Source organism: Agrobacterium genomosp. 2 str. CFBP 5494 (assembly GCF_900013495.1).
In the GTDB taxonomy this organism is placed as follows: Bacteria; Pseudomonadota; Alphaproteobacteria; order Rhizobiales; family Rhizobiaceae; genus Agrobacterium; species Agrobacterium pusense.
This window is the reverse complement of sequence record NZ_LT009719.1, coordinates 368,462-426,132: the sequence shown is the minus strand read 5'-3', so window position 1 is coordinate 426,132 and position 57,671 is coordinate 368,462. Positions and strand designations below refer to the sequence as shown.

At 59.7% G+C, this 57,671-nt stretch carries 44 protein-coding genes and 1 riboswitch; of the genes, 21 read left to right on the top strand and 23 right to left on the bottom strand.

Translation table 11 applies throughout. The features are described from left to right. Genes bcsA through AGR2A_RS16780 form a run of 4 tightly spaced genes read left to right on the top strand, consistent with a single transcriptional unit; the run spans nt 1 to nt 8,046 of the window. Entirely contained in the window at nt 1-2,190 is a 2,190-nt protein-coding gene (gene bcsA, locus AGR2A_RS16795) for a UDP-forming cellulose synthase catalytic subunit (protein WP_004438642.1), read from the top strand. After that, nucleotides 2,187-4,676 (top strand): cellulose biosynthesis cyclic di-GMP-binding regulatory protein BcsB, encoded by a 2,490-nt coding sequence (locus AGR2A_RS16790; protein ID WP_080823228.1) that lies wholly within the window; start codon nt 2,187-2,189, stop codon nt 4,674-4,676. Before bcsA ends, AGR2A_RS16790 begins: the two co-directional genes overlap by 4 nt. Then, nucleotides 4,673-5,728 carry a glycosyl hydrolase family 8 gene (locus AGR2A_RS16785; RefSeq protein WP_004438650.1) on the top strand — a complete coding sequence of 352 codons (1,056 nt, stop codon included), beginning with the start codon at nt 4,673-4,675 and terminating at the stop codon, nt 5,726-5,728. Before AGR2A_RS16790 ends, AGR2A_RS16785 begins: the two co-directional genes overlap by 4 nt. Beyond that, the gene (locus AGR2A_RS16780) at nt 5,719-8,046 is read left to right on the top strand and encodes a cellulose synthase (RefSeq protein WP_167378222.1); all 2,328 of its coding nucleotides are present in this window, start codon (nt 5,719-5,721) and stop codon (nt 8,044-8,046) included. The genes AGR2A_RS16785 and AGR2A_RS16780 overlap by 10 nt, the downstream gene beginning before the upstream one ends. Before the next feature lie 28 nt (nt 8,047-8,074). On the opposite strand, the gene AGR2A_RS16775 is transcribed toward AGR2A_RS16780, so the two are convergent. Next, on the bottom strand, nt 8,075-9,229 hold the full coding sequence (locus AGR2A_RS16775; protein ID WP_080823227.1) for an amidohydrolase: 1,155 nt from the start codon (nt 9,227-9,229) through the stop codon (nt 8,075-8,077). A gap of 57 nt (nt 9,230-9,286) precedes the next feature. Continuing rightward, nucleotides 9,287-10,933, bottom strand: coding sequence for a GNAT family N-acetyltransferase (locus AGR2A_RS16770; RefSeq protein ID WP_080823226.1), 1,647 nt, complete (start codon nt 10,931-10,933; stop codon nt 9,287-9,289). 231 nt (nt 10,934-11,164) lie between these two features. Between AGR2A_RS16770 and AGR2A_RS16765 the strand changes: the two genes are divergently transcribed. Together AGR2A_RS16765 and AGR2A_RS16760 are read left to right on the top strand one after the other, a co-directional pair. Then, nucleotides 11,165-11,899, top strand: coding sequence for an SDR family NAD(P)-dependent oxidoreductase (locus AGR2A_RS16765; protein ID WP_004438662.1), 735 nt, complete (start codon nt 11,165-11,167; stop codon nt 11,897-11,899). 36 nt (nt 11,900-11,935) lie between these two features. Continuing rightward, on the top strand, nt 11,936-13,288 hold the full coding sequence (locus AGR2A_RS16760; RefSeq protein WP_035208105.1) for an aspartate aminotransferase family protein: 1,353 nt from the start codon (nt 11,936-11,938) through the stop codon (nt 13,286-13,288). A 39-nt stretch (nt 13,289-13,327) separates the two neighbouring features. Here the strand turns inward: AGR2A_RS16760 and AGR2A_RS16755 are convergent, their stop codons facing one another. Both AGR2A_RS16755 and AGR2A_RS16750 read right to left on the bottom strand, forming a co-directional pair. Then, the gene (locus AGR2A_RS16755; RefSeq protein WP_004438669.1) at nt 13,328-13,765 is read right to left on the bottom strand and encodes an EamA family transporter; all 438 of its coding nucleotides are present in this window, start codon (nt 13,763-13,765) and stop codon (nt 13,328-13,330) included. A gap of 182 nt (nt 13,766-13,947) precedes the next feature. Continuing rightward, nucleotides 13,948-15,294, bottom strand: a complete 1,347-nt coding sequence (locus tag AGR2A_RS16750; RefSeq protein WP_004438672.1) for a dicarboxylate/amino acid:cation symporter — start codon at nt 15,292-15,294, stop codon at nt 13,948-13,950. Nucleotides 15,295-15,530: 236 nt separating this feature from the next. Here AGR2A_RS16750 and AGR2A_RS16745 point away from each other — a divergent pair, with 236 nt between their 5' ends. Both AGR2A_RS16745 and AGR2A_RS16740 read left to right on the top strand, forming a co-directional pair. Further along, nucleotides 15,531-17,372, top strand: a complete 1,842-nt coding sequence (locus tag AGR2A_RS16745) for a sensor histidine kinase (RefSeq protein WP_139786388.1) — start codon at nt 15,531-15,533, stop codon at nt 17,370-17,372. 1 nt (nt 17,373) lies between these two features. Beyond that, on the top strand, nt 17,374-18,738 hold the full coding sequence (locus AGR2A_RS16740; protein WP_034498212.1) for a sigma-54-dependent transcriptional regulator: 1,365 nt from the start codon (nt 17,374-17,376) through the stop codon (nt 18,736-18,738). Nucleotides 18,739-18,864: 126 nt separating this feature from the next. Here AGR2A_RS16740 and AGR2A_RS16735 read toward each other — a convergent pair whose 3' ends face one another. Next, nucleotides 18,865-19,368, bottom strand: a complete 504-nt coding sequence (locus AGR2A_RS16735) for a BA14K family protein (protein WP_072493564.1) — start codon at nt 19,366-19,368, stop codon at nt 18,865-18,867. A 179-nt stretch (nt 19,369-19,547) separates the two neighbouring features. On the opposite strand from AGR2A_RS16735, the gene AGR2A_RS16730 reads away from it, so the two are divergent. Next, nucleotides 19,548-20,258 (top strand): GntR family transcriptional regulator, encoded by a 711-nt coding sequence (locus AGR2A_RS16730; protein WP_044459853.1) that lies wholly within the window; start codon nt 19,548-19,550, stop codon nt 20,256-20,258. Between the two features lie 66 nt (nt 20,259-20,324). On the opposite strand, the gene AGR2A_RS16725 is transcribed toward AGR2A_RS16730, so the two are convergent. Together AGR2A_RS16725 and alr are read right to left on the bottom strand one after the other, a co-directional pair. Then, a complete protein-coding gene (locus tag AGR2A_RS16725; protein ID WP_234797357.1) occupies nt 20,325-21,617 on the bottom strand; it encodes a D-amino acid dehydrogenase in 1,293 nt (430 codons plus the stop codon). Continuing rightward, complete coding sequence (gene alr / locus AGR2A_RS16720; RefSeq protein WP_080823225.1) at nt 21,589-22,755, bottom strand: alanine racemase; 1,167 nt, start codon at nt 22,753-22,755, stop codon at nt 21,589-21,591. The genes AGR2A_RS16725 and alr overlap by 29 nt, the downstream gene beginning before the upstream one ends. Nucleotides 22,756-22,882: 127 nt before the next feature. Here alr and AGR2A_RS16715 point away from each other — a divergent pair, with 127 nt between their 5' ends. After that, nucleotides 22,883-23,341, top strand: a complete 459-nt coding sequence (locus AGR2A_RS16715; protein ID WP_004438693.1) for an Lrp/AsnC family transcriptional regulator — start codon at nt 22,883-22,885, stop codon at nt 23,339-23,341. Between the two features lie 16 nt (nt 23,342-23,357). Here the strand turns inward: AGR2A_RS16715 and thiD are convergent, their stop codons facing one another. The 11 genes from thiD to AGR2A_RS16660 form a co-directional block, all read right to left on the bottom strand. After that, complete coding sequence (thiD, locus tag AGR2A_RS16710; protein WP_004438695.1) at nt 23,358-24,155, bottom strand: bifunctional hydroxymethylpyrimidine kinase/phosphomethylpyrimidine kinase; 798 nt, start codon at nt 24,153-24,155, stop codon at nt 23,358-23,360. Then, on the bottom strand, nt 24,152-24,814 hold the full coding sequence (gene thiE, locus AGR2A_RS16705) for a thiamine phosphate synthase (protein ID WP_004438698.1): 663 nt from the start codon (nt 24,812-24,814) through the stop codon (nt 24,152-24,154). The genes thiD and thiE overlap by 4 nt, the downstream gene beginning before the upstream one ends. Beyond that, on the bottom strand, nt 24,801-25,541 hold the full coding sequence (locus AGR2A_RS16700; protein WP_004438701.1) for a hydroxyethylthiazole kinase: 741 nt from the start codon (nt 25,539-25,541) through the stop codon (nt 24,801-24,803). The genes thiE and AGR2A_RS16700 overlap by 14 nt, the downstream gene beginning before the upstream one ends. Further along, nucleotides 25,538-26,488: an ABC transporter substrate-binding protein gene (locus AGR2A_RS16695; RefSeq protein WP_004438704.1), complete on the bottom strand. Its 951-nt coding sequence runs from the start codon at nt 26,486-26,488 to the stop codon at nt 25,538-25,540. Before AGR2A_RS16695 ends, AGR2A_RS16700 begins: the two co-directional genes overlap by 4 nt. Beyond that, nucleotides 26,485-27,270 carry an ABC transporter permease gene (locus tag AGR2A_RS16690; protein ID WP_004438707.1) on the bottom strand — a complete coding sequence of 262 codons (786 nt, stop codon included), beginning with the start codon at nt 27,268-27,270 and terminating at the stop codon, nt 26,485-26,487. Before AGR2A_RS16690 ends, AGR2A_RS16695 begins: the two co-directional genes overlap by 4 nt. Nucleotides 27,271-27,398: 128 nt before the next feature. Further along, nucleotides 27,399-27,501: riboswitch (TPP riboswitch) on the bottom strand. 36 nt (nt 27,502-27,537) lie between these two features. Further along, nucleotides 27,538-29,529 (bottom strand): alpha-glucosidase, encoded by a 1,992-nt coding sequence (locus AGR2A_RS16685; protein WP_080823224.1) that lies wholly within the window; start codon nt 29,527-29,529, stop codon nt 27,538-27,540. An 11-nt stretch (nt 29,530-29,540) separates the two neighbouring features. Continuing rightward, nucleotides 29,541-30,398 (bottom strand): carbohydrate ABC transporter permease, encoded by an 858-nt coding sequence (locus tag AGR2A_RS16680; RefSeq protein ID WP_080823223.1) that lies wholly within the window; start codon nt 30,396-30,398, stop codon nt 29,541-29,543. Nucleotides 30,399-30,402: 4 nt separating this feature from the next. After that, complete coding sequence (locus AGR2A_RS16675) at nt 30,403-31,314, bottom strand: carbohydrate ABC transporter permease (RefSeq protein ID WP_004438714.1); 912 nt, start codon at nt 31,312-31,314, stop codon at nt 30,403-30,405. A 172-nt stretch (nt 31,315-31,486) separates the two neighbouring features. Beyond that, the gene (locus AGR2A_RS16670) at nt 31,487-32,737 is read right to left on the bottom strand and encodes an ABC transporter substrate-binding protein (protein ID WP_004438717.1); all 1,251 of its coding nucleotides are present in this window, start codon (nt 32,735-32,737) and stop codon (nt 31,487-31,489) included. Nucleotides 32,738-32,784: 47 nt separating this feature from the next. Next, nucleotides 32,785-33,861: an ABC transporter ATP-binding protein gene (locus AGR2A_RS16665; RefSeq protein WP_004438720.1), complete on the bottom strand. Its 1,077-nt coding sequence runs from the start codon at nt 33,859-33,861 to the stop codon at nt 32,785-32,787. 334 nt (nt 33,862-34,195) lie between these two features. Beyond that, on the bottom strand, nt 34,196-34,900 hold the full coding sequence (locus AGR2A_RS16660; RefSeq protein ID WP_080823221.1) for a GntR family transcriptional regulator: 705 nt from the start codon (nt 34,898-34,900) through the stop codon (nt 34,196-34,198). Nucleotides 34,901-35,001: 101 nt separating this feature from the next. Between AGR2A_RS16660 and AGR2A_RS16655 the strand changes: the two genes are divergently transcribed. From AGR2A_RS16655 to AGR2A_RS16635, 5 genes are all read left to right on the top strand, one after another. Further along, complete coding sequence (locus AGR2A_RS16655) at nt 35,002-36,159, top strand: LLM class flavin-dependent oxidoreductase (RefSeq protein WP_044459865.1); 1,158 nt, start codon at nt 35,002-35,004, stop codon at nt 36,157-36,159. Continuing rightward, a complete protein-coding gene (locus tag AGR2A_RS16650; protein ID WP_080823220.1) occupies nt 36,159-37,052 on the top strand; it encodes an aldo/keto reductase in 894 nt (297 codons plus the stop codon). Before AGR2A_RS16655 ends, AGR2A_RS16650 begins: the two co-directional genes overlap by 1 nt. Next, a complete protein-coding gene (locus AGR2A_RS16645; protein WP_080823219.1) occupies nt 37,052-37,576 on the top strand; it encodes a flavin reductase family protein in 525 nt (174 codons plus the stop codon). Before AGR2A_RS16650 ends, AGR2A_RS16645 begins: the two co-directional genes overlap by 1 nt. A 206-nt stretch (nt 37,577-37,782) precedes the next feature. After that, a complete protein-coding gene (locus AGR2A_RS16640) occupies nt 37,783-41,754 on the top strand; it encodes an autotransporter domain-containing protein (RefSeq protein ID WP_004438734.1) in 3,972 nt (1,323 codons plus the stop codon). Between the two features lie 32 nt (nt 41,755-41,786). Beyond that, complete coding sequence (locus tag AGR2A_RS16635; protein WP_006698536.1) at nt 41,787-42,335, top strand: invasion associated locus B family protein; 549 nt, start codon at nt 41,787-41,789, stop codon at nt 42,333-42,335. Here the strand turns inward: AGR2A_RS16635 and AGR2A_RS16630 are convergent. From AGR2A_RS16630 to AGR2A_RS16615, 4 genes are all read right to left on the bottom strand, one after another. Beyond that, entirely contained in the window at nt 42,332-45,472 is a 3,141-nt protein-coding gene (locus AGR2A_RS16630) for an efflux RND transporter permease subunit (RefSeq protein ID WP_080823218.1), read from the bottom strand. The two genes, AGR2A_RS16635 and AGR2A_RS16630, sit on opposite strands and share 4 nt — an antisense overlap. Beyond that, nucleotides 45,469-46,767 carry an efflux RND transporter periplasmic adaptor subunit gene (locus tag AGR2A_RS16625; protein ID WP_080823217.1) on the bottom strand — a complete coding sequence of 433 codons (1,299 nt, stop codon included), beginning with the start codon at nt 46,765-46,767 and terminating at the stop codon, nt 45,469-45,471. Before AGR2A_RS16625 ends, AGR2A_RS16630 begins: the two co-directional genes overlap by 4 nt. A gap of 282 nt (nt 46,768-47,049) precedes the next feature. Further along, complete coding sequence (locus AGR2A_RS16620; RefSeq protein ID WP_006698533.1) at nt 47,050-48,246, bottom strand: polysaccharide biosynthesis/export family protein; 1,197 nt, start codon at nt 48,244-48,246, stop codon at nt 47,050-47,052. Between the two features lie 398 nt (nt 48,247-48,644). Beyond that, nucleotides 48,645-49,769: a glycosyltransferase family 4 protein gene (locus AGR2A_RS16615; protein ID WP_072493552.1), complete on the bottom strand. Its 1,125-nt coding sequence runs from the start codon at nt 49,767-49,769 to the stop codon at nt 48,645-48,647. Between the two features lie 427 nt (nt 49,770-50,196). On the opposite strand from AGR2A_RS16615, the gene AGR2A_RS16610 reads away from it, so the two are divergent. The 5 genes from AGR2A_RS16610 (at nt 50,197) to AGR2A_RS16590 (ending at nt 55,448) form a co-directional block, all read left to right on the top strand. Continuing rightward, nucleotides 50,197-51,723: an ABC transporter substrate-binding protein gene (locus AGR2A_RS16610; RefSeq protein WP_006698532.1), complete on the top strand. Its 1,527-nt coding sequence runs from the start codon at nt 50,197-50,199 to the stop codon at nt 51,721-51,723. A gap of 106 nt (nt 51,724-51,829) precedes the next feature. Beyond that, on the top strand, nt 51,830-52,771 hold the full coding sequence (locus tag AGR2A_RS16605; RefSeq protein WP_004438751.1) for an ABC transporter permease: 942 nt from the start codon (nt 51,830-51,832) through the stop codon (nt 52,769-52,771). Further along, the gene (locus AGR2A_RS16600; RefSeq protein WP_004438752.1) at nt 52,771-53,646 is read left to right on the top strand and encodes an ABC transporter permease; all 876 of its coding nucleotides are present in this window, start codon (nt 52,771-52,773) and stop codon (nt 53,644-53,646) included. Before AGR2A_RS16605 ends, AGR2A_RS16600 begins: the two co-directional genes overlap by 1 nt. A gap of 1 nt (nt 53,647) precedes the next feature. Further along, nucleotides 53,648-54,871: an amidohydrolase/deacetylase family metallohydrolase gene (locus AGR2A_RS16595; protein ID WP_004438755.1), complete on the top strand. Its 1,224-nt coding sequence runs from the start codon at nt 53,648-53,650 to the stop codon at nt 54,869-54,871. 82 nt (nt 54,872-54,953) lie between these two features. Next, nucleotides 54,954-55,448 (top strand): RidA family protein, encoded by a 495-nt coding sequence (locus AGR2A_RS16590; RefSeq protein ID WP_004438756.1) that lies wholly within the window; start codon nt 54,954-54,956, stop codon nt 55,446-55,448. 6 nt (nt 55,449-55,454) lie between these two features. Here the strand turns inward: AGR2A_RS16590 and AGR2A_RS16585 are convergent, their stop codons facing one another. Next, nucleotides 55,455-56,291, bottom strand: coding sequence for an IclR family transcriptional regulator (locus tag AGR2A_RS16585; protein ID WP_072493551.1), 837 nt, complete (start codon nt 56,289-56,291; stop codon nt 55,455-55,457). An 88-nt stretch (nt 56,292-56,379) separates the two neighbouring features. Here AGR2A_RS16585 and AGR2A_RS16580 point away from each other — a divergent pair, with 88 nt between their 5' ends. Then, a complete protein-coding gene (locus tag AGR2A_RS16580; RefSeq protein ID WP_072493675.1) occupies nt 56,380-57,576 on the top strand; it encodes an aminotransferase class V-fold PLP-dependent enzyme in 1,197 nt (398 codons plus the stop codon). Nucleotides 57,577-57,671 lie beyond the last annotated feature (95 nt).

The following is a 57,671-nucleotide window of genomic DNA, read 5'->3' as shown; positions in this document are numbered from 1 at the left end:
ATGAACAAGGCCATCACAATCATTGTCTGGTTGCTTGTGTCGCTTTGCGTTCTGGCCATCATCACGATGCCGGTCAGCTTGCAGACCCACCTGGTCGCAACGGCAATCTCGCTTATTCTCCTCGCAACGATCAAGGGCTTCAACGGGCAGGGGGTCTGGCGGCTGGTGGCGCTCGGTTTCGGTACGGCCATCGTGCTTCGTTACGTCTACTGGCGCACGACAAGCACGTTGCCTCCCGTCAATCAGCTTGAGAACTTCATTCCCGGTTTTCTGCTCTATCTGGCGGAAATGTATAGCGTGGTGATGCTGGCGCTCAGCCTTGTCATCGTGTCCATGCCGCTACCGTCGCGCAAGACCAGGCCCGGCTCGCCCACATACCGTCCGACAGTGGATGTCTTCGTGCCCAGTTACAACGAGGATGCGGAGCTTCTGGCCAATACGCTGGCGGCGGCCAAGAACATGGATTATCCGGCAGACCGCTTCACGGTCTGGCTGCTGGACGACGGGGGCTCGGTGCAGAAGCGCAATGCCGCCAATATTGTCGAAGCGCAGGCCGCGCAGCGCCGCCATGAAGAGCTGAAGAAGCTCTGCGAAGACCTCGACGTGCGTTATCTGACGCGCGAGCGCAATGTCCACGCCAAGGCCGGAAATCTCAATAACGGCCTTGCCCATTCGACTGGCGAACTCGTCACGGTCTTCGACGCCGACCACGCGCCCGCGCGCGACTTCCTGCTGGAAACCGTTGGTTATTTCGAAGAAGACCCGCGGCTGTTCCTGGTGCAGACGCCGCATTTCTTCGTCAATCCCGATCCGATCGAGCGCAATCTGCGAACCTTCGAGACGATGCCGAGCGAAAATGAGATGTTTTACGGCATTATCCAGCGCGGTCTCGACAAGTGGAACGGCGCCTTCTTCTGCGGTTCCGCCGCCGTACTGCGGCGCGAGGCCCTGCAGGATACCGAAGGTTTCAGCGGTGTCAGCATCACGGAAGATTGTGAAACGGCCCTCGCACTGCATTCCCGCGGCTGGAACAGCATCTATGTGGACAAGCCCCTGATTGCCGGGTTGCAGCCGGCCACTTTCGCAAGCTTCATCGGTCAGCGCAGCCGCTGGGCACAGGGCATGATGCAGATCCTGATTTTCCGTCAGCCCCTGTTCAAGCGTGGCCTCACATTCACACAGCGCCTCTGCTACATGTCCTCGACGCTGTTCTGGCTATTTCCGTTTCCGCGCACGATCTTCCTGTTTGCGCCGCTGTTCTATCTTTTCTTCGACCTGCAGATATTTGTGGCCTCGGGCGGCGAGTTTCTGGCCTATACGGCCGCCTACATGCTCGTGAACCTCATGATGCAGAACTATCTCTACGGCAGTTTCCGCTGGCCGTGGATATCGGAACTCTACGAATATGTGCAGACGGTTCACCTCCTGCCCGCCGTCGTTTCAGTGATCTTCAATCCGGGCAAGCCAACCTTCAAGGTCACGGCGAAGGATGAATCCATCGCTGAGGCGCGGCTCTCGGAAATCAGCCGGCCGTTCTTCGTGATTTTCGGATTGCTGGTGGTGGCGATGATCTTTGCCGTCTGGCGTATCTACAGCGAGCCCTACAAGGCGGATGTCACGCTCGTGGTCGGCGGCTGGAACCTGCTGAACCTCATCTTCGCCGGTTGCGCGCTGGGGGTGGTTTCTGAACGCGGCGACAAGTCCGCCTCGCGGCGCATCACTGTGAAGCGGCGCTGCGAGGTCAAGCTTGAGGGCAGCGACACCTGGGTGCCGGCCTCCATCGACAATGTTTCCGTCCACGGTCTGCTCATCAATCTATTCGATAACGCAACCACGGTCGAAAAAGGCGAGACTGCGATCGTCAGGGTCAAACCCCACAGCGAGGGCGTGCCGGAAACGATGCCTCTCAATATTGTGCGGACGGTGCGAGGCGAGGGGTTCATTTCGATCGGCTGCACCTTCTCCCCACAGCGGGCCGTCGATCACCGCCTTATCGCCGACCTGATTTTTGCCAATTCCGAGCAATGGAGCGAGTTTCAGCGTGTGCGACGCAGGAACCCCGGCCTTATTCGCGGTACGGCGACCTTCCTGGCAATATCGCTCTTCCAGACGCAGCGTGGTCTCTTTTATCTGGCGCGCGCGCTGCGGCCGGGTTCCAAGGCCGTCAAACCTGCCGGAGCCGTAAAATGACCGGCCGCGGACCTATCAGGCAGTCGCTGACAGTAATGATCTGGGGTGCAGTCGCGACGAGCGCCATTGCGCAGTCATCCCCCTTCGACATGTCCCCGGAAAGGCCGGCCCAGACCGCGCCAAAGCCCGCGGAGCCGCCCGCCATTTCTCCGGTGGAACCGCGTCGTGAGCCGGAGGTCCGGACGCCAGCGCAGCCACCTGTTCCGCCACCCCTCACGGCTCAGCCTGCGCCTTCCCCCGACGTGACGGCCCAACCGCCGCCGGTTCCACCGGTGACCGTGCCCGCGCGCCGGGAAAGCATCTCACCCGGTTCCATGCGCGCCTCGTCTTCTTCAGCCGATGGCCGCCGCCGCTATATCCTTCCCTATGAAAAGCTCAGCCTTTCGGGGGAAATGGACCGGCGGCAATGGAGTATCTATCTGACGCCAGAGCAGGTGAATGCAGCCGTATCGCTTAATGTCGGTTATCAGAACGCGATCGTTGTTGCCCCGGAAAGCTCGAACTTTCAGGTCAGCGTGAACAATGTCGGGCTTGGTGCAGCGCGTATCGAGGCGCCGGACAGTCAGGGGAATATTTCCCTTAAAATTCCGCCCGGTGTCCTTCAGGTCGGCGCGAATGTCGTGTCGCTCGGGGTGCAGCAGCGCCACAGAACAGATTGCACGATCCAGTCCACTTACGATCTATGGACCGATGTCGATCCGGCAAATACCTTCATAGGCTTTAACGCCGATGTTGCGGGCAGTTTCGCCAACATCGACGACATCCAGGCGACCGGACCGGATGGCAAGGCGACGACGTCGATCGAAATCGTGGCACCGGCGCTCGGCAATCCGGCATTTGCGGATTCTCTCCTGCGTCTTTCGCAGGCGCTGGCGCTCAGAACCCAGATGCCGAACCAGACGGTCCGTTTTGTGACGGCCCCTCCCGTCGAACGGAAAGCGGGAACGCTGTCGGTCCTCGTCGGCACCGCTCGGGAAATCGCCGGCATGGCCGGAACTTTGCCACCTGAAGCATCAGCGGGCGCTTTCGCAGGCTTCGGCAGCGCCGTCGCGGGCGGAGCGTCGCCGCTTCTCGTCACCGGTCCGACCCCCCAGGCGGTACAAGCGGCGATAGAGACGCTGTTTTCCTCGATCTCGCGAACACCGGGCGCTCAGCGAGCCACTTTTTCGACGCGCAGCTGGCACGCACCCGATGTGCCACTGATCATGTCGGACCGTCGGATCGCGCTTTCGGAACTCGGTATCGAAAGCAGCGAGTTCAGCGGCCGGCGTTTCCGCAATGAATTTTACATCGGCATGCCCGCCGATTTTTATGCGTCGGCCTATGGCGAAGCGTCGCTTCTCCTGGATGCAGCCTATTCTTCGCAGGTGTTGCCCGGCAGCCATGTCGACATCTATGTCAATGACCAGATCGCCTCCACCGTGCCTATCTCCAATAATGGCGGGGGTATTTTCAGACATCTGCCGATCAATGTGACAATGCGGCACTTCAAGCCGGGTCCGAACAAGGTGACCATTGAAGCGGTGTTGATGACGGCGCAGGATCAGGCCTGCGCACCGGGTGCGCCAGCGAGCACAACGCCCCGTTTTGCATTGTTCGACACATCGGAAATTCATATTCCGGACTATGCGCAGATTGGTCGCAAACCCGATCTCGCTGCCATGGCTGGCGCCGGGCAGCCCTACCGCACTGGGACTACTCCCGTCGCCCTGTCTCTTGATCGTTTTGACACGGACACGATGTCCGCGGCGGCCACGCTCATCAGCCGGCTGGCGAGCGTGGCGGGGCATCCGATCGACATTGAGACCGTCGCGTCGCCACTGGTAATCGGCGACCGGGACGCGTTGTTCGTTGGTACGATCTCACAATTTCCGCAGGCTTTGATCAGCCAGTTCAATCTCGTTCCCTCCAGCCAGATCTCCTGGAAAGTGGGAGCCGGTGTTCAGCAGCCTGCCCAAAACAGTGAAAACCTCTTTAATGACTGGCGTGAACGGGTCGACGGCGGCATCTGGGAAGGCCAGGTTTCGTCCTTTGAGGAATGGATGAAGCGCAACTTCGACCTGAGTTCGGATACATTGCGCTTCCTGCCTGCAGCCGAGCAGCCCTATGCGCCGCCTGCCAATGTTTCCTTCATGCTGGCCCAGGGACTGAGCCCGTCAGGTGAAGGGGTTTGGACGCTCGCAACCGCGCCAAGTTCGGGAGAGCTTTTGGGAGGCATGGCGGCGATGACGCGTGAAAACCGGTGGGGTGGCGTCACGGGGCGTGTCGCCGCTTACGACGCAGGTGCTGAAAAAATCGAGACCGTCGAAGTGGAACGGCCATATCTTTATAGTACGCGGCCATTTTCCTTCTCGAACTTCAGGCTGATTGCGGCCAACTGGCTGTCTTCTAACGTTCTCTCCTATTCATTGGCCTTCATTGGTTTCGTGTCGCTCCTCGGTCTCGCGACATTTGCCATGCTGCGCATGATGGGGCGACATCGATGAAGAGCGGAATTTCGAAACTGGCCGGTGTTGTCGTCCTTTCCATCATGACGTTGCTGACAGCCGTTTCAGCGGGCCGCACCGCGTCGATCCCGCCGGAGGCATGGTCGGCCTATAAGAGTGCGTTTCTCGATCCCGGTGGCCGCATTATCGATACGGGCAACGGCAATATCAGTCACAGCGAGGGTCAGGGTTATGGCATGTGGCTTGCGGTATTGTCCGACAGCCTCGCCGATTTCGAGCTGATCTGGAGTTTCACACGCACCGAACTGCTGGTGCGGGATGACGGACTGTCCGCCTGGAAATGGGATCCGCGCACACGTCCGCATGTGACCGATATCAACAACGCTACGGATGGCGATATCCTGATCGCCTATGCGCTGGCGCTGGCTGCCGGGCAATGGAATCGGCAGGATTACGCCGAGGCATCCACAGCCATGGCATCCGCCATCCTCAAAAAAACCGTGGTTCAGCGCGCAGGCCGTACGCTGCTCCTGCCGGCTGCAACCGGTTTTGGCGAGGGAGACCGAGATGACGGTCCGGTGGTTAATCCGTCGTATCTGATATTCGAGGCCTTCCCGGTTCTCAATCTCGTCGCGCCGTCGCCGCTCTGGAAAGCGGTAGCCGATGACGGGGTGACGCAGATTGGTGCCTTTGCCTTTGGCGAGAGGAAACTACCGGCCGACTGGGTATCGGTGCGGACGCGAGCCCAGCCGGCATCGGGTTTCCCGCCGGAGTTCGGTTACAATGCGGTGCGCATTCCGCTTTATCTCTCTCGGGCGAATATGGGCTCGCCCGAGCTGCTCAACCGGCTGAAGAACGGCATGACGCTGGAAAGCGGTGCGGCCGGCACTTTCGATCTGAAGAGCGGAGCGGTCAAGGATGTGCTGTCGGATCCAGGCTATCGCATCATTCCGGCACTTGCGGCCTGTGTCGCAGGCGGGGCCGCCGTTCCGGAAGAACTGAAGAGCTTTCAGCCAACACTTTATTATCCTTCCACATTGCATCTTCTGGCATTGTCGTTTCTGGCAAGAAATAACGGGGAATGCCGATGAACAAGCCTCTATCGACTTCGGCCCTCATCCTGCTTCTAGTCGCGCTTGCCGCCTTCCACTGGCGTGACAGCATTCTCGGTCGCGTGTCGGACGTCCACACCTCCGCGGTGGGGGACAATCGCGCCGCGCAGCGGATATCTCCTGCGGCAAATCCGGCGCAAATCAACGCTTTCGTCAAGAATCGCGAGATGGCGCAGTTAGCGCAGTCCTCGACTCCGCCGGTAACGGTGCCGGCAACCGAGCCGCGACCGTTGCCACAGACCGGCGCCCAGACAATGCAAACACAGACGGCGCAGGCGCCTGCCGCGCGCGTGGCGGAGCCGGCGTCGGGTGATATGCCGGAAGTCGATCTCAGTGCATTGCGCTATTTCGCCGCGAGAGGCGATACGCAACGCCTTCAGGCCGAAATCGCGCGACTTCGCACGCTTTACCCAAACTGGACGCCACCGGCTGATCCGCTTGCTGTTCCGGAAAATGGCGATGCGAAGCTCGATGCCATGTGGCAGCTTTATACCGACGGCCGTTATGCCGAGGTCAGGAAAGCGATTGCCGACCGCCAGCAGACAGAGCCTGGCTGGCAGCCGCCGGACAACCTGACCGGCATGCTGTCTCTGGCCGAGGCGCGTCAGCGCCTCATCAATGCGTCTGACCTCAAGCAATATGCGACGGTGGTGGATACGGCCGCCAATAATTCCGGTCTGCTGACCTGCAGCGAGGTCGACGTTCTGTGGCGGGTTGCCGATGCCTTTGCCAATACGGACAGGATGACACGGGCGCGCGACGCCTATCTCTACATTCTCAACAATTGCACTGTCGCAAGTGACAGGCTCGCCACCGTGCAAAAGGCATCCGCGCTGCTGCCGGCGGAAATGATGGGTGAGCTTCTGGCCAAGGAAAAGCCCGGCGCCGATGGACAGCTGGAATTCGAGCCGGTCAAGAACGATCTCGCGCGCCAGTTCGTGGCGAAGGCAGGAGAAAAAGAGGGGATCACCGTCCCTTCTGCCTATCTGATGCGGCTTGAACGGCTTGCCGAAACGGAAAAGCGCGCAAGCGACGCGCTGCTGCTCGGCTGGTATAATATTCGCCAGAAAAATATGGCGGAGGCCGAAAAGTGGTTCCGCAAGGCGCGAGAGGAAGAGGACAGCGCGTCGGCCTCGCAAGGGCTGGCGCTGGCGCTGATCGACCGCAACGAGCCGCGTGAAGCCGAGGACGTCATGTACAAATGGCGCGCGACATCCGACGATGCGCTCGCAACCTATCTTGCCGCAACCGCCAATCTTCTCGCGCTGGAGCCGCCCGTGGTGCTGCCGCCGGATGTACTGCAGCGCATTGCAGCGGAAACCGTTGCGCGCAAGGACGCGGCGACGGCACAACAGTTCGGCTGGTATTCGCTTGCGTTCCGTCAGAGCCAGCTCGCCTTGCAATGGTTCAGCACTGCGCTTGGCTGGAAAGCGGATGATGAGCCGTCTGCCTATGGCGTGGCACTGAGCTATCACGACCTGCGCAACCTCGCTGGCCTGCGGGGCATTCAGCAGCAATGGGCGGGTCGCTCGCAGCGTATTGCCGATGTGGGTACTGTACGCATGGTGGATCAATCCGGCCAGCCGGCCGTGGCGGTAACCGCGCCGCCTCTCGCCACCGCCCCGCAGCAGACAGCGCCCGTGCCTCAGACGGCGCAGGGAGGGACGGTGACCTATGTTCAACCCGTCGTCCAGGCGCCTGAACCGTCACGCAAGCAGGCGAGACTGTCTTCGTCAGCGCAAAGAGCAAACAACACGGCTTCGCGTCCACGCTCTTGTGCCGCCTATCCTGATCCGCAGCGATTGCCGCCGCAGCAGGCGCTCGATCTCGGCTGGTGCCTGATGGAGACGAATAGACCGGCCGAGGCGCTGAAAGCCTTTGAAGCCGCCATTGCCGGCGGCCAGTCGAGTGTCAAAAGCGATGCGGCCTATGGTCAGAGCCTCGCCTATCTGCGCATGGGGCTGACGGATCATGCTGCGGTCTCGGCGACGAAATCGCGCATGGATCGTCCGCGAGCCACGGAGCTGCAGGTTTCGATCCTTGCTGATCGCGCGGTTTCCGCCTTCCAGTCGAAACGTTATGCCGAAACGCTTCTGCTCCTCGACCAACGGGCCCGGCTGGCTGACGAGCGTGCAGATCTGATGGTGCTGCGCGGTTACTCCTATCTCGCCATGCGCCGTTATGGGGAAGCCGCCCAGATATTCGAAAGCCTCGCCTCCATCGGCAATCGCGATGGCATCAGGGGGCTCGCGGCAGTGCGCGCCGCCCGGCCGAGCAACGGTCCGCAAGGCGGTTGACAGCGGCCGGCGTGCAGCCAGCCACGGTTTATTTCCCGTCAGTGAGATTGCGAATGAGGCGCATGAAGATGCGCGCACCGATACCGATCAGTGCGTCCGGAAAGTCGTAATCGGGGTTGTGCAGATTGGGATAGTCCCGGCCTGCGCCGAGAAAGAACATCGCCGACGACGAGACGCCACGGAAACGGCCGAAATCCTCGGAAGCGCGCATGGGCAGACCTTCGGAACCGTGGGAGATTTTCTCGTCGTCCAGCGCCTGCCGGATATGATCGACGGCGTCCGGGGCGTTTTCGCAATGCAGGAAAATATCGTCATAGGTGATATTGAGCGCCAGCCGCTCTTCGTCTGCCACCCTTTTTGCGAGCGTCTCCGCGGCGTTGCACAGGTTTTCCATCCGGTCGTCGGTCAGCGTTCTGAGTGTCGCCCAGATTTCCGCGTCAGCCGGGGAAATGCCGAAGGCCGCTTCCCCCATGATCGCGTGGGTGATCGTCACCATCGAAAAATCCGGTGCCGGCGGAAAACCGGAACCGAGATCGCTCAGGGAGGGCATCAGCCTCGTAATCGCCCGCATGGGGGAAATGCCGTGTTCCGGTGAGGAAGCATGTGCCGTCTTGCCCGCTAACGTGATTTTGATGCCCCGCGATGCGCAATTGACCGGCCCTTCCACCACGCTGACATGGCCGAAGGGCAGGCCGGGGAGGTTGTGAAGTGAAAATGAATAGTCCGGTTTTATCTCCGCAAAGCGTGGATCGGCAATAACGGCGGCTGCGCCGGCACCGGTTTCTTCCGCCGGCTGAAAGAGAAGAATGACCCGTCCTGTCTCCGGCCGCAGGCGGGCAAGGCCAAGCGCCAGTGCCGTCAGAATGGTGGAGTGGCCGTCGTGACCGCACAGATGGCCTTTTCCATCGACGCTCGAACGATATTCAACTTCACCCTTTTCGTGGATAGGCAGCGCGTCGATTTCCGAGCGGATCAGAACCGAGGGGCCGCTTCTTCCGCTGTCATAGACGGCCGCCACGCCATGGCCGCCGAGGCCGGCAACAAGCCGGTCAGGTGGTGCCTGCTCAAGAAAGGCACGGACGCGGCGGGCGGTTTCTTTCTCCTCTCCGGAAATTTCCGGATGGCGATGCAAATCGTGGCGAAGCTCGATGAGATCGAGCATGTCCTTATTTGTCAGAAACATCAAAATTCCCTGCAGGTCGGTCGGCGTTTTGCTGCCGCAACTTACAGATCATTGTCTTCAATGCAAAACCTTTGGCGGGTGCCAGCGCTTGCCCGCCGTTTTCGGTTTGACGGTGAGCGGGATGACATCAGCAGGGAGTGGGATCTTTGTTTTCGTCAGCTCCAGCCGCGCAAGCGCGGCCCGCGCCTTCTCCGCATATTCGAGATGTTGGGCCTCGTCCGAATGATAATGCTGCAATCTTTCAAGGATTTCGGCGCCTTCCATCTTTCTTTCGGCGGCGATGAGAGCAACGGCGCATTTGTAGAGCGCTTCGCGGTGGAACGGCGCGCGATTGGTGACCTGGCGGAAGGCCTCGGATGCCTCGTGATAATGCTGTTGCGCCAGCCGTGCCTCACCGATGCGGAGCCAAAGCAGAACCGGGTCCTGGCCGCTGGCGAGAAGCGCCAGGAAGGCGATTTCCGCCTCCCGGAACTCGCCCCGATCAAGAGACAGGTTGGCCAACCCGAATTGGGCGCCGGAATGACCGGGCGCTGCGGCAAGCACTTGGCTGAAGGCGATGCTTGCGGCAGCCTTCCTGCCCGCCTTGTAAAATTTGAGACCCTGTTCGTAGACAAATCGGATACTGCGCGGGTGAAGCGTGCCGCCGAGATTATCACCCGAGCGGGTGCGAAACAGCGTACAGCTCAGCTTCTGCTCTTCCGGCCCAAAAAAATATTTATAGGGCTCGTTGCCACGCAGGAAGTCGTAGGTCTTGAAACCCTGCTCGATTGCCCTTCGGATGCAGTGCCCGTGCAGCACGAGGCCGGGGGAAGGCGTTTTCCAGTTCTCGTCGCGGCCGGTGATGTAGAACATTACAGATTTTTTTCGGCGATCGATGATGTTGGCGAGCGCGCCAAGCGGCTGGTCGCCGAACCACAGCACAGGTACCTCTAGATCACCGCGAATATAGACATCCATCAGCATCTGGCGGGTCGCGCCGATCAGGAGCTCGGTGCGTTCCTTGCCCTTATGTGGCGCCCAGCGGATGCGCCAGAAATCGAAGAGGATGTCCATGTCCCGCTTGATGGTGTCTTTCGTTGCGAAGCTGATGCGATATTCGTCCCCGCCCTCGACTTTTCTCATGAAACGCCTGAGCTTTTGCCGGGTCTGGCTGCTCATGTGGCTTTCAAGATACCCCTCAAACGTGTCCGGCAGGGTCACGACCGGGCAGATGCAATTGTTGATGTTGTAGGGGTTGGTCGGCATATTGTCGCGGAACATGACGAGCGGGCCCTGAAGCGCCCTGATCATGGCATCGCGCCGTTCCGGCGGGCCTGAAAGATAATCGAGTTTCAGCTCGGTCCAGTTCTGTTGTCTTATATAGGCGCAGAAACCGGCGACGGCGTGATCTTCATAGTCCGGCAGGGTGATGAAACCAGTATAATCCGCGGCAGCATTGCCGGCCATGACGATGCTGTCGTGAAAGCGGCCGGTTTTCTTGTCCGGTTCGGTGACGATGCGCAGCGGAAAAAACGCCACATAGGGCGAGCCTTCCGAACGTTCCCTCAGAGCCAGAACGAACCAGCGCCTGCGCCGCGGCATGTAATCGCGCAGCCAGCCCCAGGAGAGAAAATGCCGGGCATGGGGATCGGCCATGAACACCGATTCCCAGTTTTCCCGAACCGCCTCGAAGCCGGCGTCGGTGTCAATGATGTCGATGCGCATGTGTCCCCCTCCCAATACAGATCACACATTCGGGAGGTTTCATTTTATGGGCAAATGATCCGCTTCAAATATTCCGTTCGGGTGAAACCCCCGCATCAAATGGGATTAGCCCGCGAGCGGCCTTGCTTCGCCCACCGCGACAAAAAAGCCCTTGTCACCCGGCCGAAGCGCTCTAACATGCGTGATGAATGCGAGGCCGGCTCAACGATCCGCATGGCACAGGAGTTCTCTATGGCTGTTCCTTACATGCTTCTGACCGGTGCCAGCCGGGGAATTGGGCATGCCACCGTCAAGCTGTTTCAGGAAAAGGGCTGGAGGATCCTGACCGTTTCGCGGCAGCCCTTTTCCGAGGAATGCCGCTGGCCCTCCGCACGCGAAAGCCATATCCAGGCCGATCTGGAAGACCTGTCGCGCGTAGAAGACCTGGCAGATGAGGTGCGTTCACGCCTGCCGGAAGGAAAGCTTGCGGCGCTTGTCAACAATGCCGGAATTTCGCCGAAGGGAGAAGGCGGAAGCCGCCTTGGTGTGATGGATACGACGGCGGATATCTGGACGCGGGTGCTCAATGTCAATCTCGTCTCAACAGCGCTACTCGCCCGCGCGCTCCTGCCGGAGCTGGAGGCGGCGAAGGGCTCGATCGTCAATGTCACCTCCATCGTCGGGTCGCGGGTTCACCCCTTCGCCGGTGTTGCTTATGCCACGTCGAAGGCGGCACTCGCCGCATTGACGCGTGAACTGGCGCATGAATTCGGTCCGCGGGGCGTTCGCGCCAACGCGATTGCGCCGGGGGAAATCAATACTGCCATTCTGTCTCCGGGTACGGCCGAGCTGGTGGATGCCCAGGTTCCGCTCGGGCGGCTCGGCACCACGGCGGAGGTGGCGCAGACAATCCTTTTTCTCTGCTCGGAACAGTCCAGCTACATCAACGGCGCGGAAATCCACATCAACGGCGGACAGCACGTCTGACGCCTCAGTCAATCAACCGAAACGGAGCCATTATCGATGACCATCCTGCCGAATTCCGTCGAGGCACGCGATATCGCCTATCAGATGCATCCCAATGTCAATCTGCGCAAATTCGAAAAGACCGGTGGCCTGGTGATTGAAAGCGGCGAGGGCATCTATGTCACCGACAGCAGTGGCAAGCGATATATCGAGGCAATGGCGGGACTGTGGTCGGTGGCGCTCGGTTTTGGTGAACAGCGGCTGGTGGAAGCGGCGACAAAGCAGATGCAGAAGCTGCCCTATTACCACACCTTCTCCTACAAGACGCATAGCCCGTCCGTTGATCTCGCCGAACTGCTGATCGAGCTTTCGCCGGTGCCGATGTCGAAAGTTCATTTCACCTCCTCCGGCTCGGAAGCCAACGATCTGGTCGCCAAGATGGTCTGGTATCGTTCGAATGCGCTGGGCAAGAAGGAAAAGAAAAAGATCATAGGCCGCATCAAGGGTTATCATGGCGTGACCATTGCGTCGGCCTCGATCACCGGCTTGCCGCGCAACCATGAGAGTTTCGATCTGCCGCTGGACCGCATGCTGCATACGGCCTGCCCCTCCTATGTGCATTTCGGGAAGGAGGGCGAAAGTGAGGCGGATTTCACCGCGCGTATCCTCGGGGAGTTGGAGGATCTGATCCTTCGCGAAGGTCCCGAAACCATCGCCGCCTTCTGGGGCGAGCCGGTAATGGGCGCCGGTGGCGTTCTCCTGCCACCGGAGGGCTATTGGGAAGGCGTCCAGGCGATCCTGAAGAAATACGACATCCTGCTTGTGGTGGACGAGGTCATCTGCGGTTTTGGCCGCACGGGCAAGATGTTCGCCTGCGAGACCTACGGTATCAAGCCGGACGTGCTTGTGGTCTCAAAGCAGATTTCGTCGTCCTACATGCCGCTTTCGGCGATCATCATGAATGACAATTTCTACCAGCCTATCGCCGATGAGTCCGACCGTATCGGATCGTTCGGCCATGGCTACACCGCCTCCGGCCACCCGGTCGCAACGGCTGTAGGGCTGGAAAACCTGAAGATCATTCAGGAACGCGATCTGGTCGGTAATGTCGCGCGGCTCGAAGGCCGGTTCCTCGATCATCTGAAGGCACTTGCGGATCACCCGCTCATTCATTCCTCGCGCGGTATCGGCCTCATCGGCGCGCTGGAGGTGAAGCCATGGGAAGGCATGAAGCCGGGCGACACGACGTTTGCCCTTGCCGCCGCCATTGAGGAGGAGGGTGTCATAACCCGGCCAATCGGTGAATCCATCTGTTTCTGCCCGCCGCTGATTATTACCGCGGAGCAACTGGATGAGCTGTTTGCTGGCGTGAGGCGCGGTCTCGACAAGGTTGCGGCCGCCCGAGGCTGAAAATTTTGGCAATTGTGCCGGCCGGTTGATCCGGCCGCCCTATCCCCGGTAGGCCACAAGTACCGCACCGCAGGCGATCAACACGACGCCGAGCCAGTTAGGCAGCGAAAGCCTTTCGCCCAAAAACAGCACTGCAAAGACGGCGACAAAGACGACACTGAGTTTGTCGATGGGTGCGACACGGGCCGCGTCGCCAATTTTCAGCGCCCGGAAATAGCATATCCAGGATGCGCCGGTTGCCAGACCGGAGAGTACGAGGAAGGCCCAGGTTTTCCCCGAGATGGTGGAAGGCTGCTGCCAGTTGCCGGTGATATAAACCATCAGGCCTGCGGCAGCGAGAATAACGATGGTTCGGATGAAAGTGGCGAAATCGGAATTGACGTTTTCGATGCCGATCTTGGCAAAAATAGCAGTCAGAGCCGCGAATGCCGCCGATAACAGGGCCCAGAACTGCCACGCCAGGAAAATGTTTCTCATATGGGCCACTCCATTCATCGCACGGTTCTTGTCTGATCTGGCCTACAGCATCGCCGGTCCGATAAAAACTGTTTTCCGAGACTTGCTTGAACGACAAAGGCCGACACATCGAGATGACGCGCCGGCCTTCATGCGGGGCCTGTCCGGACGAGGCCGGGCAGGCAGGACCTTGGGAGGTCGTATTACTCTGCCGGCTGCACCGAGGCCGGAAGCTGGTCCACATCGGCGATGCCGGTGAATTCTTCCTTGCCGCTGAGCACGCGGGCAAGCTGGTCCTGGTCCAGTTCGCCTTCCCAGCGGGCGACGACGATGGTGGCGACCGCATTGCCGACGAAGTTGGTGAGCGCGCGGCATTCCGACATGAAGCGGTCGATGCCGAGGATCAGCGCCATGCCGGCGACCGGAACCGAAGGCACGACGGAGAGCGTGGCCGCGAGCGTGATGAAGCCTGCACCGGTAATGCCGGCGGCACCCTTGGAGGAGAGCATGGCGACCAGCAGCAGCAGAATCTGTTCGCCGAAGGAAAGGTGAATACCGGTCGCCTGCGCGATGAAGAGGGCTGCCAGCGTCATGTAGATGTTGGTGCCGTCAAGGTTGAAGGAGTAACCGGTCGGAATGACGAGGCCAACGACGGAGCGCTTGCAGCCGGCCTTTTCCATCTTGCTCATCAGGCCCGGCAGGGCAGCCTCGGAAGACGAGGTACCGAGAACCAGCAGCAGTTCTTCCTTGATGTAGCGGATCAGCGCGACGATGGAGAAGCCGTTATAGCGGCAGACGGCGCCGAGGACCACGAACACGAACAGGAAGGACGTGACGTAGAAAGTGCCGATCAGCATCGCAAGATTGGTGACGGACGAGATGCCGTATTTGCCGATGGTGAAGGCCATGGCGCCGAAAGCACCAATCGGGGCGGCCTTCATCAGAATCGCGACCAGCTTGAAAATCGGATACATCAGGGCGTGCATGAAATCGGTGACCGGCTTGCCCTTTTCGCCGACGACGCCGAGCGCGATACCGAAGAGCACCGAGAAGAACAGCACCTGCAGGATATCGCCGCTGGCGAATGCGCCGACGATGGTCGTTGGGATGATGTTCATCAGGAAGCCGGTGATGGTCTGCTCATGGGCCTTGTCGGCGTAGGTCGCGACGGCCTTGGCATCGAGCGTTGCCGGATCGATGTTCATGCCCGCGCCGGGCTGCACGGTGTTGGCGACGATGAGGCCGACGATAAGCGCAAGGGTGGAGAATACGAGGAAGTAGATCATGGCCTTGCCAGCCACGCGGCCAACCTTCTTCATGTCGTTCATGCCGGCAATGCCGGTTGCGACAGTGAGGAAGATGACGGGCGCGATGATCATCTTGACGAGGCGGATGAAGCCGTCGCCGAGCGGCTTCAGTTCTTCACCGAAGGCCGGATAGAAATGGCCGAGTGCGATACCGGCTATGATGGCCACCAGAACCTGAAAATACAGATGCTTGTAGAATGGCAATTTGGCGTGGCCCGCGGCCACGGCTGTCGTATCGATCATGTTTTTTCCTCCTCGGCCTCACCCTGCCTTGATTGGCCTCCCGGGATCGCCGTGTCGTTGACGGCTTCGCGCCGATTGTGGAGTCATGTGCAATACGCATGCCAGACTTGATTATTTGCCGTAACTGACTGATTCAAAAAGTTCTTTTTTGGAGGGATAGAAGACGCGGCAGTTGACTGTGCGGAATTCCGGACAAAAACTCTTGCGGTCTGTGCGTAAATCCGCACAATTGGCTTATGAGCCAGATAGAGAATTCACTTCATTCCCAGGCGAAGCGACGGGCGCAATGGCTGGCGCTCGCGGGGCTTTGGCTGCTTATCGGTTTTGGCATGCTGCTTGTCGCCGATGAATTTGCCCGCCATCAGGCCCTGCGTGCGGCGGGTTCCGAGGCCTCCACCGATGCGGAACTGAAGATCGCCCTTTTGAATGTTGCGCTGGAGCGGCCGCGGGCTATTCCGCTGGTTCTTTCCGGCGATCCCGATCTTGCCGTCGCTCTCGATGGCGGCGGCTCTTCGGCTCTTGATCGGCTCAATCGAAAGCTTGAAGGGCTTATCGAAGGAACCCAGTCCTCTGTTATTTACGTGACCGGGCCGACCGGCCTGACCATCGCGTCGAGCAACTGGCGGCAGGCGGACAGCTTTGTCGGTTCCAACTATGCCTTCCGTGAGTATTTTCAGGCGGCGATGAAGACTGGCATGTCCGAACATTATGCGCTCGGCAATGTCAGTCGCCGGCCAGGTCTCTATATCTCCCGCCGGATCGATGCGGCTGATGGCCGGCCGCTTGGCGTCGTGATTGCCAAGGTCGAGTTCAACCGGCTGGAAGCGGACTGGAATATCGGAGGCAAGCCGGTCTATGTCGTCGACAGAAACGGTGTCGTGCTGATGACGAGCGTGCCGGAGTGGCGCTTCAAGACAGTCGCGGCCATCGACGAGGCGCGACGAAACACCATTTCCGAAAGCCTGCAATTCGGCAATGAGGCGCTGGCGACGCTGCCTTTCCGAACGGCTCGATCACTGGGCGACGGTGTTCCGCTCATCCACGTTGATGAGCCGGGGCGCGAACGCGGCGATTATCTTCGGCTGGAAATGCCGGTGCCGACGACATCCTGGACCCTGCATTATCTTCAGCCCGTCGCACCCGCTTTGAATGCCGCCATCCGCGAGGGCAGGGCGGTGGCGCTGGCGACGCTCATGCCGCTGATTGCGCTTTCGGCGCTGTGGCTGTGGCGCAGGCACAAGGCTCTGAAAGAAAAGGAAGAAGAACAAAGGGCCCGCGCCGAGCTTGAACTTAAGGTACAGGAGAGAACCCGCGATCTGACGAAGACGCGCGATCATCTTCAGGCGGAAATCGCCCTGCACGAAAAGACCGCCGGGGAGTTGCGCAATGTCCAGCATGAGCTGGTGCAGGCCAACCGCCTTTCCATTCTTGGGCAGGTGGCGGCTGGCGTGGCGCATGAGATAAACCAGCCTGTGGCGACAATCCGCGCCTTTGCCGATAATGCGCGCACTCTGCTGAAGCGTGAACGTCTGGCTGAAGCCAGTGAAAATCTTGAGGACATTGCCGCCCTTACCGAGCGTATCGGCACGATTACCAGCGATCTGAAGATACTCGCGCGCAAGGGCCGAACCGGCGCTGAACCTGTCAGTGTTCGAACCGTCATCGAAGGCGCGGTGATGCTGCTGCGCAGCCGTTTTTCCGGTCAGATGGACGCGCTCGATATTGTCTTGCCCGATCAGGATCTAAAAGTGCTCGGCAGCCGCATCCGGCTGGAGCAAATCCTCATCAATCTTCTGCAAAACGCGCTGGAAGCGACTGAAGCGATTGATACGGCCCGGGTGGAGGTGCGTGTTCGCGAAGAGGGCGACGCGGTTGTAATCTCGGTTGGCGACAATGGCGGGGGCATTCCGGAAGCCATCCGTGCCCAGCTTTTTTCACCCTTCAATACCTCCAAGGAGGGCGGTCTCGGCCTTGGCCTTGTCATCTCAAACGATATCGCTTCGGACTATGGCGGGCGCATTGAGGTGACGAGTGGCGAGGCAGGCACGTGTTTTTCCGTATATCTGAAGCGAGCATGACATGACGGCGGATGGTACTATATTTCTGGTCGATGACGACTCGCAGCTGCGCAAGGCGATGGTGCAGACGCTGGAGCTAGACGGGCTGCCGGTCACTTCCTTTTCCCGAGCCGAGCAGGCGCTTGCAGCTTTGAGTGAAGATTTCGACGGCGTCGTTATCACTGATGTGCGCATGCCAGGCATGACCGGGCTGGAATTTTTCGACCATGTCCGCAAGATCGATGCGGACTTGCCTGTCATCCTCATTACCGGCCATGGCGATGTACCCATGGCCGTTGATGCGCTCCACAACGGCGCCTATGACTTCATAGCCAAGCCGTTTCCCGCCGAACGGATGGTGGAAAGCGCCCGCAGAGCCCTCGAAAAACGCCGCCTCGTGCTGGAAAATCGCGCGCTTCGCCGGGCAGCCGGGCAGGCGGAGGACGACCTGCCGCTGATCGGGCAGACACCCGCCATGGAGCGCTTGCGCATGACGCTCAGGCATATTGCCGATACGGATGTCGATGTGCTGGTGGCCGGCGAAACGGGCAGCGGCAAGGAAGTGGTGGCAACGGCCCTTCATCGCTGGAGCAAGAAGCGCGCCAAGGGCAATTTCGTGGCGCTGAATTGTGGTGCGCTACCGGAAACGGTGATCGAAAGCGAGCTTTTCGGCCATGAGCCGGGGGCATTTACCGGGGCACAGAAAAAACGTGTCGGCCGCATCGAACATTCAAGTGGTGGCACGTTGTTCCTGGACGAGATCGAAAGCATGCCGCTTGCCGTGCAGGTGAAAATGCTGCGTGTGCTGGAAATGCGCGAGGTTTCGCCGCTTGGTTCAAACGAGGAGCGACCTGTCGATATCCGCGTGGTTGCGGCGGCCAAGGTTGACCTTGGCGATCCGGCCGAACGCGGCGCGTTTCGTGAGGACCTTTATTATCGGCTGAATGTCGTCACATTGTCGATACCGCCGCTTCGTGAACGCAGGGCGGATATTCCACTCCTGTTTTCCCACTTCGTCACCAAGGCAGCCAACCGCTTCAACATGCCGGTGCCGCAGATCGGCGCCGGGGTTTCCCGTCGTCTCAACGATCATGATTGGCCTGGCAATGTCCGGGAACTCGGGCATTTTGCCGAGAGGGTAGTTCTGGGGCTTGAGACGGAATTGGCGGCCACATCTGTTCTGCAGTCGGAAATCCCGGCTTCCGGCACCTTGCCGGAGCGTATGGACGAGATCGAGGCGCGCATCATCCGCGAGACACTGGAGCAATCCAATGGCGACGTTGCGGAAACCATCGCCACGCTCGGTATCGCCCGCAAGACCTTTTACGACAAGCTGCAACGCCACGGTATCAACCGGGCGGACTATGTGAAGAACGGCGCGGCCTGAAAGTGCGCAGAGGACGACTTATGGCGACGGCGCGACGTCGTCCTGCTCCGACCCTCACTGAAAAGCCGCAGACTTCTCCGTCTGCGGCCTGGCGATAATCGCAGCAATTGCGGCAACGGCCATCGTTCAGCCTGCTACGCAGAAATGACGCTGACCGTCATAATCCGTATAGGTGCCGGTGCGGGAATTGAAGCTGCGGTAACGCTGCGAGCAATAATCGTACCAGGCGTTGGTCCACGGCTCGATGGTGCGATAGGTCTGGCGCTGATTATAGACGGGGCGGCTGTCGTAAACCGGCTGGGCGCGATAGACCGGCGCCTGGCGATAAACCGGCTGCGGTGCTGGCCGGTAGTAACGATAGTCCGGCTCTTCATAGACATAGCTCGGCTCATAGGCCTGATAACGGCGCGGTGCCGGATCGATATAGACCCGTTCCTCCTCCACCGGTGCCGGGCGGGAAAGGGCGGAACCAACGGCAACACCGGCGGCAAGGCCAAGCACGCCTCCCAGAAGCGCCGCGTCGCGGCGGTCGTGGCGGTCCCAGTCACCGGCGGATGCGCTGTTGAAGGGAGCGATGGTTGCGGCGGCGACGGCGATAGCCATAACGGTTTTAGCTGCAAAGGACGACATGGTGTTTTTCCATCCAGGTGGCAGGGTGCTGCCAGTTGCAAATTCGATGGTTAAGGAAATACAGCCCGCCTGCTGAACGGCCGCTGAATGAATTGTGGCAGACCGGCTGTCGCCCACAATTCCCGTTTGCCTGCGTCCCACGCTTCGCGCTAAAACTCGGGAGCAAACAGGACGCGCCCATGAGCCTTGCCCACATAACCGTATCTCCCGATTCATCGCATGAGGATCGTGCCCAGGCCATTCGAGACACTTTGCGCGACGCCATTGTCGATCGCCGGCTGGCGCCGGGAACGAAATTGTCGGAATCGGAAGTGGGAACGTTGTTCGATGTCAGCCGCACGGTGGTGCGCGCGGCGCTGCAGATGCTTGCCTATGAGGGCCTCGTGAAGGCCGAGCGCAATCGGGGCGCTTTCGTTTCCAATCCGACGCCCGACGAGGCGCGGCAGGTATTTGCGTCCCGCCGGCTGATCGAGCCCGGCGTCGTTGACGCGGCAATCGAAAAAATCACGCCTGTGGCGGTAAAGAAGCTGCGGGAACATCTGTTGGAGGAGAGCAGGCATCAGCAGGAACGCGGGCCGAGCGCACGGCGGGCCGAAATCAAGGCCTCGGGTGATTTTCACCTGATGCTGGCGTCAATTGCCGGCAATGCCATCCTGGAAAAATTCATGGATGAACTGGTTGCGCGCTCATCGCTGGTCATCGCGCTCTATGGGCGCTCCGGCGTATCGAGCTGCGGTCATAACGAACATGCCGATCTTCTGGATGCGCTGGAGGCGAAGGATGCGGCAAGGGCCCGGGCGTTGATGCTGCAACATCTCAATCATATAGAGGCCGATCTTGACCTTCGTACCAAGGAAGGTCTAGCCCTTAGGGACGCTCTGGCGCTTTAGGATATCGGTGCATCGGCCCTCACACGACGTGCGAGGGCGATATCAGCGGAAACCGCGGCGTGCCGGTCATGCCCCGTAGCGGCTGATTGCCAGATCGTGGGTGTCGATCTCGGGCGTCGCACCGTTGATCATGTCCGCAAGGACGCGCGCGGAGCCACAGGACATTGTCCAGCCGAGCGTGCCGTGGCCGGTGTTGAGGTAAAGGTTGCTGTAGCGGGTGGCGCCGATGACAGGCGTACCATCCGGCGTCATCGGGCGCAGGCCACACCAGAATTTCGCCTGCGACTGATCGCCCGCGCCGCCGAACAGGTCTTCCACCGAATGGGCGAGCGTTGCCTGCCGCGCTGCGGGCAAGTCCTTGCTGAAGCCGGCGATTTCCGCCATTCCGCCAGCACGGATGCGCGAACCGAGCCGGGTGATCGCGACCTTGAACGTTTCATCCATCACCGTGGAGACGGGTGCCCGTTCCTCTTTCACAATCGGCACCGTGATGGAGTAACCCTTGACCGGGTAGACCGGCAGGGTCAGACCGAGCTGACGCAGGAACTGCGGAGAGTAGCTGCCAAGCGCGGCGACAAAAATATCCGCTTCCACAAGCCCGCGGGTGGTCTCCACCGCCTTGACGCGTCCTGCCTCAACGATGGGGCGCATGATCCCCGTGTCGTACAGGAAGGTAACGCCCGCTTCTTCCGCCATGCGGGCAAGCTCGGTGGTGAACATGTAGCAGTCACCGGTCTCGTCGCCAGGCAGGCGCAGCCCGCCGACGATCTTTTCCTTCGATGGCGAGAGGCCGGGTTCCACGGCGGCGCAGCCGTCTCGGTCGAGAATTTCGAAAGGCACGCCGCCCGCCGTCAGTACGTCCACGTCCTTGCCGATGGCGTCAAACTGCTTTTGTGTGCGGAATACCTCCAGCGTGCCCTGCATGCGCTGGTCATACTGGATGCCTGTCTCTTCCCGCAGTGCCATCAGGCAGTCGCGGCTATATTCCGCGACGCGCACCATGCGGCTCTTGTTGATGGCATAACGCGCCGAGGTGCAGTTGCGCAGCATCTGGCTCATCCAGCGCCAGGCCGCCGGATCGACCGTCGGGCGAATGATCAGCGGTGCATGTTTCATGAACAGCCATTTCATGGCCTTGACCGGAATGCCCGGCGCGGCCCAGGGCGAAGAATAGCCGGGGGAAACCTCACCCGCATTGGCAAAGCTGGTCTCGAGCGCTGCAGCCGGCTGCCGGTCGATCACCGTCACCTTGTGCCCGGCTTTGGCCAGATACCAGGCGGATGTCACGCCGACGACGCCGGCTCCGAGGATAGTGACGTTCATGATCGTCTCACTTGTGATTGACTGATGTTGAAGCAAAGGCCGGGGTTTCGTCCGGCTGAATATACGTACGGCGATAACGACGGCCGAGGCCGGTCAGGATTTCGTAGGCGATCGTGCCCGCATCGTCCGCGATGTCTTCAAGCGTTTGCTCGGGGCCGATCATCTGCACGAAACTGCCTTGGGTCAATGTTCCCTCGGGCAGGGCGGATATATCAAGAATGATGCTGTCCATCGAAACGCGCCCCGCAATCGGCAGGCGCACGCCATCATACCATGCCGCGCCGCGATTGCTGAGCGAGCGCGGCAGGCCGTCGGCATAACCGGCGGCGATGGTCGCAAGACGCGTTGAGCCGGACGCTTCGAAGGAACCGCCGTAACCAACCAGCGAACCGGCGGGAACGGTGCGGGTCTGGATCACGGCGAGATCGAGGCGAACGACCGGCTTCATCGGGTTCGGGCGGTCGACAGAGGGTGCGCCGCCGTAAAGCGCGATACCGGGGCGCAGCAGGTGGTTGTGGTACTCACGACCCAGAAAAATACCTCCAGAGTTGGAAAAACAGACCGGGACATCAGGAAACGCAATCGTGGCCTGCCGCATCGCCGACAGCTGTGCCGCATTGCATGCATGGCCCGGTTCGTCGGCGCAGGCGAGGTGGCTCATGACGAAGGCGATGTCGATACCATCGAGTAGTTGCGGCTGGGAGGTGAGGGTTTCCAGCTCTTTGGGGGAAAGGCCGAGGCGGCACATGCCGGTATCGATCTGGACGGCGGCTGCAAGTTTCCTGCCGAGCGTCTTGGCATGGACCGCCCATTGGGCGATCTGCTCCAGCGAATTAAGAACCGGTGTGATCGCCATGGCGGCGCAGGAGGTCTCGTTGCCGGGTTGAAGGCCGTTGAGGACGAAGATCCGCGCCTCGGCGGGAAGACGCAGCCGTAGCGCCAGCGCCTCGTCAATATGAGCGACGAAGAAATGGCGACACCCCGCATCGAACAGGGTTTGCGAGACCATATCGGCACCGAGGCCGTATGCATCGGCCTTGACGACCGCCGCCGTCTGGCATGCGGGCGCCATCGCCGCAAGTGCCAGATAATTATCGCGCAATGCGCCGAGATCGATGGTCAGATGGCCGCTCGCACCACCGGCTGCCTGCTGGCGGCTGATCTGCATGTCCATAGTCGCTCACCCTCATTTTTATCTTATGAGAGTATTGCAACGATTATCGAATTTCTTGGCGATGATTCGAAGGAAATGCGATAGAATTGGCAATCGCGCAATTTTCTTTTGCTGATTGGAATTTTCTATGTCGTCACTCGATGCGACCGACCGCCATATCATCCGGCTGCTTCGGCTCAACGCCCGCATCAGCAACGCAAAGCTTGCTGCAGAGGTCGGGCTTTCGCCATCCGCGTGCTTGCGTCGCGTCGATATTCTCGAACGGGAAGGGATCATCCGCGGTTACACGGCGCTTACCAGCGGCCTCGCCGGCGGTGAGGTGATTTCGGTGATCGTGCAGATCACGCTCGACCGGCAGACGGAGGATTTTCTCAACCGTTTCGAAAATGCGGTGCGGCGATATCCGGAAATCCGCGAATGTTATCTCATGACCGGCGGTTCGGATTATTTCCTGCGTTGCGAGGCAGAAAGTGCGGGGGATTTCGAGCGCATCCACAAGGAGATACTCTCGAAGCTGCCGGGGGTCTCGCGTATTCATTCGAGTTTCGCGATCCGGAATGTGCTGGCGACGCCGAAGGCGAGGTAGTGTCGAGTGTGGGACTTCACCCCCACCACCGATAAAAATGATGCACCGGCCCGCGCCCATGTCCAACGGCAAGCCCCCGCCCAGCATCGAGCGCCCCATTCAAATAATCCTTCGCCAGCTCCACTGCCTCCAGCAACTCGCTTCCCCTCGCAAGATGAGCCGTGATTGCCGCCGCCAGCGTGCAGCCGGTGCCGTGATCGTTCTTCGTCTCTACGCGTGCAGCGGAAAGCGCCTGCATGGTGCCATCTGCAAACAGATAATCCGTGCTCTCAGGCCCCGCACCATGTCCGCCCTTGATGAGCACCGCTTTCGCGCCCGCTTTCAGGATCGCCGCGGCCTGATGATTGATGTCCGTTTCGGTCTCCGCTATCGGCGTGCCGGTTAAAAGCGCCGCTTCCGGCAGGTTCGGCGTAACGATGGTCGCGATTGGCAGAAGCTCGCGCCGCAATGTCTCGATGGCGTCTTCTTGCAGCAAACGGTCGCCTGACGTCGCTACCATGACTGGATCCAGCACCACGGGCTGCGATTGCCGCCGGAGCCGCTCCGCTATGGCTGCAATGGTTTCGATACGGGAAACCATGCCGATCTTCACCGCGTTGACGGTGAGATCGGAAAACACTGCATCCATCTGCGCGATGATGGTGGTCACCGAAATATCCTCGACCGCAGTTACGCCTCTGGTGTTCTGTGCGGTGATGGCGGTGATGACGCTGGCGCCATAGGCGCCGAGCGCGGAGAATGTCTTGAGGTCGGCCTGTATGCCCGCACCGCCGCCGCTGTCGGATCCGGCAATGGTCAACGCAATTGATGTCATGGCTGTCTCGCTTTCAGGGTGGCATCGATTGCGGAGCGGAACTCCTTGGTCGCGCCGGCAATATCTGCCGCGCGGAAGATGGCGGAAATCACCGCGACTCCATCCGCACCGGCGGCAATGACAGAGGGGACGCGGGAAAGATCGATGCCGGCGATGGCGCCCACCGGCATGTCCGGCCGCCATTCCCTCAGCAAGGCGCGGAGTGTCGAAAACCCATCGATACCGACAGGCTTGTCCGGGTTGACCTTTGAAACCGTGTCGAACACACCGCCGATGCAGGCGTAATCGGCGGGCATGGAGGCTGCCCGTTCGGCGTCGGCGCGGTTCTTGACCGTCAGGCCGATGATCGCCTTTTCGCCAAGAATGCGCCGAGCGGTTCTGGCGTCCATATCGTCGGCGCCAAGATGCACTCCATCTGCGCCCGAGGCGAGCGCAACATCCACCCGGTCATTGATGACGAGCGGCACGCCGGTGCCGGCGATGGCCTCGTGGATGGCGCGGGCGTTTTCGATCATCTCCCGTGTCGAGCCGTGCTTGTCGCGATATTGCAGGATGGTCGCGCCATTAAGTGCAGCCGCCAGAGCAAGCTCAAAGAGAGGCGCGACATCGCCGAGGCTCGCATCCACAAGCGCGTTGAGGCGGTAATCAACCTTGTTCATTCTCGATCCTCGCATGATTGATGATATCCTCGCCGGTAATCGCCGAAAGCGCGTCCAGGAATGCCGGTTCGAACGTGCCGGGACCTCTGGCACAGGACGCGGCCAGTTCGGCGGAGACGCCGGTGACGGCAAGGGCGGACGCCGCCGCTGCCAAAGCATCCTGTTCCACCGCCATGAAAGCAGCGATGACGCCTCCCGAGAGGCAGCCCGTACCCGTTACCTTTGCCATCCAGGGATGGCCGTTTACGATCCTGACGCGTCGCGTCGCGTCGCTCAGGTGATCTACCGGCCCGGTCTCGATCCTGATTGCATCTGGCACCTCGCCGATCAGGCTCATTTCGGCACGGTTGCCACGCACGATCGCGGGAGAGAGAGTGATGAGCTCACGCGCGAAGGCCAGCCGGGATGGAGAATAGTCACAATGCACGGGGTCGACGATCCAGGGCTTGCCTGAGGCGTTGGCGATCTCCACTGCCAGCAGGATAACCTTGCGCCGTTCCGCATCCAGCGTGCCGAGATTGATGGTCAGCGCATCCGCCTTGGCAACGAAGCTTTCGATTTCCTCCAGCGACGTGGTCATGGAGGGAATGCCGCCGACAACGGTAATCCCGTCGGCGGTGAATTTTTGCACCACGGTATTCATAAGGCAATGTACGCGCGGACGCGCCTGTCTGACTTTTTCAAGGATTTCGGCGGCCTGCGTGGTCGTGGGGAAAGGGATGGTCATGGCTGCTGTAGCTCCACGGCGATTTCGTCCGCCGCCGGCGCCTGCTTTATGAGCTGCATTTCCTGCATGAAGGCGCCAAAACGCGAATAGCGGGCGCGGTCGAGTGCGGCAGGGCGCTTGGCAAAACGCGGCAATGTGTCGAAGAAAGCCTGCTTGTTCAGTGCGTCATCGAGATTGGGATAGGCCTTGATGAAGAGCTGCCAGGATTCCTGCGGGTGATTGGTGATGAAAATAGCGGCCTGTTCCACGGCGGAGAGGAAACGCGGCAGGCGGCTGTCTGTTGCGAGATCGCGATGGGTGACGAAGATCAGCTCGTCATAGGCCGGAACACCATGTTCCTCCGGAAAGAAGGATCGGCCTTCGTGGCCCTCGAGCTTCATCTGCGTCAGTTCGAAATTGCGGAAACCGCCGAGCGTGGCGTCCACCTTGCCTGCGATGAGCGATGGCGACAGGGAGAAATTGACGTTGATGAGTTCCACATCGTCTTTCGTCAGACCGTCCTTTTCCAGCATGCGCTTCAGCATGGCATCCTCGAAGCCGGATACGGAAAAACCGACTTTCCTGCCCTTCAGGTCCTTCAGGCTTTTGATCGGTCCGTCAGCCAGCACGGTGACGGTGTTTAGCGGCGTTTCGACCAATGTGCCGAAACGGACGAGCGGCAGGCCGGCATCGTGGTCGAGATATAGGTTGGGTTGATAGTGCACGCCGATATCGGCCTGTTTTGCCGAAACGAGGCGCGGAACGGCGGAAGGATCTGCCGGCGGAACAAGTTCAACATCGAGCCCCGCATCCGCAAAAAGGCCCCGCTCTTTCGCGACGACCATCGGCGCATGGTCGGGGTTCACGAACCATTCCAGCAATACCGTAAGCCCGTCGGCCGCCTGTGACTGAACGGGGGCAAATATGCTTGCCGCCGCGACGACGAAAGAAAGAAGAGTTCGCTTCATGATGCTGAAATTCTCCGTAAATACCCGAAAGGAATGGTGCGTTCTGTTTCCCTGGCCCAGGGCGCCAGATGGGCGGTGGCGCGATCCACCGCCAGTCGCAGCAGCACCGCCATGATGGCGAGTATCGCCATGGCGGCGAACATCGTGTCGGTCTGCATGCGGGCGTTTGACTGGATCATCACGAATCCAAGCCCTGCCGATGCGCCAACCCATTCGCCAATGACAGCGCCCAGCGGTGCGAGGGGTGCGGCCACCCGCAGGCCGGAGATAAGCGAAGGCAGCGCCAGTGGCACGCGCAACCGGGTGAGAACCTGCCAGTGGCTTGCCTGCGTCAGCGAGGCGGCATCGAGAATGGCGCGATCCGTCCGGTTGAGGCCATCGGTGAAGGAGGAGGCGACGGGAAAGAAGATGATGATCGCCGTCATCACCGCTTTCGAGGCCATGCCGAAGCCGAACCAGAGGACGAGGATGGGCGCCAGCACGAAGACCGGAAAGGCTTGCAAAACCAGAACCATCGGCCAGACGAGGCGACCGAGACGGGGGATTGCCGCGATGGTGAAAGCCACGAGAATACCGACCAGGACGCCGGCCGTCAGTCCAACGGCCATTTCGAGAAATGTAACCATGGCCTGCCCCAACAGGAAACCGGGCTGGCGCAGGAAGGCCGCGGCGACATCGGCCGGCGCCGGCAGGATATAACGGGGTGGCGAGAACAGCCATGTGCCTGCCTGCCAGAGAACAAGCAGGAGACCGACTCCGTTCAACGCATGGGCGGCACGCATGAGCCGAACCTCAGACGCAGACGCACCGGGTGCGACGGGCAAAAACTTTCAGCATCATCATTCGGTCTCCACACGTGACAATCGCGGAGATCAGGACAAAGCGGAGAAGAGAAAGGGCAGCGCCTCAAAGGCGCAACAGTTTCCGTTCCTACGCCGGCATGATCCGGATCAGGTTCAAGGGTCCGGCTCAACGCCATCTCAGCACCGTCTGGTGCTCCCCTCGGAATGGGTCGGAAACTGTCGTTTTTTTAGCTGGCTGTCAACGGCTCAGATGGTGCGGAGCTGTTCAAACAGGGTGACGTTGGCACTATCGGCGCGGTAGAAAATCGCGGGCCGGCCGAGTGGTGCTTCCACGGTAACCTCGTTTCCACCGCGATGATGCGTGCCGCTCCACAGATGTACCCACTGGCCATCGCCCGGAAGATAGAGAGTGCGTTGCGTTTCTCCCGCTTTCCAGACAGGAGCCACCAGCATGTCGGGGCCATAGAGATAGCTGTCCTGAATGGCGTAAGTCTGCCGGTCATTCTCGTAATGCAGGAAAAGCGGGCGTTGCACCGGAAGCCCCGTTCTGGCCGCTTCGGCGGAGAGCGATTTCAGATAGGGGGCAAGCGCGACATAGACTGTCGTCATGCGGGCGAAATGGGCGAGAACCGCTTTATCCTGATCGATCTGCAGATTGTCACGCGGGCGGTTGCCCTCATGGGTGCGCATGACCGGCGTGAAGGCGGCCATCTCCGTCCAGCGCATGATAAGTTCCGCGGTGCGGACATTGCCGAACAGGCTGGTGTAACCACCAATATCGGAATGGTGATAGGCATTGCCCATGAGGCCGGAGGAGAGCGCGCCGCAAATGACGGTGACAAGTCCATCATGACGGGAGAAGTCGACCGACTGGTCACCGCCCCAGATCAGCGGACAATGGGCCTGCACGCCGGTGAAACCGGCCCGCATGAAGAACAGTGCTTCGCCAGTCTTGCCACGACTTTTGACGCCCTTCGCGTTAACCTCGGCCCACAGGGTGGGCCATGCATTGTGCATCAGCTTTGCGTCGACACCGTTGGAGAGCGTTATATCGATCGGCAGATATTCGCCGAAATCAGCCATCCATCCGGAAAGGCCGAAATCCAGCATGTTCTTGCCGATGATTTCTTCGGCAAACCAGTCGGCGGCAGCCGGATTGGTGAAATCGACGACGCCGCAATCGAACTCGCCGAAATCCACCAGCGCCGTTTTCCCTTCCGCATCCGTTGCGAAATAACCGGCCTCTTCGGCGACCGGGAAAAGCGGGCCGTCAACGCAGAGGTAGGGGTTCACGTAACCCAGAAAACGGATACCTTGATCGGCAAGCTCGGCGATCTTCTGGCGCAGATGCGGATAACGGGTTTCGTTCGCCTGCCAGTCCCAGAACAGGCGTGCGCCAAAGGATGTCTGGCGAAGCCCCACCCAGTCCTCACACCACAGGCCCGACACGAGCGTTCCGGCTGCGCGGATTTTCTCCAGCCGCGCAAACGAATTGACGCCATCCTTTAATCCAATGACCGCGCCATTATAGATCCATTCCGGCAATTGCGGCTGCCGTCCAAACCGTAGGGACAGCGCGGAGACGATGTCGGTGAAACTGTCGCCGGCGAAAAATTCGATCTTTTCAGGGATGGCCCAGATTTCGATCTCGTGGAAATCGCCATTGCGGAAATCGAAGACCGAATAGGCGCTCGTTTCCACATGCAGCGCGTATCTACGCGACGAGAGATAGGTCGGCTGCGGATAGTTGGTGTTGTAATAATCACCGCCTGCCTTGCCGTTGACGTCAGACTTGAAGGTGATTTCGGTGGTCTTGTCGCGGCCAACGCCGGGCTCGGAGGTCCAGAGCGGAAAGCGCCGTCCGCGCATGTCGAAATAGGACATCTGCTCGCCGCCGCCCCAGACATGCTCATCCGTTTCCGCAAAGATGCGCAGCCAGAGGCGGTTGATGGTCTTGTCCAGCGCCGTCAGCAGGATGGCATTGCTTTCGAGTGTCAGGCGAAGGCGAGGGGTCTGTCCCGGTGCGGAGGAAAGCGTGACGCTATCGCCGCTCATCTCGGCGTGGCGCAGGGCAGTTCGTTCGACGACGTAGTCTATGATATCGAAATTGCCGCGATACATATCCATCCGTTCCTTGCCGAAACCGGCGAAGAAGGCCGGCTCGTCGGGCGAATGGGAAAGGATGGTGCGGTTGCCGATCGCAAGCGTAAATCCATCGTGGGTCTTTTCGAAATGCATGACTTAACCTTTTAGCCCTTGAGACCGCCGGCGGTGAGGCCAGAGACAACCCGTTCCTGGAAGATGACGATGAGGATCGCGACCGGCACGATGCCGACCACCAACGCTGCCGAAATGACCGGCCAGGGGAAAGCGAACTCTCCCTGATAAAGCTGGATGCCAACGGGCAGTGTGCGCAGCGCAGGGTTGGAATTGAAGGAGAGCGCCAGCAGGAACTCGTCCCAGGCATTCACGAAGGCAAGGATGCCTGCGGTGAAGACGCCAGGCGCGCAAAGCGGCACGACGACCTTGAACAGCGCGCCGATGCGGGTGCAGCCATCGATCATGGCGGCGTTTTCGAGATCGCGCGGAATACTTTCGAAGAAGGAAACCAGCATCAGCGTGCACACCGGCAGTGAAAGCACCGTGTAGGGCAGGATCAGCGCCGTCCAGCTGTTGAGCAGATTGAGCGCCCGCATGATTTCGAACAGCGGCACAAGCAGCGTCACCAGCGGAAAGGTGGAAACGGCGATGATGAGCGACAGGGTAAGCGCCCGGTATTTAAGGTTCAGCCGCGCCAGCGCGTAAGCCGCCAACACCGAAATCAGGATGGTCAGTGCCGTGGAAAGCAGCGCCACCATGAAGCTGTTGAACAGGAAGAGGTGCAGCGGCTGATCCGAAAAGGCCTGCATGTAGTTGGCGAGTGTCGGCGCGTGCGGAAACCAGGTGATCGGCTTGACAGTCAGCTCCGCCTCGGTTTTCAGCGAGGTGAAGAGGATCCAGATAGCCGGGAAAAGGCCGTTTATCAGAAGAATGGAGGCCGCGATGAAGCGCAGCGGCTTGCCAGAGAAGAAGGAGGACAGACCGGAAGAGGTGGCGACGGTGCTCATGGGATCAGTCCTTCGTCCTGATGATACGGAGGTAAACGGCGGTGACGCACATGGAAAGCACAAACATCATGACCGCCAAGGCCGAACCGTAACCGAGATCGAGGAAGGAGACGGTGTTCTGGTGGATATACATGGCAAGCGTCGTGGTGGATGTGCCGGGGCCGCCGCCGGTCATCATGTAAGGAATATCAAAGGTCTGTAGCGCCGTGATCGTGCGGAAGATGAGGGCGACGATAATCGATGGCTTCAGAAGCGGCAGGGTGATTTCGAAGAACTGCCTGATCTTGCCGGCGCCATCCACATCCGCTGCCTCGTAAAGCGAGCGCGGGATGGTCTGCAACCCGGCGAGGATCATGAGCGCCATGAAGGAGGAGGTCTTCCAGATGATCGTCAGGCAGATGGCGGCAAAGGCCCAGTTCGGTGAGTTGAACCAGATGATGCCTTCAAAGCCCAGCCGGTTCAGCACATCATTGACCACACCATATTCATAATGGAAGAACCACGCGAAGATGAGACCTGCAAAGGAGAGCGGCAGCGCCCAGGGGATGAGAAGGGAAAGCCGCATTGGCCACTGCATGGAGAAAGGCAGGTTGGCGAGCAATGCGAGGCAAAGGCCCATGAATAGTGCGCCGGGCACGGTGATCAGCGTTATCAGCACCGTATTCCAGGTCGTTTCCCAGAAAATCGGATCGTCGAACATCGCCGTGTAATTTTCAAAGCCGATGAATTCCGCCGGCAGGCCCGAGGTCAGCGACAGGCTGAAGAAGCTCGTATAGACGAGCCGCGCCACCGGATAAACGATGATGAGCGAAAGCAGGATCGCCGCCGGCGCGAGCAGCAGCACGGCCAGCGACCGGTCGCCGAGATCGAGCCACCGCGTCCAGCGCGGCTGCGGTTTCTCGTCCACCCGAACCATGGTTCTTTCCGGCATTGTCACGTCTGCCACTCCCGCAACTGGATTCACGTCATCGTCTCCCGGTCGGACCGGTCTGTGTCCGGCCCGTTTCGCGCCCTTGAGGCGCCTTTCATCCTGTCAGTCGAAACGGCCGGAAGGGACGCGGTGCACACGCCGCCTTTCGGCCCGAAGCCTATCGCAGAACGCGCCGCAGACGGCTTTCCATTTGCTTTGCGCCATCCTCCGGCGTCATGACACCGGCGAGCACACCGTTGACCGTGGTGCGGATGGTCTCGCTGACCTCGTTGTAACGCGGCGTCACCGGACGGGCCTTTGCTGTTTCGACGACCGGCAGGGCATCCGCGAACCACGGGATTGCCTTGGTCACGTCGGCATCCTTGTAGAGAGCGGCGTAGGTGGGCAGGAGCGCTGCATTGATGGCCATGAACTTCGATACATCCTGACTGGAGAGATATTCGACAAGCTTCTTGGCTTCATCCTGCTGTTTGGAATAGGCGGACACGCCGAATTCCCAGCCGCCGAGGCAGGTCGTCTGCTCACCGCCTTTGACGGCGGGAAGGCGGGCGACGCCGACCTTGTCATTCACCTGCGATTCCTTGCCCTGGAAATGGGTCCAGGCATAGGACCAGTTGACGGCAAAGAGAACCTTGCCGGCCTGGAACTCCTTGCGGGTGTCGTCGGTCGCCACCTCCGAAATGTTCTTCTTGGAAATGCCTTCGTCAACAAAACTCTTCCAGAGCTTCAGCGAATCCACCGCGGCCTTGTTGTCGAAGTTCAGCTTGCCGTTTTCAACCAGCGACTTGCCTTCGCTCCAGTAGGGCAGGAGGAAGGTGCAGACCGCGCCTTCGATCGCCTTGCCCTGGAAGGACAGGCCCTGAAGCTCCGGGTTCTTTTCGCCTTCCATGACCTTCTTGGACGCTTCCTTCAGCTCCTCCCAGGTGGTCGGCGGCTTGATGCCGTATTTGTCCAGCAGGTCTTTGCGGTAATAGAGGAACATGGAGTCGGCGAAGGCTGGCAACGCCACGATCTTGCCGTCCACCGTGTTGGCTTCGGCATAGGTCGGCAGGTAGGCGGACATGTCCTTGCCGGCAAAATCGCTGGTCCAGCCGGCTGTTGCAAATTGCGCGGGACGGATGACGTCGAGCATCAATACGTCGAGGCTCGAATCCTTGGCCGACATCACGGTGTTGAGATATTGCGCCTGCATTTCCGAGGTGTTGCCGCCGGTCTCAATGACCACCTTCACGCCCGGCGTCTTCGCCTCATATTGATCGAGCGCCTTGCGCCAGACATCCGGCTGATGCTGGCTGGAAACGAAGATCTTCAGCTCGGCATCGGCAAAGGCCTGACCTGAAAAAGCGAGCACTGTTGCGCAGAGCGCTGCGCCCATGAAGGCTTTGCCCCGGATAGTTTTGAATGTCATGTGTTCCTCCCGTTATTAATCCTTGGCCGTGGCATTTTGCCCGGCGATCAGTGGATCGAGCGTTCCGTCGCGGCGTCGAAAAGATGGACCTTGGACGGATCGACGCCGATCTTCAGTTCCTCATTCGGCGTTGGCCGAAGCTGCGGCGGCATGCGTGCGGTCAGCGCCGCATCGCCAAGACTGAAATGGACGAGCGTGTCCGAGCCGAGCGGCTCCACCACCTGCACCTTGACCGCAAGCTGCGTGTCGAAGCCCTCAACGGGGCCGAAATGTTCCGGGCGAATGCCGACAATGACTTCGCGCCCTTCGAGACCCGTTTCGCGGGATGGCCGGATGGCTGCCATCGGCAGGAAATTGCCGTCCGAGAATGTCAGCCGGTCGCCATTCACCTTGGCTCGCGCGAAATTCATGGCGGGCGCACCGACGAAACCGCCGACGAACACGCTTTCCGGGCGGTTATAAACCTCATCCGGCGTGCCGACCTGTTCGATATCACCGCCGCGCAGGATGACGATGCGGTCCGCCAGCGTCATCGCCTCCACCTGGTCATGGGTAACATAAATGATGGTGGTGCCCAGCTGCTGGTGCAGGCGCTTGATTTCCGTGCGTACTTGTCCGCGGAGTTTAGCGTCGAGGTTGGAGAGCGGCTCATCGAACAGGAAGACCTGCGGGCGGCGAACGATGGCGCGCCCCATGGCCACACGCTGACGCTGGCCGCCGGAAAGCTGTCCGGGCCGCCTGTCGAGAAGGTGCTCGATGCCCAGCATCTTTGCCGCCTCATCTATGCTGGCATTGGCCTGCGAGGCGCTGACACCGCGCACCTTAAGGCTAAAGCCCATGTTTTCGCGCACCGTCTTGTGCGGATAAAGCGCATAGTCCTGAAACACCATGGCGATGTCGCGCTCGCGCGGCGGCAGCCGGTTGACGACACGGTCGCCGATCTTCACCTCGCCGCCAGTAACGCTCTCCAGCCCTGCGACCATGCGCAACGTCGTTGATTTGCCGCAGCCGGAAGGGCCGACAAATACGACGAATTCGCCATCGTTGATTTCAAGGTCGATGCCCTTGACGATGCGAAGCGCACCGTAACTCTTGTCCAGCTTGCGCAGGCTGACTGAAGCCATATTTTCCTCCTCACGACCGGCACGCCCGAAATTTCAATGGACGCAATAGCCGGTATCAACCTTCAAGTTCCCCGTACTGCATCTTCGAAAATCGAGCCCGATTGTCTGGCAATAACGTGGGGTGGCGAAACGCCTGTCTCCCTGAGGTCGTGATATTACCTTTCACTAAAAGGAAATCAATAGTGTATCAATTTTATTTCTGACAGAAATCAAAAACTACTAAGTCATTGATTAGAAGAAATATATCCGCAAAATCGCCCGCTGGCGGGCAGTGGTTGGCTTGCCTGCCGTCAAATTCCGTCACTCCTGTAGATCACGCGAATTTTGCGCAGTCTCAACGTATGCGAGAAACGTAGCGCGCCACGGTATGGTCAAACCAGGTCCAGGAAACTTCTGCCACCGCACCATCCTGCGCCTGGCTGAGGCGCAGGACGCGGGGCACGGATGCGCCTGCTTTCTGGCCGAACGCTTCGGGCGTCCAGTCGGGCACTTCACCGAGATCGACGCGATCCTCCGCCTTCGATATCCAGAGGTTGAGGCGAGTGCGGTAATAGAGGTAGAGAGATTCCGACATATTTTCGATCGTGATCGTGTCAACATAGGAACCATCAAGCCAGATTTCCTCGATAGCGGCCGGTTTGCCGGCGATGCGCCGCAGACGACGAATCCTGTGTCCTTCGGAGGAGGTGCCAAAAGCGGGCAGATCGGCGGGCTTCGCTAGCCGGGTCACATCCAGAACCTCCGCTGTCGGCAGGCCGCCGCCCTCGATCAGTTCAAGCCGGAAGAAAGCGTAGACGCTTTGCGGATCGCTGACCGCGCGGATGTAGTTGCCGGAACCCTGTACGCGCTCCAGAAGGCCGCGCTCCTGCAATTCGGCGAGCGCCTTGCGTAGCGTGCCGACGGCGATGCCGAGATCGGCAGCCATATCGCGCTCCGGCGCAAGCTTCTCGCCGTCGATCAGCCGCCCTGCTGACACCTCGCGCACCAGCATTTCGGCGATCTGTAGATACATGGGCAAACTGCCACCAGTGTGTCTCATATGCCGTTTCCTCCACCCGAAACAAAAATTGATACATCATTGATTTACATATTTCTTGATGTTATGCAAGAACAACGAGAGCGGCCCTGAGGAGGAATTGCATGACCGTCGTACCCGTTACATCCGCTGATCTCGATGCTGCCGAGGTCTCCTGGTTTTCCGCTTTGTGTTCCGATGATTACGCCTATCTCGGCGTGCCGGATGGAAGCCTGCGTTCCAGCTTCGAACATTGCTCGGATATCGTCAAAAAAGCCGAGGAACTTGGTTTCCGCAACATTCTCTGCCCGTCGTCCTATCAGGTGGGGCAGGATACGCTGAGCTTTGTCGCCGGCTGTGCGACGATCAGCGACCGTATCAATTTCCTTGCCGCTATCCGCTGTGGCGAAATGCAGCCGATCATGCTGGCGCGTACGGTTGCCACGCTCGACCACATGCTGAAAGGCCGCCTGACCCTCAATGTCATCAGCTCGGACTTCCCGGGCGAAGTCGCCGACAGCGCCTTTCGTTACAAGCGCAGCCACGAGGTCGTCGAGATTTTGCGGCAGGCCTGGACCCGCGACACCATCGACCACGACGGCGAAATCTACCAGTTCAAGGGCGTATCGACCGAGCCGGCGAGACCCTACCAGCAGAATGGCGGCCCGCTTCTTTATTTCGGCGGTTATTCTCCAGATGCCCTTGAGCTCTGTGGCGCACAATGCGACGTCTATCTGATGTGGCCGGAGACGAAGGACCAGCTGGCGGACCGCATGCGCGCCGCCAACGAGCGCGCTTCCGCCCATGGCCGCACGCTGGATTATGGTCTGCGCGTCCATATGGTGGTGCGCGATACTGAAAAGGAAGCCCGAGAATATGCCGAACATCTGGTCTCCAAGCTCGATGATGAATACGGCCAGCTGATCCGCAACCGCGCCCACGATAGCGGTTCACTCGGCGTGTCGCATCAGGCACGGGCCCGTGAACTCGCTGACAAGTTCGGTTATGTCGAACCCAATCTGTGGACCGGCATCGGCCGGGCGCGCTCCGGCTGCGGTGCAGCACTTGTCGGCTCGACGGATCAGGTTCTTTCGGCGCTGGAGGATTACCAGAAGATGGGTATCCGCGCCTTCATCCTGTCCGGTTATCCGCATCTCGACGAGGCGGAACATTTCGGCACCAAGGTGTTGCCGCAGATGAAAACCTGCTCCCTGCCGCATGCCTATGGCCGGGTGCCTTCTGAAACGCCAGCGACGCCGCTCGGCAATGGGGAACGCCACTGATGGAACGTATCGCTCTTTCTGACACACTCGAACTCAGCCGCATCGTTTACGGCATGTGGCGCATTGGTGACGATGCAGACACCTCGCCGGCGCATGTACAGGCGAAGATCGAGGCCTGCCTCGCACAGGGCATCACAACAATGGATCAGGCTGATATCTATGGCGGATACACGGCAGAAGCCATTCTTGGCGCCGGATTGAAAGCCGCGCCAGGACTGCGCGACAAAATCGAAATCGTCACCAAATGCGGCATCGTCGCCCCGGCCGGCCGCCATGCCACCGCCCGCGTCAAGCATTACGACACGACCGCGGGCCACATCAACGCTTCGGTGGAAGCGTCGCTGCGCGACATGGGGACGGATCACGTCGATCTGCTGCTCATTCACCGCCCCGACCCGCTGATCGACGCGGAAGAAACCGGCAAGGCACTTGATGCCTTGGTGGCGTCGGGCAAGGTCAAGGCGGTTGGCGTCTCCAATTTCCGCCCGTGGGATTTTTCGCTGCTGCAATCGGCCATGAGCAACCGGCTGGTGACGAACCAGATCGAAATGAGCCTGCTTGCCACCGATTCCTTCACGAATGGCGATCTCGCCTACCTGCAGGAAAAGCGCATTTCGCCCATGGCCTGGTCGCCGCTCGGTGGCGGTTCGCTGTTCTCCGGCGCGCATGGCGGCACCATGGCTGCCCTACAGCGCATCGGCAAGGAACAGGGCGTCGACGCGACGGCCGTCGCGATCGCCTGGCTGCTGCGCCATCCGGCAAAGATAGTGCCCGTGCTTGGGACCAACAATCTCGAACGCATCAAAACCGCTGCCGATGCGCTTCGCGTGACGATGGACCGCCAGACATGGTTTGAACTCTACACCCTTGCGATTGGAAAAGAGGTGGCGTGATGACAGTTGCAGAGGCGATCAAGATGCCCAATGAACATGTATTCGTTCCCGGCGGCGAAAACAGCCGCAGCTTTCGCAATGCGCTCGGCGCTTTCACCACCGGTGTTACGGTGGTAACAGCCACGACCCCGGAAGGCCCGATCGGCATGACGGTCAACAGCTTCGCATCCGTCTCGCTCGATCCGCCGCTGGTGCTGTGGTCACCTGCGAAAAGCTCGTCGCGTTATCACGCCTTCAGCGGCGCGACCCATTTCGCTATTCATGTGCTGAGCGCCGATCAGGACGTGCTGAGCGCCCGCTTCACCCGCAACGGCCGTGCTTTCGATGATCTTGACTGGGAATTGAACGATGAAGGCGTACCGGTCATCCCCGGAACGCTGGCCCGTTTCGAATGCCGGCAGGCGGCGGCCCACGATGCGGGCGACCACACCATCATTGTCGGTGAAGTGCTGCGCGCCGCCCATCGAGATGGCGATCCGCTGTGCTTTTCGGGTGGAGCCTTCGGACGGTTCGCCCGGCAGTAATCCTGCGATGTCATAAGCGCTTAATGCAAGATATCAGCTGCAGCCGCCCGCTTTTCACGGCACTCATCCAGCGTTCAAAGTAAACCCCTGTCCTCGTGACGTTATAGCTGGCGCTGACTTTCTAAAATGGCTTAATGCACTTGGTTGGGTGAAGAAATGATTCGCCGAATCATGGATATAGTGCGGCGCTCATTAGGGAAGTTTGAATGTCCGGTTGTTTCTGCCTCTTTTTGGATGGGGAAACCTCTCTGGAAAGTATTGCATGCAGGAAAGCTGCCGGGCGCCTTTCGGTGTTCGGCACAGGCTGGTTTTTGTCGATTCTTCTTTCCGTTAGCCTTGGTCAGAGTGCTTGTGCGGAAACCTTGAACTGGACCGGCGTTGGGGGCGGCAGTTGGTCTGCCTCGACGAACTGGGCGCCGTCAGCCCACGTGCCCGATGCCGGCGATGACGTGTTGATCAACAGCGATGGCCCGGTTGTCGTGACCAGCACATCTGCCACGGCCAATTCCGTCACGGTCGGGCAGGTTTCGTCCGGTACTTTGGTTATCAATGGGAGCCTGTTATCAAATTCGCTCAGCCTTGGCGTCGCCGCGGGAATCGGTGGTACCGTCACGTTCTCGGGCGCGACCCTGCAAAACCAGGGTCTCTTATCGGTCGGCGGTAACGGCATCGGTACCCTCTCCCTGTTACATGGCAGCGCGGTCTCGACCGGGACCGTCTACATCGGCGAAGGGGCAACAGGGAACGGTTTCCTGACACTCGACAATTCGTCCAGTCTCGTTACGGCAGGCACGATCTTTGTGGGATACGGCGGCGGGTCCGCGCCCTCCGGCGGCGGAAACGGCGAGCTTAAAATTCTTGCCGGAAGCACGGTAGACAGCCAAAGGGCCATTCTGGGCGAGGGGGCTGGAACCGAAGGTGCCACGCTTATATCGGGCGCCGGCAGCCGCTGGACGGTTGCAGCCGACACCGTCATCGGCAATGCCGGTGTCAGCACACTCACGGTGACGGGCGGCGGAAAACTCCTCAGCGGAACGACAACCGTCATTGCCAATCTTTATTCCGCATCGGGAAGCGAAGTCACTCTTACCCGGCTCGGCTCTTCACTGGAAACCGGTCAATTGATCGTTGGAAATGAGGGCAGTGCTCGCCTGACTGTCGAGGCGGCGGCATCAGCGACCAGCGACAGCGCCATCATCGGAGGCCATTCCACCTCCGTTGCGACGGTGACCGGCGACGGGTCCACCTGGGTCGCGGGCGATCTTCAGATCGGTGGCGATGTCGCCGACCCCGGCGGGGCTTCCGGTAACGGAACCTTGAATGTGACCGCCGGTGGCAAGGTTAATAGCACCGCCGCCCGGCTCGGCACTGTTGCCGGCGCGACCGGGGCAGCCATTATCGATGGCGAGAGATCGGCCTGGACTGTCGGCAGTGGCGGCCTTGCGATCGGCGATGCCGGCACCGGATCGTTGGCCGTAACGGGTGGCGGCATCGTCGGCAGTCAAGCCGTCGTACTCGGCAACAGTGCCGCCAGTACCGGCTCCGCCCGGATTTCCGGCGTTGGCAGCACGTTGCGCAGCGAGGGTGACATCATCGTCGGTCGCGGTGGCAACGCCATGATGTCGGTTGAAGCAGGGGGGGCTGTCGAGAGTAGAAACGGTGTCGTCGCTGCGCTCGGCGGTTCGTCGTCATCGGTCACTGTTACCGGCGGTGGCTCCAGCTGGACGATGACCGGTACCTTGATCGCCGGTTATCAGGACACGGCTTCGGCCGAGGTTACAGCCAGCGCCGGCGGAAATATCCGGGCAGGGGAGGTGGTCCTGGGAGATCTTTCGGGCTCATCGGGAACGATGACCATCATGGGTGCCAGCTCGAATGTAACGGCTTACGTCGATAGCGGGCTTGGGGCTTCCGGCCGCATGACGGTCGGACAATCCGGTTCCGGCGGTTTGACTGTGACGAATGGTGCGTCGCTCAATGCCTATCTGTTTTCCGTGGGTTCTTCGGCGGGGTCTGATGGGGCCGTCCTCGTCAACGGCATCGGCTCGCGCGTCTCCGTTGGCGACACCTTGGTCATCGGCGCTGCGGGGAACGGCAGCGTTGAAGTAACCGGCGGCGCAGCGCTCGCGGCGCCTACCATCCTCATTGCGTCGTCTGCTGGTTCGGCTGGCGTCCTGAATGTCGGCGCAGCTTCCGGACAAACGGCCCGTTCGGCCGGCACCATTGACGCTCAGGCGATCAGCTTTGGAGCCGGCGCTGGCCGGATCGTTTTCAATCACTCGCAGACGGCGTACCTCGTAAAAGCCGATATTTCGGGAGCGGGCAGCGTTGTTGCTGAAAATGGCGTGACGACGCTTGCTGGAAACAACAGCTATTCCGGCGGCACCACGATATCTGGCGGTACCTTGAAGGGAATCGCTGGAAGTTTTGGCTCCGGCGAGATCGCCAATGACGCGGCGCTGGTCGTGGATGGCGCCGGCAGGCTTTCGAATTCGATTTACGGCACGGGCAGTTTCGAAAAGACTGGCGCAGGCAACCTCGAACTCTCGGCCGTCAGCACTTATCTGGGTCCGACGACAGTCTCAGGCGGAAAGCTGAGCGTCAATGGCTCGTTGGCGAGCGCGGTTTCAGTGGTCGACGGCGCGGCGCTCGGCGGTACGGGTACCGTTGCCGGCCTTTCCATCGGTCCGGGCGGGACGCTGGCTCCGGGTAACCCGCTTGGAACGTTGACATCGACAGGCGACGCTACATTCGCTGCGGGCGGCAAATATGCGGTTGATATAGATACCGCCGGGAATTCCGACAGGCTTGCTGTGAACGGTACCGTAACAATCGCCAATGATGTAACCCTCGTCGTCACGCCGCTGACGAACCGATCTGCTTTCAGTCTGAATACGCGCTACCAGATACTCACTGCGACGGGTGGCATAACCGGCGCTTTTTCCCGCATCGATGAGAGCTTTGCCTATCTGACCGCGACCATCGCAAAGAGCGACGACACTGGCACCGCTTATCTGTCGTTCAGCCCGGCATCGTCGGCCCCCGGATTTCTGGCCGCGCAAGCGACCACGGCCAATGCGCGAGCCGCGGCCAACGCCGTTGAGGCCCTCGGAGAAAATGCAGCCCTGTATCGGTCTGCCATTTTCCTTCAGGGCGGTGAAACGCAACTGGCATTTTCGCAGCTTTCCGGAGAAATCCACCCGTCGGTTGCCATGACCTTGATCAATCGCAGCAGCCAAACCCGGGACGTCATTCTGGAACGGTTGCGCCGCGCTTTCGACAGCATCGATGCGCGGCCAATCATGCCCGTCGCTTATGCGAAGGACGACAGGGACCTCTTGTTCGAGGAAGAAGGATCGCCGAGCTTCTGGACCACCGGTTTGGGATCGCGTGGACGTGTTGATGGCGATGGCAATGGCTCATCGGTTGATAGCAAGGGCGGCGGCATTCTGTTCGGACTTGATGGTGAGCTCGGGAAAAGTTGGCGCGCTGGTGTGGCGGGCGGTTACAGTCACGAGAGGATCGAGCAGAAGACATTTGCTGCTTCAGCAGAGGTCGACAGTTATTTTGTGGCTGCTTATGCGGGCACGATGATCGGGCCCGCGTCTCTGCGGTTTGGGGCGATCCATGCTTTTCAGGATATGGATACGCGCCGCTCGGTCTCTTTCTCGACACTGAGCGAAAACCTCTCCGCCAGCTATGGCGGCTCGACGTCGCAGGTCTTTGCCGAAGCAGCCTGGCGTTTCGATTTTGATCTGACCCATGTCGAGCCCTATGCCAACATCGCCTACGTAAACAGCCGCACCGGAGATTTTGGCGAAAAAGGCGGGATCGCCGCAGTATCCTCAGCATCGGCACGCTACGATCAGCTTTACACGATGCTCGGTGCGCGCATCACGAGGGATGTCGCGCTGGAAGGCATGCTTGGCCGCGCAATGTTCGATCTCGCCTGGCGTCACAATTATGGCGACACTGACATGAACAGCAGCCTTTTCTACGAAGGCGGCGAGGCGTTTTCGGTCGTGAGCACGAGAGGTTCGCGAGACGCAGCAACACTTAATCTGGGGCTAAGCTACGATCTCACGCCATCAGCTACGTTGACATTCCGTTATGGTGCAGTTTTCGGCGCTGGGCTGCTAGATCAGTCCGCTGCCGCCGAACTTGGGGTTCGCTTTTGATGCAGTGTAAAAAGACGCGTTGCGCAAGTGCCATGGCTGCCACTCTGCTGTTCGTCGCAAGTTCTCTCGACAGCGCAGCTGCGCAGGAGACGTCGCAAGGCGCGGTATCCTTCCACGAGGCCCACGGAAGCTGGCAGCTTGCCTGCGCTGGACCCGAAAATAACGATGAGCCAGATAGAGCGTCTGGCGCGACGCAGGAAATCAAGCGGACATGCGCGATAGCTCAGGTCCAATTGGAGGAAAAGACCCGCAAACTCGCCGTTTCCGTGGAGTTCCGGCTCGCCGGTGAAAAAGCACCGGGGAAACTTGCGGGCACGATGGTTCTGCCCTTCGGTCTAGCCGTGACCAAGCTCTTTTCCGTCAAATCGGGAAATATGCGCTTGCAGGAGGTGCAGGTCAGCACTTGCTTACCGGTTGGCTGCGTTGTTTCCTTCTCGCCCTTTGTCGAGCTGGTCTCGGCGCTGAAGGCGGAACAGACACTGACGATAGAGGCACCCGATCTGCAGGGTCGCATTGTCTCGTTCCAGCTGCAGGGCAAAGGTTTTCCGGAGGCGTTGAAACGCCTTGAGGAAGTGCGTTAGGCCGCTACGGAGTCCGGCTCAGGTTTCGCGCCCTGTTCCTGCTTTTGCGCATGGAGTTCGACATTTTTCTTGCGGGAAAATAGCCCTGACAGAAACCGGCCGAAGCGGTCCATTTCCACGAAGATGACAGGCGTGATGAACAATGTCAGCAATTGCGAGACGATGAGACCACCGACCACCGCGATGCCGAGCGGTTGGCGCAGTTCTGAACTGGCGCCCGAGCCGAGCGCGATGGGAAGAGCGCCAAGCAATGCGCAGAATGTTGTCATCATGATCGGGCGGAACCGGCGCACGCAGGCTTCGTGAATGGCGGTTGCGGGTGGTTCCGCTTTTTCGCGCATCAGTTCCACCGCCACGTCGATCATCATGATCGCGTTTTTCTTGACGATGCCGATAAGCATCAATAGCCCGATCAGGGCGATGATGGAGAAATCCATGCCCATAACCTTCAGCGCCACAAGGGCGCCGAAGGCCGCTGCCGGCAGACCGGAAAGAATGGTCAGCGGGTGGATGAAGCTCTCATAGAGAACGCCGAGAACGACATAGATCGTGAGCACCGCCGCCAGAATGAGGATTCCGGTGTTCCCCTGGCTCTGCTGGAAGATTGCCGCCGTGCCGCCATAGCTGGTGAAGACATCCTGCGGCAGGCCTATCGTGGTCTTGAGCTGGTCGATCCGACTTGTGGCGTCGGAGAGTGCCACACCATCCGGAAGGTTGAAGGAGATGGTGGTGGAGACGAGCTGGCCCGTCTGATTGATGGTAACAGGCGCTTGCGTCCGGGTGAGAGCAGCGAAGTTGGAAAGCGGCACCAGTACGCCCGTTTTGGCCGAAAGAATATTGATGTCGCTCAGGAAATCGTCATTCCACGGCTTCGAGCTGTCGAACTCGACAATGACATCGTAGCTGTCGCCGGTCGACTGAATCTGTGCGGCGGTGTAACCGCCGAAGGACATTTCCAGTGTCTTGCGCAGCTGATCATTGGTAATCCCGAAGGCAGCGGCTTTTTCCGAATCGACCGAAATCGTGGCGGCGATGGCGCCGTTTTGGGCATCCGAGGTGACTGACGTGAAGGTATGGTCGCGGCGCATCGCCTCCATCAGCTTGTTCGACCATTCATTGGTGATATCAGCGTTCAAGCCCTGCACCACGAGCTGATATTGGCTGGCAGAGCTGCGCCCGCCGAAACGCAGGCTCTGCTGCGGGTTGATATAGGTGCGGATGCCCGCGACTTTCGAGCTGGCCTGGCCCAGTTCAGTCAGAACCTGGCTCAGAGGTGCGCGCTCCTCCTTGGGCTTGAGTTCGACAAACATCGAGCCGTTGTTCAGCGGATTGCGCGAATTGCCGCCAACGATGGATGTAACGTGGACCACGGCCGGATTCTTGCGGATCTGATCGGCAACCTGCGCCTGGAGATCGCGCATCGCCGTGTAGGAAATATCCTCTCGCGCCTGCGTCGAAACCGAAAGACGGCCGATGTCTTCCTGGGGGAAGAAGCTGGAGGGCAGCACTTCGAATAGATAAAGAGATGCCGCGACCGAGGCGAGAAATGACGCCAAAACAATACGGCGATGGGAAAGGCACCAGCTCACGGCGTTTCCATAGGCACGAAGCGTCCGCTCGAAGCCGGCATCGAACCAACGGATGATCGCCGGTGGCCGGGAGGAGTGGCCGGAAAGGCGCGAGGCGAGCATTGGCGTGACCGTCAGCGATACCAGAGCCGAGGCCATGATGGCGAGCGTGACGACCATGCCGAATTCATTAAAGAGCCTGCCGATCACCCCGCCCATCAACAGAATGGGGATGAAGACGGCGACAAGCGAAATCGACATGGAGAGGATGGTGCTGCTGACTTCCGCTGCACCCTGCAGCGCGGCTTCCCGCATCGGCAGCCCCTCTTCGTGCAGGCGCAATATGTTTTCCAGCATGACGATGGCATCATCCACCACAAGACCTACTGACAGGGTGAGCCCAAGCAGGGAGATATTGTCGATGCTGTAACCCAGCACATACATCGCGCCGAAAGCCGTGATCAGCGACAACGGCACGGCAAGACCCGGAATGACGGTTGCCGTCAGATGCCCGGTGAAGAGGTAGATCACTGCCACCACCAGCCCGATGGTCAGGAACAGGGTAAACTGAACGTCGGAAATCGCGTCCTTGATCGCGGTCGAGGCGTCGTTCATCACGTTGATGTTGACGGAAGGCGGCAATTGCTGGTGAAGCGCCGGCAGCTTGGCCTTGATGGCGTCCACGACATCGACGGTGTTGGCATCCGGCTGCCGCTGAACGGCGAGAACGATGGCCTGTTCGCCGTCGAACCAGCTGCCCGCATTGGTGTTGTCAATGCTGTCGGTGACGTTGGCGATATCACCGAGGTGAATGGGTGCACCGTTGTTCGTCGATACGACCAGCGAACGGAAGGCGGCTGCGTTCGTGCGCTGGGTATCGGCCTCGATCGTCAGGCGCTGATTATCGTTCTGCAGTGCGCCGACGGGAACCTGATTGTTCGCCTGGGCAATGGCGGTGGTGACCGTATCGACGCCGAGGCCTCTTGCCTGAAGCTGCGCCGGATCCAGCCCAATGCGCACGGCATAGGTCTGCGCCCCGTAGATACTCACCTGCGCCACGCCGGAAATGGTGGAAAGGAGCGGGGAGATAATGTTCTCGGCGATTTCATCGACCTTGCTCGTGGGCATTTCCTTGCTGTTGACCGCAAGCAAGAGTACCGGGGCATCGGCCGGGTTCGTTTTGCGATAGCTGGGCGTCGTCGTCATATTGCTCGGCAACTGCCGTTGCGCGCGGGAAATTGCGGCCTGCACGTCGGCAGCGGCCGCGTCGATATCGCGGTTGAGATCGAACTGAAGCACGATCGAGCTGTTGCCAAGCGTATTGGTGGCGCTGATCTCGCTGACGCCGGGAATTGTCTCGAACTGCTTGACCAGTGGCGTGGTGACCGAGGTGGCCATGGTTTGCGGGGAGGCGCCGGAGAGTGATGACGACACGTTGATCGTCGGAAAATCCACCTTCGGCAAGGCCGCGACCGGGAGTAAACGGAAACCGGCAAGGCCTGCCAGAACGAGGCCGATGGCGAGAAGCGTGGTGGCGACGGGCCTGTTGATGCAAAAATTCGGGATCATTGGCGGTCAGCCTTTTCCTGCGGAATATTGGCGGCCAGATTGCCTGCCGCCCCGCCCTTGTCGGAAAATTGCTCGATCACGAGCTGGCCGTCGGCGAGTTCCGACTGGCCCTCGACGATGATATGCTCTCCGCCATTAAGGCCGCGCGCAATGGCGGTGAGGTCGCCGTTCGAACGCGCGATCTCAACTGGCGTCATATGAGCATGATGATCGCCGTCGACCGTGTAGACAAAATTGCCCTTCGGTCCGGGTCTCACAGCGACCGTCGGTACGACGACCATTTCGTCTTCGGAAACAAAATGCGCGGTGACGTTGACGGACTGACCGGGCCACAAAAGGCCGCGGTCGTTCTTGAACTCCGCCTTTGCCAGCACTGTGCCGGAGGTCTGGTCCACAGTGTTGTCGTAAAAACGCAGTACGCCGCGCATCGCCTCGCCGCCGGTCGCCGCAGGGTCGACATCAACTGCCGTGTCTTTCGCTACGCCTTCGCGCAATTGCGGCAGATAGCGTTGAGAGAGCCGGAAACTGACCGAGATGGGGTCGTATTTCGTGATCGTCACGATATTCACGCCGGCACTGAGGTAAGCCCCCGGGCTGACGCTGATATCACCCAGTCTCCCATCGAAGGGAGCACGGATTTCCATATGTTCCAACGCCACCTGATCGGACGCAAGCGTTGCGCGGTCGGCATCGATCTTGGCGCTGGCGCTGTCCCGCGCTGCCCTGGCCTGATCCAGCACCTGCTGTGACTCGGCGCTCTGCTTGACGAGGTTGGCGGCACGCTGAAAAGCGGCTTCAGTCTGTTCAAGTGTCGCCTGGTCGGCGGCGATATTCGCCTTGTCCTTGTCGACCGCCGCACGGGCAATTCGATCGTCCATCTTGAGGATCAGATCGCCCGCCTTGATGTGCTGGCCGTCCTTTGCCTCGATTTCGGTGACGAGGCCGGCCTGGAGCGGCGCGATATTGGTAATATCGGCTGCGACCGCCCACCCTGTTGCCGCCGCGTCCATTGGCAGCGTCGCTTTACTGACCGGAATGGTGCTGACGGTCGGTGGTCCGCCATTGCGCCGCCCGCCGCCCTGCCGTTGCCCCTGTTGTGCGCCTGGCTGGCCATTGCGGGAGGATTGCGGTTTTGCACTTGCAGTCGTTTCTGCGGTTGCGGTCTCCGCCTGCGGTGGAGTGCTGGCAAATTGTTTCAGATAGGGAATTTGATCGAGCGGCAGGCGGTCCTTGAAATACCACGCGCCGGCGGCTGCGATGGCAAGAACGCTGAGGGCGGTCCAGAAACGTTTCATCTGACGGTTCCGCGTAATGAAGGCGATACATGTTTCCCGACATGTGCGGCAAGCCTTGGGAGCAGCTTTCCTCCACAAGACACCCAATACGCTGCGAAATCACCTTAAACTTTTGTAATGGCAATAACCGTGTGCGGGAGCCGTTTGCCCTGCCGTACAGGGGCTGAAGCGGATCGCACTGGTGTGTAACCCGCCATTGCGCATATTCTTCGCGTCGGTTGATACGGGAAAAGGCCGCCTCGTTTCCGGGGCGGCCTTTTGCGCGATGCGATACGCTGGAGGTCAGAAAGCCCGGATGGCGTTGCGGGTGGCCAGCACATCTTCAGCAACATTGCCTGTGGTGGCGGGCACGGAGCCGACGAGATCCAGGAATTTGTAGAGTTCGGTGGCCTGCGAGTTCGTGACATAGATGATGTCGCGATCCTGCATCGGGAATTTCGTGCTGGCAAAGAAGGTCGAGGGATCGCGCAGATTGGCACGGAAAATGACCGGAACGTCCTGGCCAGCGAATTTCGACGTGTTGATGCCGAGCTTCACGAGAAGATCGCGCTTGACGATGCGGTAGACGTAGACTTGGGCGGGATCTGCACGGGAGTCGAGCAATCCGCCCGCCTTGCCAAGGGCGTCCGAGAGCTTGAGATCGGCGTCCTCGAACTCGAAACGGCCGTTGAGGCCGGAAGCGCCGAAGGCGAGATAAGTGCGGCGCTCCCGCTCCACCATGATGGTGTCGCCCGGCACCACATAGATGTTTTCCGAAGGCGTGCTGACAAGGTGATTATAATTGACGCGGGCCGTTTTCCCGCGCCGAATGAGCGTGACATAGGACTCTATGTTGGGAGCACTCAGGCCTTTCGCGTAAGAGATGACGTCAAGAACGCGATCACCTGCTTCCGACAGCTGCACCTTTGTCGGCTCTTTGACGTCGCCAAGAACCGAGGCCTGTGCGGAGCGGCTGGAAATCTTGGTGATCAGAACCTGCGGCTCGATGGCGCGATTTGCCAGACGCTCCTCGATTTCACTCTGCACATCCTCGACATTGCGGCCGGTTGCGCGGATCTTGCCAGCATAGGGAACGCTGATATTGCCTTCCCGGTCGACCGTCTGGTTGGGGAGGCTTATGAAGTTACCCGGGCGACTGCCTGCATCGTTTGGAATGAACAGGCCGCCCGCCTGGCTTTCGAAAATCGCAACCTGGACTACGTCGCCGACACCCATCGGCAATGCCGGGACGCCGCCCTTGCCACCACCGAAGCTGCCGAGCAAGGTGGTCGTGGTGGTATCACCGACATAGTTAAGGACGGAGCTGTTGATGTCGATAAGCGCATAATCCACGCCTGCGGTTTTTTTCTTGTCCTTTGATCCGAATTTTACGGAGGCGTTGGATTCGATTGTGGCTGCGTCGGGGCCAGATGCCGCTGTGACAGTGCAGCCTGCCAGAGCCGCAGAGGCGAGCAGAATCGAAACATTCAATAAACGCATTTGGTCCTCAAAATGAATATCGTCCGAAAGCAGGAAGAACGGACACGTATAGGTTTTTAAAAAATGATCACTTCGTAAATAACCCGGTAAAGAAAGTCTCAGCCGGTTTGCATTTGTTCAGAAAGGATAGGATTGAAAAACGTGTTGAACTGCGAAAGTAATATGCAATTTTGGAGCGTAATTCTATTTTATTAAGGTATCTCGGGCTAAATCTTGTGTATTGCTTATGTTATGCAAGCGCACTGTTTTATTTTCGTTGCAATTCAACATTCGTCCGCCCACTATCATCTCTGTGATTGCTGCATTGTGCTAGTGCAGTTTTGTCACGCTTATGCAGTTTTTTCCTTTGTCGACACCATGTAATCAGTTTTGATAGTCGAGTTTCACTTTGCAGGCGATCATGCCCGTTCAGCGAGCGCGAAATTGACGGTGTCGGCGAATTCCCTCAGGAAACGTTCGCGGGAGAAACGGGCGGCATTATCGATGCAGGCGGTCTTGTCAAAGCGGTCGGAATTGTCGACGAACTCCTGCACAGCGCCGCAGATCGCTTCAGGCGTCTGTTCGCGGAAATAAAGGCCCGTGGGCTGGTTGGAGCCGCCGAGCGGGATGACGGTTTCCAGCACGCCGCCCTTTCCATAAGCGATCACCGGCGTGCCCAGAGCCTGGGATTCGACGGGGACGATGCCGAAGTCGTCTTCCGCCGCAAAGATGAATGCCTTGGCTTCCGCCATGTATCTGTGAAGCTCCTTATTGCCGACAAACCCCAGGGTTTCGATATTGGGAGTTGCGATATCGCGAATGCGCTTCATGTCCGGGCCGTCTCCGATGACAACGAGGCGCCTGTCGGGCATTTTTGCGAAGGCTTCGACGATCAGATGCACTTTTTTGTAGGGCACCAGCCGTGATGCCGTGACGAAATAATCGCCCTTGCGATCAGAGGGAGAGAGGTGGGAGGTATCTACCGGGGGATAGATCACCGTGGAATCCCGCCCATAACACTTGCGCACCCGGTTGCGGATGAATTTGGAGTTGACGGTCATCAGGTCGACACCGTTTGCGGTGCGGATGTCCCACATGCGGATATAATGAAGGATGGCGCGGGCGATCCACGAGGCGAAGCCGTGCGTCAGCCGCGTTTCCTTGAGGTATTGATGCTGAAGATCCCACGCGTAACGGATGGGGCTGTGGATATAGGAAACGTGAAACTGGCCCGGCCCGGTGATGACGCCTTTGGCGACCGCATAGCTTGAGGAAATGACGAGATCATAACCGCTCAGATCGAATTGCTCGATGGCGAGCGGCATCAGCGGCAGGTAAGAGCGATATTTCTTCCGGGCGAAGGGCAGCTTCTGGATGAAGGAGGTATTCACCGGGCGGCCGCCGAGAAAGCCGCGATCACGCTCGCTCATGAAATCCACGAGGCAAAAAAGATCTGCCTGAGGATAGATTTCGAGAAGGTTGTGAAGGACCTTTTCAGCCCCACCCCTATCGGTGAGCCAGTCATGGACGATCGCCGTCTTCATAGTTTCCTCAATAATATCAACGTAATAAAAATTTGTAATCCGACCTGGAAATAAGCCGGCAGTATCGAATATCAATCTTGTCTTCACCCGCAAAAGCGCGGCTGCGAAGACGAAACAATGCGAAAATAATATGGACGCAGGGTTATGTCTGTCGGAATCCTGTCCTGCTCCGTCTCTTGAATAGCATCTTGTTCGCAGATGCGAAATATCCCGCTTCCTAATTTCCTGACATCTGCGCCGACCCGGCGTCTGGCTGTGGCTGCCGAAAGCGCGCCGGGCGGGCGGTGCGTGCCAAAATGCGTCCCCTTCGGTCTGGTAATCATTCCTCCTCGCTTCAAGGTTATTGACAAGGCGTCGCAGCAAGATATTCTGTTATAAAGATGCATATAACATAATAATGGAACACAGAAGAGCTGGGAGCTTGACCATGAGACGTAAAATTGCATTTCTCGCCACCGCCGCGTTGTTGCTTGCACCGGGTGTGATGATGGCCCAGGAAAAGGGCGGCGTGATCAATGTCGCCACCATCGGCGAGCCGCCGACATTGGACCCCATGGCGTCTACCGCCGATCTCGTCGGCATCGTCACACAGCATATTTTCGAAACGCTCTATACTTTCGACAAGGGCTGGAAGGTGACGCCGCTGCTGGCGGAAAGCCTGCCCGAGATCAGCGCGGATGGCAAAACCTACACGATCAAGCTCAGACAGGGCATCAAGTTCCACGACGGCAGCGACATGACGTCTGAAGATGTCGTCGCCTCGCTCGGACGCTGGATGAAGATCGCCTCGCGCGGCAAGCAGGCCGCCGGCTTTATCGAGAATATCTCCGCACCCGACGCCGGTACGGTGGCGATCACCCTCAAGCAGCCCTATGCCCCGCTCACCTCGCTGCTCGCGTTCAACAATTCGGCGGCGATCATCCTGCCGGCCGAAAAGCAGGCGGAGCCGATGGCCGAATTCATCGGCACCGGTCCCTATATGCTTAAGGAACGCAAGGCCGACCAGTATATCCAGCTCGTGCGCTTCGATGGCTACAAGTCCCGCGGCGGCGAAAGCGACGGTTACGGAGGTGCGCGCCATCAATATCTCGATGAAATCCGCTTCGTTCCCGTGCCTGATCCGAACACCCGCGTCGAAGCCGCCGTTTCGGGCCAATACGACTATGTCGATTCCATTCCTGTGGAATCCTTCGAGAAGGTGAAGTCGTCCTCCGCCTCGCAGCCGTTGATGCTGAAGCCCTTCGGCTATCCGGTCTTCGTCTTCAACACCAAGGAGGGGCTGTCCTCAAAGCTTGAGGTTCGCAAGGCGGTGACGGAAGCGCTGAACATGGAAGACATGCTCGCGGCGGCTTTCGGCAGCACGGATTTCTACGCGCTCGACGGCGCTTATTATCCCGACAACTTCTCCTGGCATTCGGAAGAAGGTGTCGAGGGCAACTATAATGTCGGCAATCCGGAAGCCGCCGCCGAAAAGCTGAAGGCGGCCGGTTACAATGGTGAGCCGCTGCGCATCCTTACCAGCCGCCAGTATGAGTTCCATTACAAGATGGCGCAGGTTGCTGCAGAATATCTGAAACTGGCCGGTTTCAAGGTGGATATGCAGGTGGTGGACTGGGCGACGCTGACACAGCGCCGCGCTGACCCGAAGCTCTGGGATATTTATATCAGCCATAGCCCGTTCCTGCCGGAACCGGCGCTGATGGGCGCGCTTTCCACGAGCTCGCCGGGCTGGTGGGATACGCCGGCACGCAAGGCTGCGGTTGATGCCTTCACTGCCGAAGTCGATCCGGATAAACGCATCGCTCTCTGGGCCGACGTGCAGAAGACGATCTATGCCGAGCTGCCGCTTCTCAAGATCGGTGACTTCAATGCCGTGGCGGCGAAGTCCAACAAGCTGGAAGGCGTCGATCCTGCTCCGTGGCCGTATTTCTGGAATGCCTCGGTCACAAAATAAAGCCAGGACGGCAATCGGGTGCCGGGCTGCCGGCACCCTTCAGCAGCTTCGCTTCAACTATCGCGCATAAGTGGTCCGCCACTTTTGCGATCGGGAGCCCTTATTCGTGATACGGTATATCTTCCAGAGACTTGCGGGAATGATCGTGGTGATGTTCCTCGTCGTCACCATCGTTTTCGTCATCCTGCGCGTCACGCCCGGAGACCCGGCCGCCGTGATGCTGGGGCCGGATGCCTCGGCACAGGACATTGCGGAACTGCGCACCCGCCTCGGCCTCGATCAGTCGCTTGGGGTGCAATATGTCTACTATATCGGCCAACTGCTGAAGGGCGATCTCGGCCAGTCGATCTTTCTCAATATGCCTGTCGGATCAGCCCTGCTGGATCGGGCCGAACCGACCTTTTTCCTGACAATCTTTTCACTGCTGATCGCCAGCGTCATCGCTCTCCCGATCGGCATCTATGCCGCTTACCGGCGCGGCTCGTTCGTGGACCAGGCCGCAACGACGGTCGCGATGCTGGCGGCGAGCATTCCGAGCTTCTGGCTCGGCCTCATCCTCATGCAGGTCTTTGCCGTCAGGCTCGATATGTTCCCGGTATCGGGTTATGGCGGGCCGGGGTCGAGTTTCGCCGAGCGCATGTATCATCTGACGTTGCCGGCCATCGCGCTCGGCCTCGTGTCCTCCGCCCTCATTCTGCGCTTCACCCGCGCCTCTATGCTGGATGTCCTCGGTGATGACTATGTCCGCACTGCACGCGCCAAGGGCGTCAAGGAGCGTCGGGTGGTGATGAAACATGCGCTGAAGAATGCGCTTATCCCCATTCTCACCGTGCTTGGCCTCACCGCCGCCGTGCTGATTTCGGGTGCGGTGGTAACGGAGACCGTCTTTGGTTTGCCGGGGGTCGGAAATCTCGTCGTCTCGGCGGTGCTCCGGCGTGATTATCCGGTCATTCAGGGCGCGCTTCTCGTTATCGCCGGGCTCTACGTGCTCATCAATTTTGCAATCGACATGCTCTACCTGCTGGTCGATCCGAGGGTTCGCTACTGATGGCCGATATCGTTTCCACCGTTCCCCCGGCACGCAACCCGACCGTCCTGTTCATTCGGCGTCTTCTGAAGCGCAAGACAGTCGCCGCCGGCCTGCTCGTGCTGCTTGTCTTCGTGCTGCTTGCGGTTTTCGCGCCGATGATAGCGCCGTACTCGCCCTCAAAACTGTCGATCGTGAACCGCCTGAAGCCGCCGAGCGAACTTTATTGGTTCGGCACCGATGAGTTTGGTCGCGACGTCTTTTCCCGTACCATATATGCCGGAAGACTGTCGCTTCTGGTCGGGGCCGCCGTGGTGGCGCTTTCGGCGCTGATTGGCATCACGCTCGGCCTGCTTGCCGGTTTCTTCCAGAAACTGGATACGCCGATCGCGCGGCTGATCGATGCGATGATGGCGTTTCCTGATATTCTGCTGGCGATTGCGCTGGTGGCGGCTCTCGGCCCGTCGCTGACGACTGTCATCATCGCGCTCGCCGTCGTTTATTCGCCGCGCCTTGCCCGCATCGTGCGCGCCTCGACGCTGGTAATTCGTGAGTTGCCCTATGTGGAGGCGGCAAAGGCGCTCGGCATTTCCACTTTCCACATCATGACACGGCATGTCCTGCGCAATCTCGTCTCGCCAATCCTCGTGCAATGCACCTTTCTTTTTGCCAGCGCCATGCTGGCGGAGGCCGGCCTGTCGTTTCTGGGACTTGGTGTCAGCCCCGAAATTCCAACGTGGGGAACCATGATTTCCGCCGGCCGCCAATATATCGGACAGGCCGATTGGATGACCTATTTCCCTGGCTTTGCAATCATTCTTTCCGTGCTGTCGCTGCAAATGGTTGGCGATGGACTGCGGGACATGCTCGACCCAAGACTGCGAAGGGATTTGTAATATGACATCAGGTGAACAGGCAAAAACGCCTCTTCAAGCTCCCATTCTTCTCACCAATGTCAAACCTGTCGGTTTCGGAAAAGGTGCGTCTGAGGCTTCAACCGATATTCTGATCGGCGGCGACGGCAAGATTGCCGCGGTAGGCTCTGCCCTGCAGGTGCCTGCGGATGCGCAGCGTATCGACGCCAAGGGTGCCTTCATTTCGCCCGGCTGGGTCGATCTGCACGTGCATATCTGGCACGGCGGCACCGACATCTCTATCCGCCCCTCCGAATGCGGGGCCGAGCGCGGCGTAACCACACTGGTGGATGCCGGTTCGGCGGGCGAGGCGAATTTCCACGGTTTCAGGGAATATATCATCGAACCCTCAAGGGAGCGCATCAAGGCCTTCCTCAACCTCGGCTCCATCGGCCTCGTTGCCTGCAACCGGGTGCCTGAACTGCGCGACATCAAGGACATCGATCTCGACCGTATCCTCGAATGTTACGCGGAAAACAGCGAGCATATAGTCGGCCTGAAGGTGCGGGCGAGCCATGTCATCACCGGCTCCTGGGGTGTGACGCCGGTCAAGCTCGGCAAGAAGATCGCCAAGATCCTGAAAGTGCCGATGATGGTACATGTGGGCGAGCCACCGGCCCTTTACGACGAGGTTCTGGAAATTCTCGGCCCCGGCGATGTCGTGACCCACTGCTTCAACGGCAAGTCGGGCTCCAGCATCATGGAAGACGAGGACCTGTTCAACCTTGCCGAACGCTGCGCGGGGGAAGGCATCCGGCTGGATATCGGCCATGGCGGCGCATCCTTTTCCTTCAAGGTTGCGGAAGCCGCGATTGAACGCGGGTTGCTTCCGTTCTCCATCTCTACGGATTTGCATGGCCATTCGATGAATTTCCCCGTCTGGGATCTGGCAACCACCATGTCGAAGCTGCTCTCCGTGAACATGCCCTTCGAAAACGTGGTTGAAGCCGTGACCCGTAACCCCGCCTCCATCATCCGCCTCGATATGGAAAACCGTCTCGAGGTTGGTCAGCGCGCAGATTTCACTGTTTTTGATCTTGTCGATGCCGATCTGGAAGCGACCGATTCCAACGGCGACGTGTCGCGCCTGAAGCGCCTGTTCGAGCCGCGTTACGCGGTTATCGGCGCGGAAGCCATCGCGGCCAGCCGTTACATTCCAAGGGCGCGCAAGCTGGTGCGCCACAGCCATGGTTATTCCTGGCGCTGACCCCGACTGATAGGGCGGAGGTCCTTCCTCCGCCGTTCGCAGCCATTACGGGAAACCGCTCCCGGCATTATGAGGAATTCGCGTGAAACAGTCTTCGCTCGACGCAGAAGGGCACGTCTCGCCCTATGACCGGCTCGCCGCGCTCGGCATCTCCCTGCCGCCGCCGCCGCCGCCGATTGCCAATTTCGTCACGCATGTGGTGGAAGGCAACATGCTTTATCTTTCGGGCCAAGGGCCGCGGGAAGAAAATGGCCACCTCTATGCCGGCAAGGTGGGCGCGGAAATCGGGCTGGAAGAGGCCTATAACCATGCGCGTCTCACCGGCATCAACCTGCTTGCCGTCATGCACGAGGCGCTGGGCGATCTGTCGCGGGTGAAGAAGGTGGTGAAGCTGCTCGGCATGGTCAATGCCGTCAGCGATTTCCGCGATCACCCGAGCGTCATCAACGGCTGTTCCGATCTCTTCATCGATGTGTTCGGCGATGCGGGACAACATGCCCGCTCTGCCGTGGGCTTCGGCTCACTGCCGGGCAATATAACCGTCGAAATCGAAGCCATCGTCGCGCTCAAGGGTTGAGGCCGTTCAATGGTTGCGCCAGCCCATCAGCTTTTCGATCCGTTCCGCCGAGACCCTGACCTGCTCGGTGTAGTGGTTCTCGTCCGCCAGCACCTTCTGCTCGGGCAGCACGATGGAAATCGTCGCAACGCATTCGCCCCTGTTGTCGCAAATCGGCGAAGCGATGCATGCCACGGCGTAATCGGACTCGGCGACCTGGATCGACAGCCTGTCATGGAAGGCCGCCGCCGCAGACTGGGACAGCGTTTCCGGGTTGATTTCGGCGCGTCCGGTCGGCGAGGAACGGGCGCAGCGACGGAAAAGTTCGAGACGTTCCGCTTCCGGCAGATGCCCGACAAGCAGACGTCCGGACGCCGTCCAGTTCAAGGGAACGCGGGTGCCGACACGGGACGCGACCTGAAAATGGCTCGGTCCATCCGCCATGGCCAATACCAGCATATGGTCGCCATCGCGGCCGCAAAGCTGCACCGTCTCGCCCGCATGGCGGCAGAGATCGTGCATTTCGTGGGTGGCGACACCCATGAAGTCGAGCGAGCGGGCATAGGCAAGACCGTAGTGGTAAAGCCGCGCGCCGAGCCAGATATTGCCATCGGCATTGCGCGCCAGCATGTTCTTTTCGATGAGATCGTCGATGATCACATAGACGGTGGACAGCGGGGCCTTGATCGCCTTGGCAATGGCGTAAGCGCCGGCGGGGGATCCGGTTTCATAAAGGTAATCAATAACCTGAAGGGCGCGGTCGATGCCGCTGACGCGAGAGCGCTTGGCCACCTTCGCGTCCGGGTTTTCCGCCGTATCGGGAAGGGCGGATAAAGGCGTTTCGTCCAGCTTATGGGCGTCCAATTTTGGCTCCTCATCAGTTTTGAGAAGCTATTACATTATTATGGCATATATGTCGATGCCCATTGCATCGCAAAGACAGGAGAAAGACATGACCGAGGATATCAGAAGCAGGATCGGCCTTCGCCCGGTCATCAACGTCTCGGGCACCATGACCTCGCTTGGCGCGTCGATTGTCGTTCCCGAGGCCGTTCAGGCCATGGCGGCCATCCTGCCGCAATTCGTCGAGATCAATGATCTGCAGCGCAAGGCAAGCGCGATCATTGCAAGGCTGACGGGCGGCGAGGCCGGTTTCGTGACGGCGTCCTGCTCCTCCGGCATCAGCCTTGCGGTGGCGGGCGCCATTACCGGCAATAATCTGCTGGCCATCGAAAAGCTGCCCGATGTCGCGCCTGAGAAGAACGAAGTGCTGGTGCAGATGGGGCATGTGGTGAGTTATGGCGCGCCGGTGGATCAGGCCATCCGGCTCGGCGGCGGCAAGGTGGTGCTGATCGGGCAGGCAACATCGACCCACCGTTTCCATATGGAAAACGCCATCACCGAAAAGACGGCTGCCGCTGTCTATGTCGTCTCGCATCATGTGGTGGATTACGGTCTGCTGCATCTTTCCGAATTCGTCGAGATCGCCCACGCCAAGGGTGTCCCTGTCATTGTCGATGCCGCTTCCGAATACGACCTGAAGCTGTTTTTGGCCACGGGTGCGGATGTCGTGCTCTATTCCGGCCACAAGTTCCTCGGCGGCCCCACCTCGGGCGTCGTTGCCGGCAGGAAGGAACTGGTGCGTCATGCTTTCCTTCAGAATATGGGCATCGGCCGCGGCATGAAAGTCGGCAAGGAAAGTATCTATGGTGTCATGGCGGCGCTTGAGGCCTGGGAAAAGCGGGACCATGCCGGAATTCGCGAACGGGAAACCGGTTATCTCAACCTCTGGAAAAGGACGCTGGATGGACGGCCGGGCGTGACGGCGTTGATCGAGCCCGACCCGACCAACAACCCGCTCGACCGGCTGCGCGTTATCATCAATGCCGAAGAAGCGCATATTACGGCATGGGACCTGACAACGGCGCTGGCCAAGGGTAATCCGCCGATCATCACCCGTGATCACGAGGTGGAGCATCATTATTTCTATCTCGACCCCTGCAACCTGCATCCCGGCCAAGAGACTATCGTTGCGTCCCGTCTGGCGGAGGAACTGGACAAGGCACGCGCCTCCAACGAGGTAATTGCGACACCGTTCGAAGACCGCAGCCGCCACCGTTTCGACGGCATGCTGCGCTGGCCGGACTAATAACGACTGCATATCGAACGAGCGGGTGCCGCGAGTTTCTTCTCCCCGCCGGGGAGAAGGTCGCGGCAGCGGGATGGGGGGGCAGGGGTGCGATC

Excerpts from the sequence above, each read along its gene's own strand:
- bcsA (WP_004438642.1), top strand. The coding sequence starts at position 1 with ATGAACAAGGCCATCACAATCATTGTCTGGTTGCTTGTGTCGCTTTGC.
- AGR2A_RS16790 (WP_080823228.1), top strand. The coding sequence starts at position 2,187 with ATGACCGGCCGCGGACCTATCAGGCAGTCGCTGACAGTAATGATCTGG.
- AGR2A_RS16785 (WP_004438650.1), top strand. The coding sequence starts at position 4,673 with ATGAAGAGCGGAATTTCGAAACTGGCCGGTGTTGTCGTCCTTTCCATC.
- AGR2A_RS16780 (WP_167378222.1), top strand. The coding sequence starts at position 5,719 with ATGCCGATGAACAAGCCTCTATCGACTTCGGCCCTCATCCTGCTTCTA.
- AGR2A_RS16775 (WP_080823227.1), bottom strand. The coding sequence starts at position 9,229 with ATGTTTCTGACAAATAAGGACATGCTCGATCTCATCGAGCTTCGCCAC.
- AGR2A_RS16770 (WP_080823226.1), bottom strand. The coding sequence starts at position 10,933 with ATGCGCATCGACATCATTGACACCGACGCCGGCTTCGAGGCGGTTCGG.
- AGR2A_RS16765 (WP_004438662.1), top strand. The coding sequence starts at position 11,165 with ATGGCTGTTCCTTACATGCTTCTGACCGGTGCCAGCCGGGGAATTGGG.
- AGR2A_RS16760 (WP_035208105.1), top strand. The coding sequence starts at position 11,936 with ATGACCATCCTGCCGAATTCCGTCGAGGCACGCGATATCGCCTATCAG.
- AGR2A_RS16755 (WP_004438669.1), bottom strand. The coding sequence starts at position 13,765 with ATGAGAAACATTTTCCTGGCGTGGCAGTTCTGGGCCCTGTTATCGGCG.
- AGR2A_RS16750 (WP_004438672.1), bottom strand. The coding sequence starts at position 15,294 with ATGATCGATACGACAGCCGTGGCCGCGGGCCACGCCAAATTGCCATTC.
- AGR2A_RS16745 (WP_139786388.1), top strand. The coding sequence starts at position 15,531 with ATGAGCCAGATAGAGAATTCACTTCATTCCCAGGCGAAGCGACGGGCG.
- AGR2A_RS16740 (WP_034498212.1), top strand. The coding sequence starts at position 17,374 with ATGACGGCGGATGGTACTATATTTCTGGTCGATGACGACTCGCAGCTG.
- AGR2A_RS16735 (WP_072493564.1), bottom strand. The coding sequence starts at position 19,368 with ATGTCGTCCTTTGCAGCTAAAACCGTTATGGCTATCGCCGTCGCCGCC.
- AGR2A_RS16730 (WP_044459853.1), top strand. The coding sequence starts at position 19,548 with ATGAGCCTTGCCCACATAACCGTATCTCCCGATTCATCGCATGAGGAT.
- alr (WP_080823225.1), bottom strand. The coding sequence starts at position 22,755 with ATGGACATGCAGATCAGCCGCCAGCAGGCAGCCGGTGGTGCGAGCGGC.
- AGR2A_RS16715 (WP_004438693.1), top strand. The coding sequence starts at position 22,883 with ATGTCGTCACTCGATGCGACCGACCGCCATATCATCCGGCTGCTTCGG.
- thiD (WP_004438695.1), bottom strand. The coding sequence starts at position 24,155 with ATGACATCAATTGCGTTGACCATTGCCGGATCCGACAGCGGCGGCGGT.
- thiE (WP_004438698.1), bottom strand. The coding sequence starts at position 24,814 with ATGAACAAGGTTGATTACCGCCTCAACGCGCTTGTGGATGCGAGCCTC.
- AGR2A_RS16700 (WP_004438701.1), bottom strand. The coding sequence starts at position 25,541 with ATGACCATCCCTTTCCCCACGACCACGCAGGCCGCCGAAATCCTTGAA.
- AGR2A_RS16695 (WP_004438704.1), bottom strand. The coding sequence starts at position 26,488 with ATGAAGCGAACTCTTCTTTCTTTCGTCGTCGCGGCGGCAAGCATATTT.
- AGR2A_RS16690 (WP_004438707.1), bottom strand. The coding sequence starts at position 27,270 with ATGCGTGCCGCCCATGCGTTGAACGGAGTCGGTCTCCTGCTTGTTCTC.
- AGR2A_RS16685 (WP_080823224.1), bottom strand. The coding sequence starts at position 29,529 with ATGCATTTCGAAAAGACCCACGATGGATTTACGCTTGCGATCGGCAAC.
- AGR2A_RS16680 (WP_080823223.1), bottom strand. The coding sequence starts at position 30,398 with ATGAGCACCGTCGCCACCTCTTCCGGTCTGTCCTCCTTCTTCTCTGGC.
- AGR2A_RS16675 (WP_004438714.1), bottom strand. The coding sequence starts at position 31,314 with ATGGTTCGGGTGGACGAGAAACCGCAGCCGCGCTGGACGCGGTGGCTC.
- AGR2A_RS16670 (WP_004438717.1), bottom strand. The coding sequence starts at position 32,737 with ATGACATTCAAAACTATCCGGGGCAAAGCCTTCATGGGCGCAGCGCTC.
- AGR2A_RS16665 (WP_004438720.1), bottom strand. The coding sequence starts at position 33,861 with ATGGCTTCAGTCAGCCTGCGCAAGCTGGACAAGAGTTACGGTGCGCTT.
- AGR2A_RS16660 (WP_080823221.1), bottom strand. The coding sequence starts at position 34,900 with ATGAGACACACTGGTGGCAGTTTGCCCATGTATCTACAGATCGCCGAA.
- AGR2A_RS16655 (WP_044459865.1), top strand. The coding sequence starts at position 35,002 with ATGACCGTCGTACCCGTTACATCCGCTGATCTCGATGCTGCCGAGGTC.
- AGR2A_RS16650 (WP_080823220.1), top strand. The coding sequence starts at position 36,159 with ATGGAACGTATCGCTCTTTCTGACACACTCGAACTCAGCCGCATCGTT.
- AGR2A_RS16645 (WP_080823219.1), top strand. The coding sequence starts at position 37,052 with ATGACAGTTGCAGAGGCGATCAAGATGCCCAATGAACATGTATTCGTT.
- AGR2A_RS16640 (WP_004438734.1), top strand. The coding sequence starts at position 37,783 with ATGTCCGGTTGTTTCTGCCTCTTTTTGGATGGGGAAACCTCTCTGGAA.
- AGR2A_RS16635 (WP_006698536.1), top strand. The coding sequence starts at position 41,787 with ATGGCTGCCACTCTGCTGTTCGTCGCAAGTTCTCTCGACAGCGCAGCT.
- AGR2A_RS16630 (WP_080823218.1), bottom strand. The coding sequence starts at position 45,472 with ATGATCCCGAATTTTTGCATCAACAGGCCCGTCGCCACCACGCTTCTC.
- AGR2A_RS16625 (WP_080823217.1), bottom strand. The coding sequence starts at position 46,767 with ATGAAACGTTTCTGGACCGCCCTCAGCGTTCTTGCCATCGCAGCCGCC.
- AGR2A_RS16620 (WP_006698533.1), bottom strand. The coding sequence starts at position 48,246 with ATGCGTTTATTGAATGTTTCGATTCTGCTCGCCTCTGCGGCTCTGGCA.
- AGR2A_RS16615 (WP_072493552.1), bottom strand. The coding sequence starts at position 49,769 with ATGAAGACGGCGATCGTCCATGACTGGCTCACCGATAGGGGTGGGGCT.
- AGR2A_RS16610 (WP_006698532.1), top strand. The coding sequence starts at position 50,197 with ATGAGACGTAAAATTGCATTTCTCGCCACCGCCGCGTTGTTGCTTGCA.
- AGR2A_RS16600 (WP_004438752.1), top strand. The coding sequence starts at position 52,771 with ATGGCCGATATCGTTTCCACCGTTCCCCCGGCACGCAACCCGACCGTC.
- AGR2A_RS16595 (WP_004438755.1), top strand. The coding sequence starts at position 53,648 with ATGACATCAGGTGAACAGGCAAAAACGCCTCTTCAAGCTCCCATTCTT.
- AGR2A_RS16580 (WP_072493675.1), top strand. The coding sequence starts at position 56,380 with ATGACCGAGGATATCAGAAGCAGGATCGGCCTTCGCCCGGTCATCAAC.